A 57527-nucleotide genomic window follows, 5' to 3' on the forward strand; every position below is an offset into this window, starting at 1 on the left:
TCGCTGCATATAAACCGAGCCGTTCCACGCAAGCAGCGGCGCGCATACAGGATCATGGCCCGGTGTTTTCTAAAGGCGTAGACAGCTTGGACCGCACGCAAGACGATCCGGTGCATTGCATGCCGGGATTGACCGCCGGTCTTTCGGGACGGCTGCTGCTGCTCACTGTCATCTTCGTGATGATCGCCGAAGTGCTGATCTTCGTGCCTTCCGTCGCCAATATGCGACTTTCGTGGTTGCGCGACCGCCTGAATACGGCCGCGGCCGCCGGCGCTGTCATCGACGGCCTGCAGGCCGAACTGCCGCGAAGCGTGCAGAACGACACGCTGATGGCAACCGGGGCGAAGCTTATCGCGCTGCGCAAGGACGGCACCTCACGCCTGCTCGCCGTGGCGGAAACGCCTCCTGGCGTCGATGAGCAATATGACCTTTCCGACGTTTCGCAGGTGGCGGCGGTGCGGGACGCCTTTTCCACCCTGCTGTTCGGCGGCAACCGCGTCATCCGTGTTTTCGATGTCGTCGGCGACAGCGATACGATCATCGAACTGGTGCTCGGCGAAAACAAGCTGCGGGCGGCAATGCTTGCCTATGCGCGCAACGTTTTCCTGATTTCCATTGTCCTGTCGCTGATCACCGCAGGCCTGATCTTCATCTCCATCAACCGCATCATGATCCGGCCCATACGCCGACTGACGCTCGGCATGCAGAACTTCTCGGAGGATCCGGGCAATCCCGAGCGGATTTTCGTACCTGAGGAGGGAACGGATGAACTATCGGTTGCCGGCCGCCACCTCGCCGACATGCAGACCGAACTGCAGAAGACCCTGCGCCAGCAGAAAAACCTCGTGGATCTCGGCCTCGCGGTCTCGAAGATCAATCACGACATGCGCAACATCCTGTCTTCCGCGCAGCTCATGTCGGACCGTCTTGTGGATGCAAAGGATCCGATGGTCAGGAGCTTTGCGCCGAAACTGCTGCGCACCATCGACCGCGCCGTGGCCTATACCGGCGAGGTTCTGGCCTATGGCCAGGCGACCGAAGGCGCACCGAAACGCAAGATGGTGCAGTTGAGCCTTCTGGTGCGGGATGTGCGCGATATTCTTGCGCTCGATCCGGACAGTGGCATCGAATTTCAGGACAGCGTTCCATCCGACCTCACAGTCGATGCGGATTCCGAGCAGCTTTTCAGGGTCATCCACAATCTCTGTCGCAATGCCGTTCAGGCCCTGCAATCCGATACCGCGAATGCCGGGCTTCGGTATCTCTCCATCTCGGCCCAGAGGGCCGGCAGCGTCGTCAGCATCGTCATCGACGACAATGGGCCGGGCATGCCGCGCAAGGCCAAGGAAAACCTGTTCTCCGCTTTCAGGGGTTCGGCGCGCTCCGGAGGCACGGGCCTCGGGCTGGTCATTGCCCGCGAACTCGTGCTTGCCCATGGCGGCACGATCGCGCTCGTCGAAAAGCCCGGTCCCGGCACGCAGTTCCGCATCGAGATCGCCGACCGCGCCGCCTCCGTACAGGCGGCCAGAACCGCCTGAAAAACCTGCTTTGCAGCCGGTTCGCGCAATCATTCTTCCCGCCCAAACGGACAGGGTATCTGGCCCGTGGAAAATGACCCTCATGGAATTTCAAATAAAATCAATGTGATACATGAATTGCTGCGGAAAAATGACAATTTTGAAGCGAAATCGCTTGCATTCGGAATGAGGACGTTTTAGAGGATCGCCACGCCACCGGAAACGACCGGAACGGCACGCACCCGTAGCTCAGCTGGATAGAGCACCAGACTACGAATCTGGGGGTCAGGAGTTCGAATCTCTTCGGGTGCGCCATTTCTCTTCCCATAAAATTAAGTCCCGAGACAATCGCCGTCACGCGCGATATGGCTGATATCGGCAAGTCCGTTCAGGCGGATGCTTCGACGCTCCGCAGGACCGCGTGAATTCCGAACGTCCCGAATATGTGCTAAAGTCACCCCGTCATCAGCTGTTCCCGGGGTGAAAGCCATGTTGGAAGCGGACAAGGTGTTTGCGGGTTCGATTCCGGAAAATTACGACCGCTATATGGTGCCGCTGATTTTTGCGCCATTCGCCGCCGATCTGGCGCGCAGGGCGGCTGCCTTGATGCCGATTGATATTCTGGAAATCGCCGCAGGCACCGGCGCCGTCACGCGCGAATTGGCTCCCCGCTTATTGCCCGTGGCAAACTATGTGGTAACCGACCTCAACCAGCCGATGCTCGATTTTGCGGCGTCGCAACAGGCGCCGGATCGCCGCATAAAATGGCAGCAGGTGGATGCTCAGACGTTGCCTTTTGAAAACGCTGTGTTCGATCTCGTTTTCTGCCAGTTCGGCGCGATGTTTTTTACTGACCGCTTGTCGGCCTATCGCGAGGCAAAGCGGGTATTGAAGCCCGGCGGACATTATCTATTCAATGTATGGGACCGCATCGAGGAAAATCACTTCGCGGATGACGTGACGAACGCCCTGGCGCGCCTGTTCCCCGGTGATCCGCCGCGCTTCATGGTCCGTACCCCGCACGGTTATCATGACACGGCACTCATTCGCCACGAGCTGGAGGAGGCCGGTTTTTCCCGCGTGACGATTGAGACGGTGGCCGCGCAGAGCCGCGCCTCTTCACCGCGCATTCCGGCCATGGCTTATTGTCAGGGAACCGTGCTTCGGACGGAAATTGAGGCGAGAGCACCGGGAGGGCTCGACACCGCGACAGATTGCGCCGCCGCGGCCATCGAAGCGCGGCATGGCGGTGGCGCGGTTGCCGCGAAAATTCAGGCGCATGTGATTCTCGCCGCCGTTTAAACCGACGCTGCCGGCCCGCTTCTCAGTCTATAAGTGCGAACGGGGAATATTTGAGCAATACCCCCTAAATATTAGTGGTTTTGGGTGGAGGCCTGTACCAAAGGATTTTCCGATAGCCCGGGATTACCGGGCTTTCGAGTGTCATCGAACTTTCCGCAAACCTTCGTCATATTGTCATACAATATAAGCATATGCGCTCCAGAAAAGGAGCGCAGAATGACGCCACAATCACTTGAACTTTCGGGCATCGGCAAAGGCTTCGGGACTGACGATGTTCTGAAAGAGATCGATCTCTCCATCCGTCCCGGAGAGTTTTTGTCTCTCGTCGGCATGTCGGGCTGCGGCAAGTCCACGCTTCTGCGTATCATTGCGGGGCTGGAAACACCGGATCGCGGTTCGGTCTCCATCGGCGATCAGGATGTGACAGAGGTTGATCCGAGCGATCGTAATCTGGCGATGGTTTTCCAGTCCTACGCCCTTTATCCGCATATGAGCGTGCGCCAGAACATTGCCACACCGCTCAGGATGCGGCGTTTGCCCTTTGCCGCCCGCCTGCCGCTGGTCGGACGGTTTGCGGCCCCGGCAGAAACGCTAAGCCAGATCGACGCCGCCGTCGAACAGGCGGCCGAGACGCTACAGATCGCGCATTTGCTGGATCGCAAGCCGGCGCAGCTTTCCGGCGGCCAGCGTCAGCGCGTGGCGCTCGCCCGGGCGCTGGTGCGTTCGCCCGCTGCCTTCCTGATGGACGAGCCGCTCTCCAACCTCGATGCGAAGCTCCGCGCCCACATGCGTGAGGAACTGGCCGGCCTGCACCGTCGGCTGGGGGCGACCTTCATCTATGTCACCCACGACCAGATCGAAGCCATGACCATGTCCGACCGCATCGCGTTGATGTCGGAAGGCCGCATCGAGCAGCTTGGCACGCCGGACGAGCTTTACCGCAAGCCCGCGACGCTGACGGTCGCGCGTTTCATCGGCACGCCATCCATCAACCTGCTGCCGGTCGAAATCGACACGCAGGGTAAAGTCACGGCCTTTGGGCGCGATCTTGGCATCGAGGGTGTGGGCCGCGATGCCGGCCCGGCGACGCTCGGCCTTCGTGCCGAAGATTTGCGCCCGGGCGAAGAAGGTTTTGCCGTGCGTGTGGTGCGCAGTGAAACCCACGGCGCCGACCGCTTTGTGAGCTGCCGTCTGCTGAGCGACGAGACGGTCGCCATCACCCTGCGTCAGGGCGCCGGCGATGCCGTGGGAGCGGATATGAATGGCGTAATGAATCTCGGCTTTGCGCCGGAACGCGCGCATCTTTTCGCGGCCGATGGCCTGCGCCGCAAGATCACGGTGCGCGAACGGGTGCCGGCATGACGGCGGTCGATTTTTCCACGGCCGCGCGCGCGAAGGCTCGCCCGCGGCTGTCAAAGGCGGACCGGCGGATGATCTGGCGCGGCCTGATGTTCGCTGCCCCCGCAAGCCTGCTGCTTCTGGCGATCTATATCGTTCCGATGCTCGTTCTGGCCGGTTTTTCCGTCACCGATTACCAGCTCGGTTCGCTCTCCACCCGCTTTGTCGGCCTCGGAAACTTCGTCAAGGCGTTTCAGGATCCGGTCTTCCTGCGCTCTCTGGCCAATACTGCCATCTATGCGCTCATCGTCATTCCCTTCGGTGTGTTTCTGGCGCTCGGCGTGGCTTTGCTCGTTTATAACCGCAAGCGCAGCCGGGCTTTCTGGGAGGTGGCTTATTTCCTCCCCGTCACCGCAACCCTCGTCGCCATGGCGACCGTGTGGCAGTTCCTGCTGCATCCCTCGCTTGGTCCGGTGAATGCGGCGATCAAATGGCTGGGCTTTGAGCCGGTCGCCTTCCTCTCCAATCCCGTCCTCCTCATTCCCACCATGGCGCTGATGGGCGTCTGGCAGATCCTGGGTTTCAATATGGTGCTGTTCCTCGCGGGCCTCACCGCCATTTCGAAGGATCTGCACGAGGCGGCGCGGCTGGACGGCGCCAAGAACCCGATCGACCGCTTCCTGACCGTGACTTGGCCGATGCTCGGGCCGACGACCATGTTCGTGGTGGTCACCACCTCCATCTCGGCCTTCAAGGTGTTCGAGACGGTGGCTGTGCTCACCAAGGGCCGCTTCGGATCTGAAACCCTGCTGTTCGATCTCTATCTCGAAGGTTTCGAATATTCCAACACCGGTTATGCCGCCGCGCTGACGATTATCTTCCTCGCGATCGTGCTGGTCCTGTCTATCGGCCAGACGCTGCACATGGACCGGAAGGTGCACTACTGATGGCCGCACTCCGCAGATATCTCCCACATCTCGTGCTTGCCCTTGGCGCTTTCGTGATGCTCCTGCCGTTCTACTGGATGGTGTTGACCTCGATCCGCTCACCGGCAGAGATTTTCGATGTCTCGCTTTGGCTGATCCCGCAGAAATTCGACGCTGTGGATAATTATGCCAGGGCGGCGGGTCAGGTCCCGATGGCGCGCTTCATGCTCAACGGCGTCATCGTCTGCGTCGGCATTCTCGTCGTGCAGATCCTGACGTCGGTTCCGGCTGCCTATGCGCTGGCGAAGCTCCGGTTCCCCGGTCGCAAGCTGCTGCTGGGCCTCGTCATTGCGGCGCTCTGCGTTCCCATTCAGGCGCTCGCCCTGCCGCTTTTTGTCGGTCTAGCCAAGACGGAACTCCTGAATACCTATTTCGCGATGATGATGCCGTTCTTCCTTTCGGTCTTCGCCATCTTCCTGTTCAATCAGTCCTTCCGCAGCTATCCGAATGAAATCATCGAGGCTGCCCGCATGGATGGGTTCTCGGAAATGGAGATTTGCTGGGGGCTGGTCCTTCGCGGATCGCTGCCTTCGCTCGCCGCTTTCTCGATCTTTTCGCTCGTTGCCCACTGGAACGACCTTTATTGGCCGATGATCGTGGTCTCCGACACCAATCTCGCCCCGCCGCCGCTTGGCATGATGCTCTTCGCCGATGTCGAATCCGGCGCGAATTACGGTGCGCTGATGGCGGGCGCCACACTGATTACCGCGCCGATGGTGCTGTGCTTCCTCCTCGCACGGCGGCACTTCATCGCCGGTATTACCATGACCGGCGTCAAGTGACGCCGTTCAGATTTCCTCCTCCCAACCTCTCTGGAGACTGACATGAAACTCAACCGACGCGCTGTGATGGGCGGTCTGGCTCTCGGCATGGCTTTTGCGGGCCTCGCTCAGCCGGTTCTGGCCAATGAAATCACGCTCAACGTTCTTTACAACCTGCCGGGCTTCACCAAGTTCCATCAGCCGCTGGCCGATGAATTCATGAAGAAGAACCCGGAGGTGAAGATCAACTTCCTCGCTCCGGCCGCCGGTTATAATGAAGGCCAGCAGCAGGTTCTGCGTTCCGCCGTCACAGGCAATCTGCCGGACGTTTATTTCTCTGGCTACAACCTGACGGCGGAACTCGTTCACACGCTCGCACCGCGCAACCAGATCACCGATCTCGGCCCGTTCATTCAGGCTGAAGGCGGTCAGGCCTTCCTCGACAAGAACTACAGCCCAAAGATGGCCGCCCTCGGCCAGATCGACGGCAAGCAGTACGGCCTGCCGGTCAACGCGTCCTCGCCGATCATTTACATCAACTCCGACCTCGTCACCAAGGCTGGCGGCGATCCGGACAAGATGCCGACGACCTTTGCGGAGCTCATTGCTCTAGCAAAGAAGATCAAGGCTCTCGACCCCAAGTTCGCCGGCATGAGCTACGACATCAACGGCTGGCCGGATGACTGGTTGTGGCAGGCGCTCATCGTCGAACAGGGCGGCAAGCTCGTTGACGAGAAGGCCAAGACCGTTGGCTTCGATAACGAGATCGGCCTCAACGCCCTGAAGATGACCCGTCAGTTCGTCACCGAAGGCGGCCAGAACCTGCTCGACTGGGATCAGTCGCGCCAGCAGTTCGGTGCAGGCCTCACCGGTTTCATCTTCTCGACGCCTGCCCATGTTCAGACGATCCAGGGTTTGGTCGGCGACCGCTTCAAGCTGAAGACCGCGACCTTCCCGCTCGACAACAAGGAAAAGGGCGGCGTGCCCACCGGCGGCAACTCTGCCGTTATCCTGACGCAGGATAAGGCCAAGCAGGATGCTGCCTGGAAATACCTGAAGTGGATCACCGGTCCGGAAGCACAGAACACCATCGTTCGCATCACCGGCTACCTGCCGACCAACAAGCTGGCAACCGGCCCGGACTTCCTCGCTCCTTATTATGTCGAGAACCCGAATGTGAAGACCGCTTCGCTTCAGGCTGACCGTTCGCTCCCCTGGGCCGGTTATCCGGGTGGCGATTCCGTCCGCATCTGGCGAACCCAGCGCGACATCATTGGCACCGTCATGCGCGGTGAAGTAACGCCGGAAGCCGGTCTCAAGCAGATCGTCGAGCAGACCAACGCCCTGCTGAAATAAGCAAAACCATCGAAAAGGCTGCGGGGAAATCCGTTCCCGCAGCCATTTTGCGCAGAAAGACCTGTTATGAAGATCATCCAGATCACCGACACCCATCTCGTACCCCCCGGCATTGCTGTAAACGGCGTCGACCCGGAAAAGCAGCTGCGCGCGGCGGTGGCCGATATTGTCGAAAAACATGCCGACGCCGATCTTCTTGTGATGACGGGTGATCTTTGCAATTACGGCGAGCCGGAAGCCTATGAGCTGCTTCGCGATATCCTCGCGCCCGTTTCGATCCCCGTTCAGTTGATGCTCGGCAATCACGACCGCCGCCCGGAATTCGTCGCGGCTTTTCCGGAACAGCCGCGTGACGATAACGGCTACATCCAGTCCTTCATCGATACCGAATTCGGTCGGCTGCTGTTTCTCGACAGCCACGAGGCCGATGTGATCGGCGGCATATATGGTGCGGATCGTCTGGCATGGCTGGAGAGTGCGCTGGAAAGCGCGGGCGAATTGCCGGTGACGGTGTTCATTCATCACCCGCCGATGGATTGCGGCATCCGCCATTTCGAACATATCGGCATGCATGATGACGGTGCTGTCATGCGCCGTCTCGCCGCTCATCCGGCCGGTATACGTCATATCATTTTTGGCCATATCCATGTGCCGATGGCAGGCACGACCGCCGAAGGCATCGCCTACAGTTCCGGTCAGGCCTGCGCCCACCGTTTCATCACCGATATCGATGTTGTCGATCCGCTGTGGACGGGCGGTAATCCCTGTTACCGGGTCATAAGCCTCGGCGCATTCGGTCTGCGTGCCTATGATGCGGAAGTGGGGCAGGTTGTGCTCGGTCAGGCGCCTGTCTGCGAAGGCCCCTGACACCGGACGTTTCCGTGTTGCACGGAAATGACCTTCGCCTCGTCGCCTGTTGGCGGTGGTGAGGGAGAGATTTTTGACGATTGCAAGGCTGCGGTGGCGAGAAGACCCCCGTGGCCTGTCGCGCCGATGCGCCACTTCTGGTTTGTTGAACGGGATGTGATGCATCGGAACCATGGTTCCGTGCGCACCCTTGATCTATGTCAGTTTCATCGATGAAACTGCACGCCATAGTCGCCGAAAGGTGGCCAGCCGAATGCCGTGCCATCGTGATGACAGATCATGGAGAATTGCATGCTTGAAAAGCGTATCCGCAACGCGTCCCTCTTGAACAGGATCGTCAGCGCCGAAGAGGCCGCCAGTCTCATTCAGGACGGCATGACGGTGGGCATGAGCGGCTTTACGCGCGCCGGCGAAGCGAAGGCGGTGCCGCTGGCGCTGGCCGAGCGCGCCAAAACGAACCCCATGAAAATCACCCTGATGACCGGCGCCTCGCTCGGCAACGATCTCGACAAGACCATGGTGGAGGCGGGCATGCTGGCGCGTCGCATGCCGTTCCAGTCCGATCCGGCTTTGCGCAGGGCGATCAATGACGGCAAGGTGATGTTCATCGACCAGCACCTTTCCGAAACGGTCGAGCAATTGCGCGGCGGCCAGATCCACGGCGTCGATATCGCCATCGTTGAAGCAGTTGCGATTACGGCAGACGGCGGCATAGTGCCCACCACCTCCGTCGGCAATTCCGCAAGCTTCGCCATTCTGGCGGACAAGGTCATCGTTGAGATCAACCTGTCGCAGCCCGAGGTGCTGGAAGGGCTGCACGACATCTTCATTCCCGCCAAACGCCCGACCCGCATGCCCATCCCTGTCGTGGCGACGGACAGCCGTGTGGGCCTGCCGTTTATTCCGGTGCCGCCTGAAAAGATCGCCGCCATCGTGCTGAGCGACAAGAGCGACAGTTTCTCCACGGTGCTGCCGCCGGATGACGAGACCAAGGCGATTGCCGGCCATCTCACCGAGTTCCTGCTGAACGAGGTGCGTCATGGTCGCATGACCCATGAACTCCAGCCGCTTCAGGCCGGCATCGGCACCATCGCCAATGCGGTGATGCATGGTTTCATCGACACGCCGTTTCACGATCTGAAAATGTATTCGGAAGTCCTGCAGGATTCGACCTTCGAACTGTTCGATGCTGGCAAGCTGACCTTTGCCTCCGGTTCGTCGATCACGCTTTCTTCTGTCATGAACGAGCAGGTGATGCCGCGACTGGGCGATTACAAAAGCAGGCTGATCCTGCGTCCGCAGGAGGTGAGCAACCATCCGGAAGTCATCCGTCGCCTCGGTATCATCGGCATCAACACCGCGTTGGAATTCGATATCTACGGAAACGTCAATTCCACCCATGTCGGTGGCACGCATATGATGAACGGCATTGGCGGTTCCGGCGATTTTGCCCGTAATGCCTATATGTCCATTTTCGTTACCAAGTCGATCGCCAAGGGTGGCGCGATCTCAAGCGTGGTGCCGATGGTCAGCCATGTCGATCACACCGAACATGATGTCGATATTCTGGTCACCGAAACGGGCCTCGCCGATCTACGCGGTCTCGCCCCCCGCGAGCGCGCGGCTGTCATCATCGCCAATTGCGTCCATCCCGATTATCGCGATGCACTGGCTGACTATTATCACCGGGCGGCAGCGCGGGGCGGGCATACGCCGCATCTCATCGAAGAGGCGCTGTCGTGGCATCAGGCGCTGCGGGAAAAGGGCACGATGCGACCTCAGCAATAGGTGTTGAAACAGGGTGTCCACTTGCCGGTTTTTCGATTAGTAATTGGGTCTGTTTGGACACACCGCTGGGGAAAGTGCCCGCCACGCCGCTTAGGTTGCTGGCGCGACTGTTCCGCCTCCGGTAGAAAATCCTCTCCTCCCGGCCGCTATCGAGCTGCCTCAGGGTTGCAGGAGAGTGATGTAATGCCCATTCGCTTCGTCGCCATGATCGCGATTGTCGCCCTGCTTGCCGGTTGCGGCGGGCGGCCGATCGGTGTGATGACGCCAACGGGACAAACTGTGGCTGGTACGACGCCGGTCAATCTCCTCGTTGCGACAACGCGCGCGCCTTCCGAAAATCCTGCGGTTCTTTTCGGCGGCGAGCGGGGAACGGGGCTGAAGGTCGATGCGGTCACGGTTTCCATTCCGCCTGCTGCCAACCGCAAGGTTGGTCAGGTGCAATGGCCGAAAAAACTGCCGCCCAATCCGCTGAAAGATTTCACCACGGTTGCGATTGAGCCGATCCGCTCCGAAGCAGAGACCAGAAGCTGGATCACTAAGCATATCGCGAAGGACCGCCGGGTGCTGGTCTTCGTGCATGGTTTCAACAATCGTTACGAGGAATCCGTCTATCGTTTCGCCCAGATCGTCCATGATTCCGGCACGGATGTCGTGCCTGTCGTGTTCACCTGGCCGTCGCGCGCAAGCATCTTCGACTATAATTACGATAAGGAAAGCACCAACTATTCCCGCGATTCGCTGGAGGAGATGCTGACGCGGCTGGCGAAGGACAAATCCATTCGCGAAGTCACGGTCATGGCCCATTCCATGGGCACCTGGCTTGCGGTGGAGGCGCTGCGCCAGATGGCCATCCGCAACGGCCGCGTTGATCCTAAGATCAGCAATGTCATTCTGGCGGCGCCTGATCTCGATGTGGACGTCTTCAGCCGGCAATTCACCAGCCTCGGCAAGATACCGCCGAAATTCACGCTTTTCGTCTCGCAGGATGACCGCGCGCTCAGCCTGTCGCGCCGCATTTCCGGCAATGTCGATCGACTCGGTCAGATCGATCCTTCCGTCGAGCCCTATCGCAGCCAGCTTGAGAAGGCTGGCATCACGGTTCTCGATCTCACCAAGCTGCAATCCGGTGATCGTCTGAACCATGGAAAATTTGCCGAGAGCCCGGAGGTCGTTCGCCTGATCGGCGACCGTCTTATCGCGGGCCAGACGGTGACGGATTCCGACGTCGGTCTGGGCGAGGCGCTGGGTGCCGTCAGTATCGGTGCCGCGCAAACAGTCGGAACCGCGGCCAGCGTCGTGGTCAGCGCGCCGATTGCGGTCTTCGATCCACGGACGCGGGAGAATTACGGCAGGCAGGTGGAGCGGCTCGGCCGTTCCGTCGAAAACACCGTCGGATCGGTGGGCGATACAGCCGGTTCCGTGGTGGACGATCAGGCGGTTCAATCCTCCAGAGTGAATTGCGATGCCGCCGCCAATCGAAACCGGGCGGAATGCCGTAGCCGCTAAACGACAATGCGTGCAAGGTGGCGAAAACGTTAAGCGTTTTTGTCATCACGCGTCCGCAGATTTGTATACACCTTGTATTTTTATCTGTATGGTCAGGTCCATAACCCAACTTCCGGAGTAGACCCCCATGCGTTGGAAACGCACCCTCCAGCTTCTCGATGTTCATTGTGAAGGCGAAATCGGCCGTGTCGTCACCGGCGGCGCGCCGAAAATCCCCGGCAACACCGTGGCCGAACAGCTTCACTGGATGAATACCGATCCGCAGGGAGAGGCGCTTCGTCGCTTCCTGACGCTGGAGCCGCGCGGCACGCCGATGGGGTCGGTCAATCTTCTCCTGCCGCCGAAGCACCCGGATGCGCACGCCGCCTTCGTCATTCTCCAGCCGGATCAGGCGCATGCCAGCTCCGGGTCCAATTCCATCTGCGCCACGACGGCGCTTCTGGAAAGCGGCATGGTGGAAATGCAGGAGCCGGAAACCGTCATCATCCTCGAAACGGCGGCCGGTCTGGTCAAGGCCACAGCCACCTGCCGCGACGGTCGTTGCGAAAAGGTCAAGCTGACCATGGTGCCATCCTTCGTGCATGAGCTGGATGTCAGCATCGACACACCTGAATGGGGCAGGGTGACGATGGATATTTCCTATGGCGGCATTTTTTATGCGCTGGTCGATGTCCGCCAGATCGGCCTCACCATCGAAAAGGCCAATGCGGCAAAGCTGGTCTCGGCGGGCATGATCCTGAAAGATCTGGTCAACCGCGAAATGACCGTCGTTCATCCGGAAATTCCGGCCATTTCCGGCGTTGCCTATGTCATGTTCCGCGATGTGGATGCGGATGGCTCCATCCGCACCTGCACCACCATGTGGCCGGGCCGGGCGGATCGTTCGCCCTGCGGCACCGGCAATTCCGCCAATCTCGCCACGCTTTATGCGCGCGGCAAGGTGAAGGTGGGAGACGAGTATAAATCCCGCTCGATCATCGGTTCGGAATTCGATGTCGGCCTTTCCGCCGTCACCGAGGTGGCCGGCCGCCCGGCTGTCATCCCCACCATTGCCGGACGCGGCTTCACCTTCGGCCTGCATCAGGTGGGTCTCGATCCGTTTGATCCGCTGGCCGATGGTTTCGCGATGACCGATGTCTGGGGTCCGGAAGCGGGCAACATCTGAAGCGTGCTTTAAAAAAATGCCATTTACAGCCGCCGGATGGACTTTGGCGGCTGTTTTCCCGCGGCAAAAGATGCTAAGCGGGCGCCAATTCCGTCATGCTCCGAGGTATCCCGATGAAGTCGCTCACCCTGCGCCGCCCTGATGACTGGCACCTGCACCTGCGTGATGGGGCAATGCTGGAAGGGGTGATCGGGGATACGAGCCGCCATTTCGCCCGCGCCATCATCATGCCGAACCTGGTGCCGCCGGTCGTCACCACGGCCGATGCCCGCGCCTATCGCGAACGCATCGTCAAGGCCATTCCCGCGGGTGACCGTTTCGAGCCGCTGATGACCCTCTATCTGACCGAGGACACGCAGGCCGACGATGTGGAAGAGGGCAAAAAAAGCGGCCTCATCACTGCCGTAAAGCTTTACCCGGCGGGTGCGACCACCAATTCCCATGGCGGTGTGCGCGATTTCAACAAGGCCATGCCGGTTCTGGAACGCATGGCGAAGATCGGCCTGCCGCTTTGCGTGCATGGTGAGGTGACGACGCCGGAAGTCGATATTTTCGACCGCGAGAAGGTGTTCATCGATACGGTTCTGGAGCCTCTGCGCCAGCGCCTGCCGGAACTCAAGGTGACGATGGAACACATCACCACCCGCGATGGCGTGGATTACATCAAGTCGTCCAAGGCCAACATCGCCGGCTCCATCACCACCCATCACCTCATCATCAACCGCAATGCCATCTTGGTCGGCGGTATCAAGCCGCATTATTATTGCCTACCCGTCGCCAAGCGCGAAGAACACCGGCTGGCGCTACGGGCTGCCGCGACTTCGGGCGATGCACGCTTCTTCCTCGGCACGGATTCCGCTCCGCATGTGGACCCGCTGAAGGAATGCGCCTGCGGCTGCGCCGGCATCTATACCTCCATCAACACCATGAGCTGTCTTGCCCATGTCTTCGAGGACGAAAACGCCCTCGATAAGCTGGAAGCCTTCGCTTCGCTCAACGGCCCGGCCTGGTACGGTCTTGCGCCGAACGAGGAAACGATCACGCTGGTCAAGCGCGAGGAAGCGGTGGCCTTTCCTGAAAAAATCGAGACGGGCGCCGGGCCGGTCACCGTGTTCGATCCGATGTTCCCGCTCCATTGGGATGTGAGTTGATTTTTTAACCGCCGGCACTGCCGGCGGTTTTGTTATGGTCCCCAGGCATTCGCCCTTCGGCGTCGCCTGCGGATGCCTGCAATGCTGAACCGAGACGTTGTGCTTTCCGAAAACCGATCCGGGTTTTCGGAGCGATAAACCAAGGCCGAAAAAGGAGAACGCCTATGAACCATTTCACATTCACTGACCGCGCCGTCGTTGCGGAACTGGTTGCGAAGATGTTGTGGGAAATCAAGGCGGTCCATTTTAATTCGGAAAGCCCCTACACCTTCGCTTCGGGCATGAAGAGCCCGGTGTACATCGACATGCGCAAGCTCATCTCGTTCCCGCGCATCCGCTCCGCCGCCATGGATTTCGCGGCGGCGGCGGTGATGCGCGAGGCCGGTTTCGAGAAGTTCGACTGTGTGGCAGGTGGTGAAACGGCGGGCATTCCCTTTGCCGCTTTCCTTGCCGAGCGCCTCGGCCTGCCGATGATCTATTGCCGCAAGAAGCCAAAAGGCCATGGCCGCAACGCCCAGATCGAAGGCCATATGCCGGAGGGAGCCCGCGTTCTCGTCATCGAGGATCTGACGACGGCGGGCGGCTCGATGTTCACCTTCATCGACGCCATCCGTGCGGCGGGCGGCATTGTCGATCACGGCATCGCGCTGTTCTATTACGGCATCTTCGAAGAGGCCGAAGCGCGCTTCGCCAACGGCAATGTCAAGCTGCATTACCTGACCACCTGGCGCGATGTTCTGGCCGTTGCCCGGGCTGAAAAACTGTTCGACGAGAAGACCCTGTCGGAGGTCGAAGCCTTCCTCGATAACCCGCTGCCATGGTCGGCAAAACGCGGCGGTGTCAGCGAATTGCCGCAATCTTAATTTCGGATGCGGCCAGCCCGGTTTTGCGGCTGGCCTTCCGATCGATCTTCGTCTAAATCGATTTAAGTCCATTTGATTTGCTGTTTTGAGGAGGACCGTAATGATCCTGTGTTGTGGTGAAGCTCTGATCGACATGCTGCCCCGGCAGACGACGCTGGGCGAGGCGGGTTTTGCCCCCTATGCAGGCGGAGCGGTCTTCAACACGGCGATTGCGCTGGGGCGTCTCGGCGTTCCCTCCGCCTTCTTTACGGGCCTTTCCGATGACATGATGGGCGATATCCTGCGGGAGACCCTGCGCGCCAGCAATGTCGACTTCAGCTATTGCGCCACCCTTTCGCGGCCGACCACCATCGCCTTCGTGAAGCTGGTGGATGGCCATGCGACCTATGCCTTCTATGACGAAAACACCGCCGGCCGGATGATCACCGAAGCGGAGCTTCCGGCACTGGGCGCCGATTGCGAGGCGCTGCATTTCGGTGCGATCAGCCTTATCCCGGAGCCTTGCGGCAGCACCTATGAGGCGCTGATGACGCGCGAGCACGAAAGCCGTGTCATCTCGCTCGATCCGAATATTCGCCCCGGTTTCATCAAGGACAAGCAGTCCCACATGGCCCGCATCCGCCGCATGGCGGCCATGTCGGATATCGTGAAATTCTCGGATGAGGACCTTGCCTGGTTCGGGCTGGAAGGCGATGAGGACACGCTTGCCCGCCACTGGCTGCATCACGGCGCAAAGCTGGTCGTCGTCACCCGTGGCGCCAAGGGCGCGGTGGGGTATAGCGCCAATCTCAAGGTTGAAGTGGCCTCCGAGCGGGTGGAAGTGGTCGACACTGTCGGCGCGGGTGACACCTTCGATGCCGGCATTCTTGCCTCGCTGAAAATGCAGGGTTTGCTGACCAAGGCGCAGGTTGCCTCGCTGACGGAAGACCAGATCAGGAAGGCTCTGGCGCTCGGCGCGAAAGCGGCCGCTGTCACCGTTTCGCGGGCCGGCGCGAACCCACCCTTTGCGCATGAAATCGGTTTGTGATGAGCGCGGTTGAACCATTTTGAAAAGGTGGTTCAACACTCTTCCCGGCTTTAGAACCGTAAAAAACCGTTATTTCGATATTATGAAGCTTGTGTCCGCTGTTTTTTCACGAAACAAGCATCGCATGAGCCCTCCCAAGTCCCATCCTTTCGATTTTGACCCGACCTATGGCATGCAACGCGAGCAGCTGCTGGCCATCACCCCGCCCGAAGCGCCGCCGGGCTTTGATGATTTCTGGAAAAAGCGCTATCGCCGCGCGCTCGCCACGGATCCCCGGCCGGTGCTGCGCAAGAGCAGGCTCACCGACCCCCGCTGGCATGTCCTCGATATGACCTACACCTCCACCGGCGGTTTTCGCATCGGCGGGTGGCTGCTTTTGCCGCGCGAAGGGCAGGTGCGCCGTGGCCTCGTTGTCGGCCATGGTTATGGCGGGCGAGGGGAACCAGATTTCGACGTGCCGGTGGAAGAAACGGCCGTGCTGTTTCCCTGTTTTCGCGGGCTGTCGCTGAGCGCTTGTCCGCCGATCTCGTCCGACCCGTCGCTTCATGTTCTCTATAATATCGACAGGAAAGACGATTACATCATCGGCGGCTGCGTCGACGATCTATGGGTTGCCGTTTCCACACTCATCAGCCTCTATCCGTGGCTGGAAGGGCAGGTGGGTTATAGCGGCATCAGTTTCGGTGGCGGCATCGGTGCACTGGCCATCCCTTTCGACGAGCGCATAGACCGTGGTCATCTTGTCGTGCCGACATTCGGACACCGGCCGTTCTGGCTGACGCTGCCGACCGTTGGCAGTGCGGATGCGGTTCAGACCTATCAGAAGACCCATGCCAATGTGCTTGAGACGCTGCGCCTGTTCGATGCCGCCTGTGCCGCCACCCGCATAAAAGTGCCGATGCTGGTCGCACCCGCGCTTTTCGATCCGGCGGTCGCGCCGCCCTGCCAGTTCGCGGTGGCCAATGCGCTGCCGAAATCAAAATTTAATGAAATATTCATCCTCGACGCCGGGCATTTCGATTACCCTGACAGCGCATCGCAAGATGCGGTCCATAAGGACAAGGTCAGACGGTTTTTCAAGGTGCCATGAAACGCGAATATCTCCGCTGGTATAGTCAAAGGCTCCATCGCGACATGGAGCTGTTAATATTCGGACATTCCGGCGCCAGGGTGCTGATGTTTCCCACCCGCGACGGGCGTTTCTTCGAATATGAGGAACTGGGTCTTGTCGGCAGTCTGGCCGACAAGCTGGAGGCGGGCCACCTTCAGCTTTATTGCATAGAGGGGCTTGCCAGAGAGACCTTCTACGCGGCCGGGCATCATCCCGCCGATCGCATTCGCCGCCATGCCGCCTTCGAAGAGTATATTCTGAACGAAGTGCTGCCACTGATGGCCGAGAAAAACCCTAATAGCGATACGATCGTGCAGGGTTGCAGCCTGGGTGCGTTTCAGGCCGCCAGTCTCGTTTTTCGCCACCCGCATCTTTTTCGCAAGCTCGTCGCCTTTTCCGGCCGTTACGATCTGACGATGAAGGTGGAATTCTTCGGCGATCTGTTCGATGGCTATTACGACGACGATATCTATTTCCACATGCCGAGCCATTTCCTGCCGGGCCTCGCATGCCCGTGGCGGCTTGAACACCTGCGCCGCATCGACATGGTTTTCACCATCGGCGATGCTGACCCGTTTCTGGGCAACAACCATCATCTGAGCCGGGTTCTGTCGGAGAAGCATGTGGGGCATCAAATGCATGTCTGGGATGGCCGCGCCCACCGGGCGGGCGCGTGGCGCAAGATGGCGGCGCTTTATATTTAAGGCCGCCGCATAAAAAAAGCCGGAGGTGTCTCCGGCTTTTTAGATTACGGTCCTAACGTCACTCAGCCTGCCAGACCGGCCAGCGCCTTCACCAGTCCCTGCGTCGAGCTGTCATGGCTGGCAGCGCTTTCCTTGCCTTCCACGACCGGCAGCAGGCCGGTCGCCAGTTCCTTGCCCAGCTCCACGCCCCATTGGTCGAAGGAGTTGATGCGGAACAGCACGCCTTCGACGAAAACGCGGTGCTCGTAGAGCGCGATCAGACGGCCAAGCGCGAACGGCGTCAGCTTGTCGTAAACGAAGGTGATGGAGGGGCGGTTGCCGGTGAAGACACGATGCGGCGCGATGAAATCGGCGAGTTTGTCTTCCATGCCCTTGGAGGTGAGCTGGGCTTTTGCCTCAGCCAGCGTGCGGCCCTTCATCAGCGCTTCCGATTGCGCCAGGCAATTGGCAATGAGAAGCTGGTGCTGGTGGCGCAGTTCGGGCTCGAAACCGTTGGCGGCGATCATGAATTCGGCCGGAATGACGCTCGTGCCCTGGTGGATGAGCTGGTAGAAGGCGTGCTGGCCATTGGTGCCGGGCTCGCCCCAGACGACCGGGCCGGACTGGCCTTCGACGGGCGTGCCGTCGATAGTGACGCCCTTGCCGTTCGATTCCATGTCGAGCTGCTGCAGATAAGCCGGGAAACGCGACAGACGCTGGTCATAGGGCAGGATCGCCCGGGTCGGATAATTCAGCACGTTGCGGTTATAAAAGCCGATGAGGCCGAGCAGCATCGGCAGGTTTTCACGGATCGGCGCTTCGCGGAAGTGCCTGTCCATGGCATGCGCGCCATCCAGGAACTTGCCGAAATTATCCGGCCCGATGGCGATCATCAGCGGCAGGCCGATGGCCGACCAGATCGAATAACGTCCGCCAACCCAGTCCCAGAAACCGAAGATGCGGTCGCTTTCGATGCCGAAGGCGGCAACCTTGTCCAGCGCGGTGGAAACGGCGGCGAAGTGATGCTTGACAGCTGCCTCACCCAGTTTCTCGGCGATGAAGCGGCGCGCAGTGGCGGCATTCGTCATCGTCTCGATGGTGGTGAAGGTCTTCGACGCGACGATGAACAGCGAGGTTTCCGGGTCGATAAGCTTCAGAGTATCGGCGATATGGGCGCCATCGATGTTCGAGACGAAATGCGCACGCGGGCCGTCATGGAAAGGCGCAAGCGCCAGCGTCGCCATCACGGGGCCGAGGTCGGAACCGCCAATGCCGATATTGATGACGTCGGTAATCTTCTTACCGGTCGCACCCTTCAGCGAACCGGAACGGATCGCCTCGGCAAACTTGCCCATGGCGGTGAGAACGGCGTTCACGTCAGGCATCACATCCTTGCCGTCCACGAGAACCGGCGTATTGGAGCGATTGCGCAGTGCGGTGTGCAGCACGGCGCGGTCTTCGGTGAAGTTGATCGCCTTGCCCGAGAACATCTCCTCGCGCTTGGCCTCGACGCCACCTTCGCGTGCGAGCTGTTCGAGAAGCGTGACGATCTCCTCATTCACGGCGCATTTGGAATAGTCCATCAGCAGGTCATCGAATTTGGCGCTGAAACGGCTGAATCTCTTGTCGTCGGCCGCAAAGGCGGCGCGAAGATCGGTTGCGGCTGTGCTGCTCGCCGTTGCTTTCAGTTTTTCGATGGTGGCCTGCATCTTGTGCTCCTCGGCTTCCGTGGAAGGATGAGGAAACTATTCTTTTTCAGGCGGCCAAATCAAGGCGACTTTGATAAAAGAAAAGGGCCGGGACGAAAGAAAGAGCCGGTCGCCCGGCTCTCCCCATTGCGCGAGACAATCAGTTCAGATTGCGCAATTCGCGCCGCAAGATTTTGCCGACATTCGATTTCGGCAACTCGGTGCGGAACTCGATGATTTTCGGCCTTTTGTAGTTCGTCAGGTTCTTGGCGCAAAAGGCCTTGAGCTCCGCTTCCGTGAGCGACTGGTCCTTCTTGACCACGAAAAGCTTGACGGTTTCGCCGGAATGTTCATCCGGAACACCGATTGCGGCGCATTCCAGCACGCCCGGATGGCTGGCGGCCACTTCTTCCACCTCGTTCGGATAGACGTTGAAACCGGAAACGAGGATCATGTCCTTCTTGCGATCAACGATCTTGGTGTAACCGCGCTCGTCCATGAAACCCATGTCGCCGGAACGGAAGAAGCCGTCGGCGGTCATGGCTTTTGCGGTTTCATCCGGCCGCTGCCAATAGCCGGCCATGACCTGCGGCCCGCGAATGCAGATCTCGCCGACTTCGCCTGTCGGCAGGCTGTTGCCGTCCTCGTCGCGAATATCGATTTCCGTCGAGGAGATAGGCAGGCCGATGGTGCCGCTGAATTCCGTGGAATCGAGGCGGTTGACGGTGGCGACCGGGGATGTCTCGGAGAGGCCGTAGCCTTCGGCAATCGGGCAACCGACGATGGAAAGCCAGCGCTCCGCAACGGGCCTTTGCACCGCCATGCCGCCGCCGAGAACCAGAATAAGCGACGACAGATCGAGCTTGCGGAAATCCTCATTGTTCATCAGCGCGTTGAAAAGCGTGTTGATGCCAGGGAAAACATGCGGCTGATAATGCGTCAGTTCCTTCACGAAGCCGGGAATGTCGCGCGGATTGGCGATCAGCAGATTATGACCGCCGAGCGCAATGCCCATCAGCGAATTCACCGTCAATGCGAAGATGTGGCAGAGCGGCAGCGCGCAGATGAAGTTGAGAACTTCCGGACGGTCCTTTCGGCCATTGAAAGCGGCGTCCAGCCACAGGCTGATCTGAAGCTTGTTGGCCAGAAGATTGGCATGGGTGAGAACCGCACCCTTGGATACGCCGGTTGTGCCGCCGGTATATTGCAGGAAGGCGATGTCCTGCGCCGTGAGGCTGACCGGCTTCAGCGAAAATCCCTGGCCTTCCTTCAGCATCGCCTTGAAGCTGATGGAACCGGGAATGGTATAGGCGGGCACCAGTTTCTTGACCTTGCGAACCACCAGATTGACGATATGTCCCTTCAGGCCGAGGAGATCGCCCATCGCAGCGACGACCACATGCCGCACCGCGGTTTTCGGCACCGCCTGCTGTGCCACATGGGCGAAGTTTTCCAGAACGAAGATCGCCTTTGCGCCGGAATCCTTGAGCTGATGTTCCAGCTCGCGCGGGGTATAGAGCGGATTGACATTGACCACGCTCATGCCCGCCCGCAAAATCCCGTATACGGCGACGGGATTTTGCAGGATATTCGGCATCATCACGGCAACCCGGTCGCCTTTTTCCAGCCCTCTGGATTGCAGCCAGGCAGCGACCGCGCGGGTTTCAGCGTCCAGTTCCCGATACGTCAGGGACTTTCCCATGCTGGAAAAGGCCTTGCGGTCGGCAAATTGCGCACAACTCTTTTCGAGAAGTTCGACAAGGGAGGCATGGGCGGATGCGGGGATTTCGGAAGGTACGCCCGGCGGATAGGATGCCAGCCAACGCTTCTCTGCGCTGACATTTTCCGGGTGTCCCAGGGACAGTTCACTCATGCTTCTCCTCCCAGAGTCTTTGTCGCGCCGCGCATTCCTTGAAACGCGTGAAGGGCGCTTTCGGCTGCCTGATGTTCACGAAGCTCCCGCATTCAGCCGGCCCAATCGGCCGGGTTGAGGGAACCTCATGTGGCGTCACCGGATCGACCGCTCCTCTCGCTCCCCGGTGACGAATGATAGACGCCTAATCCCTTGACGTCTATCTCGTCGGCAAAACCTATTTAACTCTAACGTAAACGTCAATATTGCTGCCGCACATCTCGCCAACTCGTGAAGGGAAAAGCATTTTGCCCGGCTTTTTTGACTTTAATCCTGATTTGAGCGATCAACATAATTCGCAAAGCAGGGCAGGATTGGAAATGGCAGGCAGGGCAGCGCTTGAACTGAAATCGGTCGGGAAGAGATTCGGCGAGACGGAAGTGCTGTCCGATATCGATCTTTCCGTCGAACGCGGCGAAATCATTTGTCTGGTAGGGCGCTCCGGCTGTGGAAAATCGACCCTGCTGCGCATCGTGGCGGGCGTGGAGACGCCGGACCATGGCAGCGTTTCCCTGAACGGCGCTGTCGTTGCCGGCCCTGCTGTTTTCGTCGAGCCGGAAAAGCGCAATATCGGTTTTGTCTTTCAGGATTATGCGCTGTTTCCGCATCTGACCGTCGAGCAGAATGTCATGTTCGGTCTTCGGTCTTTGCCGAAGGTGGAAGCCCGCCGCCGCGCTGCCGAGATGATAGAACATGTTCACCTGCAGGAACTGGCGAAACGTTATCCGCATACGCTGTCTGGCGGCGAGCAGCAGCGTGTGGCGCTCGCCCGCGCGCTTGCCCCGCAGCCCGGCCTGCTCCTGATGGACGAGCCCTTTTCCAATCTGGACAGGGGATTGCGCGACAGCGTGCGCGAGGAAACGCTCGGCCTGTTGCGGCAACTGGGTACGACGGCGATCATGGTGACGCATGATCCGGAAGAGGCGCTTTCGGCAGGCGACCGCGTGGTTCTGATGCAGCGCGGGCGCATCGTGCAGAGCGGCACGGGTTACGAAATCCACGATCATCCCAAGACCCGTTATGCCGCCGATTTTTTCTGCGCCTTCAACAAGATCGAAGGCCGGGTAAGACAGGGCCGCGTCGAAACGCCGCTCGGGCTTCTGGGCGATGCGTCCGATCTGCCTGACGGTCTCGCCGCCGTTGCCTATGTTCGCCCAAATGCGATTTCGATCATCGAGGACGGTGCGGCGAAAGAAGGAATTGCCGGCGAAATATCGAGCCGTGTCTTCCTCGGGGAAATCGAGCAGCTTGGCATAGCCGTGCCCGGACTGTCGGCCGATCTGCGTGTGAGGACAATGCAGCGCACACCCGCCCGGACGACGGCGGTGCGCTTCGGTATCGACCCCAAGGGCGTGCTGATATTTACTGCAAGTTGAGTGAGCGGATTTGTATGTTTATTTCCGCTCCATTTTCAACTCTTGGTGATCGAATCCGCCCGAAAAACAGAGAAATAAAACTTGATTTGGGTCATCAGGTATGATGTCTGCTCCCTCTATATTGCCGCTATCGGAGAGGGAGACAAAACATGACGAAATTTACCAGATTTGCCCTGCTTGCCAGCACGGTTGCCTTTGCAGCCGGAACGGCCAGCGCTGCGGAACTCAACATCTACACCACCCGCGAACCGGGCCTGATCCAGCCGCTGCTGGAATCCTTCACCGCCTCGAGCGGCGTCAAGGTCAATACCGTGTTCCTGAAGGACGGTCTTGCCGAGCGCGTTCTGAGCGAGGGCGCAAGCTCGCCTGCCGACGTTCTGATGACGGTGGATGCCGGCAACCTCGTCGATCTCGCCGAAAAGGGCGTCACCCAGGCGGTCGAATCCGAAACCCTGACCAAGGCTATCCCGGCTGAACTTCGCGACGCCAAGGGCCATTGGTTCGCGCTCTCCATGCGCGCCCGCGTTCTTTATGCGGCGAAGGATGTCGATCTCGCCTCCTTCAACTATGAAGATCTGGCGGATGCGAAGTGGAAGGGCAAGGTCTGCATTCGCGCCGGCCAGCACCCCTATAACACGGCGCTTTTTGCCGACTACATCGCCCATTACGGCGCTGCGGACACCGAAAAGTGGCTTGCCGGCGTCAAGGAAAACCTGGCCCGCAAGGCAGGCGGCGGCGACCGTGACGTTGCCAAGGATATCCTCGGCGGCATTTGCGATATCGGCATCGCCAACTCCTATTATGTCGGTCTGATGCGCTCGGGCAAGGGCGGCGAGGAGCAGGTGAAGTGGGGCGACGCCATCAAGGTGGTTCTGCCGACCTTCAAGAACGGCGGCACGCAGGTCAATATCAGCGGCGCGGCCGTGGCCAAGAATGCACCGAACAAGGCGGAAGCCGTCAAGCTGCTGGAATATCTCGTCTCCGACGAAGCCCAGAAGATCTATGCTGAAGCCAACTACGAATATCCGGTCAAGCAGGGTGCGGCTCTCAACGAGATCATCGCTTCCTTCGGTAAGCTGAAGATCGATAACAAGCCGCTGACGGAAATCGTCTCGCACCGCAAACAGGCGAGCGAGCTGGTCGACAAGGTCGGTTTCGACAAGTAAGGGCCAATCAGCGATAACATGGTGGAAGGCGTTCGCATTTGCGGGCGCCTTTCCGCGCATTTTCTAAAAGCACATGAATCCAGACGCCATCCAGCCATTGACACCTCGTGCCCGAGCCAGGTTTTCATCCTCCTTCTGGTGGCTGTGCCTTTCCGTGCTGGGGGTCTGCGGCGCCATGGTGCCGGTTCTGGCGCTTGTATCGCAGGCGTTGCAGGGTTCTGAAGGCCTGTGGGCGCATCTCGGCTCGACCGTGCTCTGGACGGCGCTTCCGGATACGGCGATCCTTCTCGCCGGGGTCGGGTTGCTGGCCGGCGTCGTCGGAACCTATGCCGCCTGGCTGGTCACCGCCTATGATTTTCCCGGCCGCAAAATATTGGAATGGGCGCTGCTGCTGCCGCTGGCCATGCCCACCTATATCGTGGCTTACGCCTATCTGGATATTCTGCATCCCATCGGACCGGTGCAGGGCGCGATCCGCTGGCTGCTCGGTTATTCCAGCCCGCGCGAATTTCGTCTGCCGGACATAAGGTCCATGACGGGCTGCATCGTCCTTCTCGGCTTCGTGCTGTTTCCCTATGTCTATATTCCCGTCCGCGCTATGTTCCTGACACAGGCGGGCAACCTGCTGGAAGCGGCACGAACGCTCGGCGTTTCCAGACGCAAAGCCTTCTTCAAGGTCGCGGTGCCGCTGGCGCGACCGGCGATTGCGGTCGGCATCAGCCTCGCCTTGATGGAAGCGCTCAACGATATAGGCGCATCGGAATTCCTCGGCGTCCGCACGCTCACCGTTTCCGTCTACACCACCTGGGTCACGAAATCCGACCTGCCGGGTGCGGCGCAGATCGCGCTTTCCATGCTGTTCATCGTTGTCGCCCTCGTGGCGCTCGAGCGCTGGGCGCGGCGCAAGCAGCGTTATGCCGTTTCGGCGCAGAAGAGCAGGGAACTGGAGCCGCTGCGGCTCAACGGCCTGAAGGGCTGGGCCGCTTTCGTACTCGGCGGCCTGCCGGTCCTTATCGGCTTTGTGGCGCCGGCCAGCTATCTCGTCATCGAGGCATGGAAACGGTTCCGTTTCAGCGGCCTCTCCGCCCGCTTTGCCGATGAGGCTCTGAACACCATCGTCTTTGCCGGACTGGCGACGGTTATCACCCTTATCTTCGGCCTTGCGGTTGCTTACGCCATGCGCCTTGCACCGGGACGTCTCTCGCTCTGGTCCTACCGGCTTTCGACGGTCGGATATGCGGCCCCCGGCACGGTCATCGCCATCGGCGTGCTGATCGCGCTTGGCGGCTTCGACCGGTTTGTCGACCAGACCATGCGTGACTGGTTCGGCATGTCTACCGGCCTCATCTTCATCGGCAGCGGTGCCGCGCTGATCTACGCCTATTCGGCGCGTTTCCTCACCATTGCGGCGGGCGGTGTGGATGCCGGCCTCAGCCGCATACCCCAATCCTTCGATCACGCTTCGCGAACGCTCGGGCGATCCGCGACGCAGACATTCCGCCAGATTCATCTGCCGTTATCCAAGGCGTCGCTTGCGGCAGCGGCGCTGCTGATCTTTGTCGATTGCGTCAAGGAGCTTCCCGCCACGCTTCTGTTGAGGCCGCTGAATTTCGAAACCTTCGCTACCCATCTTTATGGCGAAGCGGCGCGCGGCACCTATGAGGAGGCGGCAATCGCAGCGCTGGCAATCGTCGTCATTGGCATGCTTCCGGTCATGCAGCTTGCAAGGATCGGCCGGCGCAAGGGCTGATATCGAAGCCCTGCCCGATAAATGACGGACGCAAAACTGTGCGAGAGGCCAATAAGCTTCAAATCCCGCCAGAAAACGACAAGCATCCTGCCTTAATCCTGATGTAAATACTCAGCTTAATTGAGGTGCCGCGGCCTGTCGAATTTGGACATCGGCCGCGATCTGTTTCGGGGCATATCTTGAAAAATTTGCATGGGATGTTTTTGAGCCGTCTGGCTTTGGGCACGGCCGCCGTCGTTTTGCTGGCGCCAGCGATGGGCCACGCGCAGGACACGACCGTTCTGCAGCAGATCACCGTCGAAGGGCAGGGCGCGGAAAACGCGACGGGTCCGGTCCGGGGTTATGTCGCGAAGAAAAGCGCGACCGGTTCGAAAACCGAGACGGAAACCAGGGATATTCCGCAATCCGTATCGGTCGTCGGCCGCCAGGAAATGGATGACCGCGGCGCAGTGACGAAAATCGACGAGGTACTGCGTTACACCCCCGGTGTGACGGCGGAGCCCTTCGGGACCGACCCGGACACGGACTGGATTTACATCCGTGGTTTTCAGGCCACCCAGACCGGCGTGTTTCTGGATGGTCTGAACCTGTTCAGCTACGGTTTCGGCGGTTTCCAGATGGATGCCTACGGTCTGGAGCGCGTGGAAATTCTGAAAGGCCCGGCCTCGGTGCTTTATGGCGGCGCCAATCCCGGCGGTATCGTGCAGATGGTCCGCAAGCGCACGCAGGATGAGCCGGTGCGCGAAACGGAAATCGGCATCAATAATTTCGGCAATGCCTTCTTCGGTTTCGATCTCGGCGACAAGGTCGATGGTGAAGGCGTGTGGAAATATCGCGTCACCGGCAAGGTCTCCGGCGGCGATAATTACACCGATTATTCCGAGGAGTTGCGCGGCTTCATCATGCCGCAGATCACCTTCGAGCCGGACGCGCAGACAAGCGCCACGCTCTACGGCTATTTCTCGGCGCTCGATCAGGTTCATATCGGCAACGGCTTCCTGCCCTATGTTGGCACCGTGGTCGACGCGCCCTTCGGCAAGCTCGACCGAAAGGCGTTTTATGGCGAGCCGGATATCGACAATGGCCGCGTCTACCAGTCCATGGTGGGCTACGAGGTCAGCCACGACTTCGACAATGGCTGGAAGATCAGCCAGAACGCCCGCTATGGCCACCTCTACAAGCACGAAACCGGACCCTATGCCGGGGGCTGGGCCAATACAGATGCAAACGGCCAGCCGATCCTCGATGCCACCACCAACGACTATATGCTGACCCGCTTCGGTTATGATGGCGTGTCGAAAGTCGACAGTTTCGGCGTGGATAATCGGGTCGAAGGCCAGTTCGATACCGGCGCGGTCAATCACTCTCTGCTCTTCGGTCTCGACTATAAATATTACCGGCTGGACCAGGTGCAGGCCTGCTGCGGATCGAATGCCATCGGTGCGCTCAACCCGGTCTATGGCTCGACGCAGGGAACGAATTTCGTTTATGCCGACAATATCGTGACCCAGCAGCAGATCGGCATCTACGCGCAGGACCAGCTGCGTTTCGGCGATGGCTGGCTGGTCACGCTGAATGGCCGTTACGACTATGTCGACACCGAGCTGAACAACAGGCTCCCTGCGGGTCTCTCCCGCCGCTCGAATGACGATGCGCTGAGCGGCCGCGCCGGTCTCGCCTATGAATTCGACAATGGCCTGACACCCTATGTCTCGGCGGCCACTTTCTTCAATCCGCTCATCGATACGCTTGCGGATGGCACTCCCGCTTCGCCGGAGGAGGGACATCAGTTCGAGGCCGGTATCAAATATGAGCCGACCTTCTTCGATGGCAGCATCACGGCCTCCGTCTTCAAGCTGGTGAAGGACAATGCCATCGTTTCCTATACGGCTGGCGGGGTCACCACGAGCGGCCAGTTCGGGCAGGTGGAATCCACTGGCCTCGAGCTGGAGGCCAAGGCCAATCTCACCGACAACTGGAAGGCGATCGCCTCCTATTCCTATACAGATCTGGAGATTACCCGCGATGCCAATCCTAACCTTATCGGCAAATCGCCATGGATCGTGCCCGCTCACACCGCCTCGTTGTGGCTGGACTATGCCTTCACCACAGACGCGCTGGAGGGCCTCAGCCTCGGCGGCGGCGTACGGTATCAGGGCAAATCCTGGGCGGATGAGGCAAATACGTTGCGCGTTCCGGATGCTGCCGTCTTCGACGCGGCAATCCGCTATGAGAAAAATGACTGGACCGCATCGATCAACGTCGCCAATGTCTTCGACAAGGAATATGTGAAGAGCTGCGCCGGCGTCTCCGTCTGCGGCTGGGGCGATAGCCGCACCATCACCTTCAAGCTTTCCAAGAAGTGGTAAGACTTGGCTGAAGGCCGGCAGTTGCGGGGAAAGCAGTTTGCCACTATAAACATGAATAGATTTATCATGTTTATAGTGGCGCCATGGCGCCCTGCGGGATCGAGAGGCCATGGCTTTCCGCGTGCGGATGGAAAATGAGATCGAGGGTTTTGCCGTCATTGGCGGCCCACGCTCGCGGGTCTGGAACGGCATCGTCGCCGATCTCTGGGATGTGCGTTGCGCCCCGAAGGCCGGCGGCCGTTATGTCGGCAAGGATCCACGTTTCGTTTTCCTGCTGGATATGGACGGGACGGATGACGGCCGGTTCATGATGAACCGCTGCCGTCGCGACAATTACGGGTCGTCCAAGGCGAACCGTATTTCCTTCGTGCCCGCCGATCTGGACGTGCATGCCGAACTGAGCAACGTCTCCTTCGTGCGCCACCTCGATCTGCATTTCGATGCGGGATTGCTGGGTGCTCGACTGGTACAGGGCTTCGACCCGCACAGCCTGCTCGATCCGCATCTGATGTTCGAGGATGAGCGCCTGCTGGCGCTGGCGCGCCTGATTGCCGCCGAATGCGATAATCCCGATCCGCTGCATGACCTTTATGGCGAAAGCCTCGTGCTGGCGCTATTGACGGACTTCCTGAAAGTGAAGCGGGAGCCGGTTAAAAAACGCAGCAAGCTCGCCGCATGGCAGTTGAGAGCGGCGACGGATTACATCCGCGAACATTGCCTGCGGTCGATCCGGCTGGAGGAGCTGGCGGAACTCACCAATCTGTCGCAATCGCATTTCAGCCATGCCTTCAAGGCCTCCACCGGCGTGCCGCCGCACCAATGGCAGATGCAGGCGCGCATTGATCACGTCAAGGAACTGATGATGCGGACAGACATGGCGCTGACCGACATCGCCATTGCCGCCGGGTTTTCGGATCAGGCGCATTTCTCCCGCGTCTTTCGCAAGATGGTCGGTGTTTCTCCCTCTGTCTGGCAGAAAATCCGCCAATAAGGTCGTTTTCGTTCCATTCCCCTTCAAAAAAATTCCCGCCGAAGCGCCTGAAACGCCGCGGAACGAATTGTCCGTCGAAGGGTTTACCAGACGTGACACAAATGAGGAAAATCAAGGAGGAAAGGCACATGATGCATCAGGAACCCCGCGCCGGACAGGACCCCTATGTCAAGGATACGCCGAGCCTGATCGCCAGCGACAAGGTGGAAGGCACGCGTGTTTACGGCGCCGACAGCAAGCATATTGGCTCGATCCAGCGCATCATTCTGGAAAAGCGCGGAGGGCGCGTTGCCTATGCGGTCTTGAGCTTTGGCGGCTTCCTCGGCATCGGTGACGACTATTATCCACTGCCCTGGGAAAAGCTGCATTACGACGAAGAACTCGACGGCTACCGCATCGATCTCACCAAGGAAGAGATTGAAAATGCGCCGCACTTCGCCAATCTCGACGATAACGATCTGCTGAACGCCAAGGACCGCAAGGTCTATGATTATTACGGCGTCGCACCCTATTGGATGTAAGGCCCAGAGAAAAAAACGCTTCCGGCCGTTCGATCGCCGAAAGCGTCGCAAATAAAAGAACGGCTCCTTTTCAGGAGCCGTTTTCTTTTGGGTGCGTCAATGCGGGTTTTTCTGCATCTCGGAAACCGCGTCTGTAAAGCACTTGCGCGCTTCTTCGGGCGATTTACGGCCGTCAAGGGCGGCACGGCAGGCGCTTCTCGCTCTCACGAAGCTCAATCCGCCAATTTTGGGCCAGCCTTCGGTCAATAATGTCAACGCTTCGAAGGGGCCGGCGATGACACTCTTGCCATTCGCCTCGAGATTGACCTCGACAGGCTCTGTCCATCTCTCGTTCTTCATCGTGCACCTCCCAGAGCAACGCGATCCCGAAATACACTCGACAGCGAAGCAACCCATGAACGCAGTCGTGTGTCACTGCTGCTTAGGATATGCGCAAGCGATCGAATTGACAACGGGGATCAACGGAAGCCGAAAAACGACAGGATCGCCAGAACGATGACGACGAGGCCGACGATGTAGATGATCTGATTCATGATTTTCTCCTTCGCTGATGTCATCACCATAACGTGAGGAAGAAGACGAGGTTCCAGCAGCCAATGAGAATTTAATCACGTACTAAAATGTTGCGGACGTCCCATCGCCAGTAAGAGCGGATATCACCTCCGCAGGATCACCCAGATCGCGTGGATAATGCCAGGCACATAACCGCACAGCGTCAGGAGAATATTAAGCCAGAAATGCAGGCCGAGCCCGACCTGAAGAAACACGCCGACGGGCGGAAGGATGATGGCGATCAGGATCCGAATGACGTCCATGTTGAGAGCTTTCAAGTTAATCAAAACTAGACAATTAACGTGAGTGGAGCCCGGTTGGTTTCAGCATGACGACGAATACCTACCTTCCATCGGTGTAGCCGGCAGCCGGAAGCCGCCAATTCTGATGAACCCACTCCCGTATGAGGCATCAGGTCAGAGCGACCGGTATCATTCAGCCCTCGTTCAGGCCTGCCGCATCACTCTTCCTAACGGAACCGAGGACACGGACAGACGTTGAGGTCGGTTATTGGGAGATGAGTTCATGAAGATTCTAACCGCAGCAATCTGCCTCTTGTCGGTCGGCATCCTGAGCGGATGCGTTGACGATGGCGGTTACCGCACGGGCGGATATTATTCGTCCGGTGTCTATTATCGAGCTTATGATCGAGACAGATATTACCGCGACTATGACCGCCGGAACTGGCGCCAACACAGAGAATGGCGGGATCGCAGGGAATGGCGCGGTGACTATCGCCACCGCCCGCGCCCACCGTATTACGGTCAGTACGGCGTGATTGTTCGTTAATCGCAGCGCTTTTATCTCGCGGGTCTGCACGGCCGGCCCTATGTTTCGGGCTGGTCCTGACAGCGCGTGTCTATTCAGATAATAGTCTGTGAGAAAAATGGTGCCGCTTACGTGACTCGAACACGTGACCCCGTCATTACGAATGACGTGCTCTACCAACTGAGCTAAAGCGGCCCGATTGTGACCCGTTTGTTGCGGATCAGCTTCATGGCGGGCTGATACAGGCAATGCTGACGGATTTCAAGCCTTGAATGTGCTGGTTTTGAAATTTCCGCAAAAAGCTTTGCCTGTCCATTGTTTGCCGGAGACTTCAGCCTTTCCCGCAGATGCGCTTTTTGGCGGTTTCATATTCATTTGCCAGACGATCGACGAGCGCTGCCACCGGTTCCACCGCCTTAACGGCGCCGATGCCTTGCCCTGCGCCCCAGATGTCTTTCCAGGCCTTGGCGCCGCCGGAGACCGTTTCGAAGTCCATTTTTGACGGATCGGCTTCGGGCAGATTGTCGGGATCCATGCCGGAGGCGACGATCGAGCTTTTCAGGTAGTTTCCGTGTACGCCCGTGAAATAGTTCGAATAGACGATATCCTTGGCCTGCGCGTCCACAATCGCCTGCTTGTAGCCTTCTGAAGCGCGCGCTTCCTCGGTGGCGATGAAAGGGGAGCCGATATAGGCCATATCCGCGCCCATGGCCTGTGCCGCGAGAATGGAGCCGCCATTGGCGATGGCGCCGGCCAGCAGCAGCGGGCCGTCGAACCATTCGCGGATTTCCTGAACGAGGGCGAAGGGCGAAAGCGTGCCCGCATGTCCGCCGGCACCCGTCGCCACCGCGATCAGCCCATCCGCGCCCTTGCGAATGGCGGAGCGGGCATGGCGGTCGTTGATGACGTCATGCAGCACGATGCCGCCATAGGAATGCACAGCCGCATTGACCTCCGGCACCGCGCCAAGCGAGGAAATCACCACCGGCACCTTGTATTTCACGCAAAGGCCGAGATCGTGCTCCAGCCGCCGGTTGGACATGTGCACGATCTGGTTGACCGCGAAGGGCGCCGCCGGGCGCTCCGGATTGGCCCGGTTGTGAGCGTCAAGCTCCTCGGTGATCATTGCCAGCCACTCGTCGAGCTGGCTTTCGGGCCGCGCATTAAGCGCCGGGAAAGCGCCGATGACGCCTGCCTTGCATTGCGCCAGCGTCAGTTGCGGATGTGAAATGATGAATAGCGGTGATGCTATGACCGGAAGACGCAGATTGTCTTTCAGCACGGACGGTAGCATGTCTCCTCCCACGAATTACGTTTACGCGCACGTAAGTCAATATCGCGTTCAGCGGCAGATTGAAAGCGAAAACAGCGTGGCGTTCGCCTCTCGAATCTGCGTTCGTAGCGCCACAATGAATTGATTTTCCCCAAGGCAATCCGGTCTTTATCACAAACGATGCTTGCGGAGGGGCGGTATAGCCGTTACCGAATCGTGAACCCATGGCGCAGCGCCGCATATTTTTTGCAAAGCGCAATAGAACAAGGATCGGTCGTGAGCGGACTGGAAACGGCAATCAGAAATGCTCTGGAAAAATCGGACAGATCGAACGCCGAAGTTCGTGCACGGATTTACCAATCCTCCCGCCAGGCACTGGAAGCGGGCCTGCGCAAGCAGGGCATAGACGATCCGCAGGTTGTCTCCCAGCAGCGCCAGCGGCTTGAAGGCCTGATCCACCAGATCGAGAATGAAGAGCGCAACCGGCTTCTGGACAGGGTGGAGCAGCAATTGCGCCCGCCCGCACCGGAAAGTCCGGCGCACGACGATCACTCCGTCGATCCCGTTTCGCAGCCGTCCCATCACGGCGATATGGGTGTTGAGCCGGAGCTGCGTGGCGAAACGCGCGATGTGCGGCCGGGCGCCGCCGCTGCTCCGGAGCCGCTGAGTGCGGGGCAGCGCAATGGCAAGCCGCCGAAGAGGAGCTCCCGCGCGGGCGATTCTTCGCTTGCCTTCCGGCCGGAAGGTGCGGTTGGCCGCCGCAAGCGCCGGGGGCTGTTCGCCCGGCTTTTCATTTATGTGACTCTTCTGGCCTTTATCGGTTTCGGCGCCTGGTGGGTCTATTCCTCAGGCCTCCTGCTGTCGCCGGAGCAGCGCGATACCAGCGTGCCCAATCCGCCGGCGCAGGTGCAGGCGGAGGATTTCAACGGGACGGAGCCCGCGCCGAGCCTTTCCGCCGGTCGTGGTTTTTCCGATGACTGGGTGGAAGTCTTCAATGCGGAGCGTGGCAGTTCCGGTGTTTCGGCTGGTCCACGCGCCAATGTCGAAAACATCGCCACACCCGCCGGCAAGGCGATAAAGGTAACCTCAAGAAGTGTCTCGCAGGATGGCGCCGTCAGCGTCGAGGTTCCGGTGGAGGTGATGCGGGATATGGCGGGCAAGTCCTCGACCATTTCGATCACGCTGCAATCCTCCAGCGACCGTCAGACCCAGGTGTCCGTCGCCTGCGATTTCGCGACATTGGGCGATTGCTCCCGCCACCGCTTCACGGCTACGGCCGAGCGCGCGGACATGCTGCTGAACGCGACATTCGAACGATCTCTCGCCCCCAATGCGCCGGGCAGGATCTTCATCAACAGCGATATCGATGGCAGCGGCCGCCCGGTCAATCTTTATTCCGTGCGCATTCTGCCGGGCCAGTAAGGGAAAACAGGCGTCTCGAATGGAGGCGCCTGTCAGTGTCTTCCGGTCCTATTTGAGAAAATCCGGCCCAGATCCCAAAATCTTGTCGTCGATTTCGCCGATTGCCTTTTTGTCCTTGCCCTCATAGTCGAGCGCAAGAAGAATGTGACGGATGAGGTTTACCCGCGCGCGGCGCTTGTCGTTGGCGCGCACCACCGTCCAGGGGGCGGCATCGGTGTGGGTCTTTTCCAGCATTTCGTCGCGCTTTTGCGTGTAGTCGTCCCATTTCGTCAGCGCCGCTATGTCCATATCCGAAAGCTTCCAGCATTTCAGCGGGCTGTGGCGACGGTCATGGAAGCGTTCGATCTGCGTTTCGCGGCCGATGTCGAGCCAGAACTTGAACAGATGAACGTCCTCATGGACCAGCATCTTTTCCAGACGCGGCGTTTCCTTGAGGAAACGCTTGTGTTCCTCAGGTGTGCAGAAACCCATGACCGGCTCTACGCCTGCGCGGTTATACCACGAGCGATCGAAGAGAACGAATTCGCCGGCGGTCGGAAAATGCGAGATATAGCGCTGGAAATACCATTGGCCGCGTTCGGTTTCCGTCGGTTTGGTCAGCGCCACCACGCGGGCATAGCGGGGGTTGAGATAGGCCCGGGTCGCGAAGATCGCGCCGCCCTTGCCCGCCGCATCGCGGCCCTCGAAAACCGCCATGACCCTTTTGCCGGTGGCCTGCAGCCAGAACTGCACCTTGACCAGCTCCACCTGCAGCGCCTCGAGGGTGCTGTCGTAGTCCTCCCGCTTCATCTTCTTGTCGTAGGGAAAATCGCCGGCGGAAAGTTTCTTTTCCTCAACCCAGTCAGGAAGAACCGGATCGTCGATGTCGAAGCTGCGCAGTTTGCCGCCTATGGTGATATCGACCGTCCGCTTCTTCGTTTCTTCGCCCATGGTTTCCTCCGGCTGTTGTTGTGTAAAGGCAACTCGACGCCAATGAGTTCACATCCATTGCCAGAATTCAAGTGAAACAGGACCGCTTGACCGGGGTGCTGCGGCGGCAGCGATTGCGGCGTCGATTTTGCGCATATACGTTGTGGAAAATGCGCGATGATGAATCTCTGTCATGAAACTGGCCTATGAGATTTCGATGCGCTGTCAGATGAAAGTGGAAAGAGCAGGCTGAAATGGCAGTCATGGAAGGCGATGGTGGGTTAAGGCGTTTGGGAAGGAAGCTCGGTCGAAACTGGTTGCCCGTTCTCATCGTCAGCATGCTCGCCATCGTGGCCGTTGCCGAGCTCAACACGCCCTATATGCCCGCCGCCCTGTGGCTTTGCGCCGTCATTGCCATCCTCGCCGCCCGGGAGGGGCCGAGGGCCGCTCCCGCAAAGGACGGGAGCCCGGCTGAGGAGGCAGATGAGCAGGAAGTGCCCGGCGAAAGCGTCATTTCCGGCGTAAGGGCGGGCCTCGCGGTTCTGGATACCCCCGTTTTCATTCTCGACAGGAACGCCAGCGTGCTGTTTCAGAACGGCGCGGCCGAGCGTGCCTTCGGCCAGTTGCCCGCCGGGGCGCATATTTCCGCCCGGTTGCGCTCTCCCGGCCTCCTGGATGTCATTCGCGAAACCATCGCCACCGGCCAGCCCAACCAGGTCGAACATTCGGAGCGCTTCCCTTCCGAACGGGTCTTCATCGTCCGCATCGCCCGTGCGGATGTGCGAGAGGGGGCAGGCCCGCCATTCTACATCCTGTCGTTCCGCGACGTCTCGGAGCTTCGCCGCATCGACCGCATGCGCAGCGACTTCGTCGCCAATGCCAGCCATGAATTGCGCACACCGCTCGCCTCGCTGCGCGGTTTCATCGAAACCATGCAGGGGCCGGCGCGCAACGACCCGAAGGCGCAGGAACGTTTCCTTGCCATCATGCTGGATCAGGCAACCCGCATGAGCAGGCTGGTGGACGATCTCATGTCCCTGTCGCGGCTGGAATTGCGGGCCAACATCGCGCCCGACCAGAAGGTCGATCTCGTTCCCGTCATCGGCCATGTGCGCGATACCCTGCTGCCGCTTGCCGACGAGCTGGATGTGACCATCACGCTGCACCTGCCCGACCGGCCGGCAGAGGTGCAGGGAGACCGCGACGAGCTGGTGCAGGTATTCCAGAACCTCGTTGAAAATGCTTGCAAATACGGCCAGGAAGGCAAGGTCGTGGATGTCTGGCTGCGGGCCGAACCCGGCAAGCCGGTGGAGGTGAGCGTTATCGACAAGGGGCCGGGCATTCCCGCCGAACATGTGCCGCGGCTGACGGAGCGTTTTTATCGTGTCAGCGTCGCCGACAGCCGCTCGAAAAAGGGCACGGGTCTCGGACTTGCCATCGTCAAGCACATCCTCACCCGCCACCGCGCCCGCCTCATCATTAAATCGGAATTGGGCAGCGGCACGGACTTCACTGTGAGATTCTGACATAAAATATGTATCTGCTTTTAATGTCGCGCATATTTATAAATAAAATCAATAGGTTAGATTGTCACAAATCTTTCGTCAAAGTGACATAAAAGGATGGGGCTACGGTGGTTAAGAAAAGGTCGCCGAGCGCAAGCTAAGAGCGAGTGTCGCTATCGGCTGCGTCCACAACAAAGCCCACGACGGGAGAGACAAATGAACATCGTTAAATTTTCCGCAGCAGCTCTGGTGGCTTCTGTCGCCTTCGCTGGCGCCGCCGCTGCTCGCGACCAGATCCAGGTTGCCGGTTCCTCCACAGTTCTGCCTTACGCCAAGATCGTTGCCGAGACCTTTGCCGAAACCTTCCCGAACTTCAAGGCTCCCGTTGTTGAGTCCGGCGGCACGGGCGGCGGTCTGAAGGCGTTCTGCTCGGGCGTCGGCGAAGGCACCATCGACATTGCAAACGCTTCGCGCAAGATCAAGAGCGACGAACTGGCCGCCTGTAAGGCTGCTGGCGTTGCCGACGTTCAGGAAGTGAAGATCGGTTACGACGGTATCGTCTTCGCAATGGACTCTTCCAACAAGGACATCAAGCTCGAGCCGAAGGATCTGTACCTTGCGCTCGCCGCTGAAGTCGTCAAGGACGGCAAGCTCGTTGCCAACCCTTACAAGAAATGGTCGGAAATCAACAAGGAACTGCCTGATGTAGCAATCGCTGCTTACATCCCGGGTTCCAAGCACGGCACGCGCGAAGTCTTCGAAGAGAAGATCATGGCTGACGGCTGCAAGGAAGCCAAGGCGACCGACGTCATCAAGACGCTCATCACCGACGCCAAGCAGGCTGCTGCCAAGTGCGTTGCAGTCCGTAAGGACGGCGCTGCAGTCGACATCGATGGCGACTACACCGAAACGCTCGCCCGCATCGATGCCAACAAGACCGGCCTCGGCGTTTTCGGCCTCGCTTTCTATGAAAACAACGCTGACCGTCTGAAGGTCGCGACCGTTTCGGGCGTCGTTCCGTCCACCGAAACCGTTGCCAGCGGCAAGTACCCGGTTTCCCGCCCGCTGTTCTTCTACGTGAAGAAGGCTCACCTGGGCGTTATCCCGGGCCTTAAGGAATATGTCGAGTTCTTCGTTTCCGACGAGATGATCGGCCCGGATTCCCCGCTCGCCAACTACGGCCTGGTTGCTGCTCCGGACGCAGAGCGCGAAGAAATCCGCTCGAAGTTCTCGGCCGGCTCCACGATGTAATGAAGAAAGAGGGGTGCGGCTTTGCCGTGCCCCTCATTCGGCTTCGCTTGGGCCGTCGTCCGCGGTTGACAGTTCCTACTCATCGCCATCCACATGATTGTCGATGGATTACAGATGGATAGGATGTATCAACCTTGACGCTTGCCAGACTATGATACAGTCAGGCGGCAGGCATCATGGGATGGTCCAGCGGTCTCGTTTTGATGACTTTTTGATTTGCCCGATATCGCACCGTGCTCTTGAGGCACGCCGAGGGAACTCTAATGAACACATCGATCCTTTTGCTGATACTGGCGCTCATCGGCATCGGCAGCTATCTGCTCGGCAGCCGCCGTGCCGTTGCCCTGTCTGGCGGTCGCCCCTCCAGCATGCATTCCCGTGCCGGTTATCACGGTTCCTACGCGGTCGTCTGGGCGGTGCTGCCCGCGGCGTTCATTCTCTGTGCCTGGCTCATTGTCAGCCCATTGCTCGTCACCTCGGCGGTGCGCGGTAGTTTCCCCGAGGATGTCCGGGCGCAATCCGAAGCGCAGCAGAGCCTGACCTACGGTATGGTGACATCCATCGCCCGTGGCCTCCAGCGGCTGACGCCGGAGGAAACCGCGCAGGTTGAGGCCGATACGGCTGCTGTCCGGCCGCTTCTGGCATCGAAGGGTGTTGCAATCGCCGGCGATCCCGAGCGGTTCATGGTCGATGCCGCCCACACGCTCAACAGCATGACCTCCACCAGCCGTATCGCGATGATCGCCGTCGTGCTGCTGGCCGCGCTCGGCGGCGGCGCCTATGCGCTGCGTGCAATCGCGCCGCGTTTCCGGGCGCGCAACCAGGTCGAGAAAGTCATTCTCGCGGCCCTGCTCGTCGCCTCGTCCATCGCCATCCTCACGACCATCGGCATCGTCCTTTCGATGCTGACGGAGGCGATCCAGTTTTTCACCATGGTTCCGGCGCACCAGTTCTTCTTCGGAACGGTCTGGGATCCGCGTTTTGCGGCGGCAGGCGCCACCGACTCCTCCGGCCAGTTCGGCCTGATCCCGCTGCTCGCCGGCACGCTTTATATCGGCCTGGTCGCCATGCTGGTTGCGGTTCCGGTCGGTCTCTTTTCGGCGATCTACATGGCGGAATATGCCTCGCCGCGCTTCCGCTCCATGGCAAAGCCGCTGCTTGAAGTGCTCGCCGGCATTCCCACCATCGTCTACGGCTTCTTCGCGCTCACGACGGTCGGTCCTTTCCTCAGAGACATTTCCACGCAGATCAACGGTCTGGCGACGGGCAACTACGCCAACTTCATCCAGGCGCAGAGCGTCATCACCGCCGGCTTCGTCATGGGCATCATGCTGATCCCCTATGTGTCGTCGCTGTCGGATGACATCATCACCGCTGTGCCGCGCTCGCTGCGTGACGGTTCGCTCGGTCTTGGCGCCACGCGTTCCGAGACGATCAAGAGGGTCATTATTCCGGCCGCTCTTCCGGGCATCGTCGGCGCCGTGCTGATGACGGCTTCGCGCGCTATCGGCGAAACCATGATCGTGGTTCTTGCGGCCGGTGTTGCTGCCCGTCTCCAGCTCAATCCCTTCGAGCCCATGACCACGGTGACGGTCAAGATCGTCAGCCAGCTTACCGGCGACCTTGAATTCACCTCGCCGCAGACGCTGGTTGCCTTCGCGCTCGGCATCACGCTTTTCGCCATCACGCTTTGCCTGAATATCTACGCGCTTTACATCGTGCGCAAATACCGGGAGCAATATGAATGACCGACATCGTTTCTCCCGCAGCCGGTGCGAGCGCCGTCAACAGGGCCACGCGCCGTGATATCGGCATCAAGCGCCGCTATGCCGCCGAACGCCGCTTCCGTGCCTATGGCATGGCAGCGATTTCCTTCGGCCTCATCTTCCTCTTCCTGCTGCTTTTCTCGGTGGTTTCCAAGGGTTACACCGCCTTTCAGCAGACGATGATCACCGTTCCGGTCGAGTTTTCCGAACAGATCATCGATCCGAAAAATGAGCGGGCCACCAATCCCACAAAGCTGATGACGGCCAATTATCCCGTCATCGCCCGCGATGCTGTCGCCAAGGTCCTTGGTGTTGCACCGACTGACCGCGCCGGCCTTCGCGCCGTCAACCTCTTGATCTCGGACAGCGTGCGCACGCAGCTTCGCGATATCGTCGTCGCCGATCCCGCCGTCATCGGCACCACGCGCACCGTCACGCTGCTGGCGTCGGGCGACGTCGACAGCGCCTTCAAGGGCCAGGTCGACCTGACGGCGGATGAAGCCAATCGCCGTATCTCGAACCAGCAACTCGGCTGGATGAACCAGCTCGCCGAAAGCGGCCAGCTCGGCAAACATTTCAATACCGGCATCTTCGTCAACGGCGCGTCGAGCCGTCCGGAAGCGGCGGGTGTGGGTGTGGCGCTGATCGGCTCGTTCTATATGATGCTGATCGTGCTGGTGCTGTCATTGCCGATTGGCGTTGCGGCCTCCATCTATCTCGAGGAATTCGCCCCGAAGAACCGTCTGACGGATCTTATCGAGGTGAATATCAACAATCTCGCGGCCGTTCCTTCGATTGTTTACGGCCTGCTCGGCCTCTCGGTCTTCATCAACTTCATGGGCTTTCCGCGCTCGGCCTCGCTGGTCGGCGGCCTCGTCCTGACGCTGATGACCCTGCCGACGATCATCATCGCGACGCGCGCTGCCCTGAAAGCCGTGCCGCCGTCTATCCGCGCCGCAGCCCTCGGCCTCGGCGCTTCCAAGATGCAGACGATCTTCCACCATGTGCTGCCGCTCGCCATGCCCGGCATTCTGACCGGCACCATCATCGGTCTCGCCCACGCGCTGGGCGAAACGGCGCCGCTGCTCCTGATCGGCATGGTGGCATTCGTTGCGAATTACCCGACAACGCCGATGGATCCGTCCACGGCCCTGCCGGTGCAGATTTACATGTGGGCGAACGAAGCCGAGCGCGCCTTTGTCGAAAGGACATCCGGCGCTATCATCATCCTGCTTCTGTTCCTCATCGTCATGAATGTTGGCGCAATCCTGTTGCGTCGCCGCTTCGAACGGCGCTGGTAGAGGGAGCTTGAGCAATGAACATGTTGTCGGAAGCAGCAGTTGAAAAGGCGCTGGACAAGAAAATGAATGAAGTCTCATACAAGATGATCGGCAAGGACGTTTCGGTTTATTACGGCGAAAAGCGGGCGCTTTACGACGTGAACCTCAACGTTCGCGAAAATACGGTGACCGCGCTTATCGGCCCGTCCGGCTGCGGCAAATCCACCTTCCTGCGTACCCTGAATCGTATGAACGACACGATCGACGGTTGCCGGGTCACCGGCAAGATCACGCTCGACACCGACGATATCTACGATCAGGCGATTGACGTCGTGGAATTGCGCGCCCGCGTCGGCATGGTGTTCCAGAAGCCGAACCCCTTCCCGAAGTCCATCTACGAAAACATTTCCTACGGTCCGCGCATCCATGGTCTCGCCCGCAACAAGGCGGATATGGACCAGATCGTCGAGCAGAGCCTGCAGAAGGCGGGTCTCTGGAACGAGGTTAAGGATCGTCTGCACGAATCCGGCACCGGTCTTTCCGGCGGTCAGCAGCAGCGTCTGTGCATCGCACGCGCCGTTGCCGTCAGCCCGGAAGTGATCCTGATGGACGAGCCCTGCTCGGCTCTCGACCCGATCGCGACCGCAAAGGTCGAAGAATTGATCCACGAGCTGCGCACCAATTACACCATCGTCATCGTCACGCACTCCATGCAGCAGGCGGCGCGTGTTTCCCAGCGCACGGCCATGTTCCATCTTGGTCATCTTGTCGAGGAAAACGAAACCGACAAGATGTTCACCAATCCGGACGACCAGCGCACGCAGGATTACATCATGGGCCGCTTCGGCTGATCCCGGCCGGCGCTTTATCGAAACCGAACAAGACTGGTGCTTCTGCCGTGCCCGCTTCCGGGTACGCGCATGCAGGCCAAGCCGGAGGACTAGACCATGACACAAACAACGACCCATTCGCATATTCTGTCGGCCTATGACGACGAACTGAAATTCCTTACGCGTCGTATCGCCGAAATGGGCGGTCTTGCGGAGCAGATGTGCGCCGACGCCGTGCGTGCGCTCGTCAATTCCGATGCCGCGCTCGCACAGAAGGTCATTTCCGACGATGCGATCCTCGACCACGCCGAGCGTGAGATCGGCGACAAGGCCATCGTCACCATCGCCAAACGCCAGCCGATGGCGGCCGACCTTCGCGAGATCATCGGCACTCTGCGTATTGCAGCTGACCTTGAGCGCGTCGGCGACCTTGGCAAGAACACCGCCAAGCGCGTCATCGCGGTTGCCGGCACCGGCGTGCCGCGCAAGCTCGCCCGTGGAATCGAACACCTGTCGGAACTCGCGCTGGTGCAGCTCAAGGAAGTGCTGGACGTCTATTCCACGCGTTCCGCCGAGAAGGCCAATGCCATTCGCGAGCGCGACGAAGAAATCGACGCCATGTACACGTCGCTCTTCCGTGAGCTTCTGACCTACATGATGGAAGATCCGCGCAACATCACCACCTGCACGCATCTTCTGTTCTGCGCCAAGAACATCGAGCGTATCGGCGACCACGCCACCAATATCGCAGAGACGATCTATTACATGACCACCGGAAGCCAGCCGGAAGGCGAGCGTCCGAAGGACGACAGTTCCAACACCCTCGGTTCGGTGACCGAGTAACAGACAGGCAGCGGCTTGCGGAGTTAGTATATGGTGCCCAAGATTGCAGTTGTGGAAGACGAGGAAGCGCTGAGCGTCCTGCTTCGTTACAATCTCGAGGCTGAGGGATATGACGTCGACACGATACCCCGTGGAGACGAGGCAGAAATCAGGCTGCAGGAACGTATTCCGGACCTCCTTATCCTGGATTGGATGCTTCCCGGCGTTTCCGGTATCGAACTGTGCCGTCGGCTCAGGATGCGGCCGGAAACCGAGCGCCTGCCCATCATCATGCTGACGGCGCGCGGCGAGGAAAGCGAAAGGGTTCGCGGCCTCGCCACCGGCGCCGACGATTATGTCGTCAAGCCGTTTTCGACACCGGAACTCATGGCCCGCGTCAAGGCGATGCTGCGCCGGGCCCGCCCCGAGGTTCTGTCTTCGGTGCTGAAATGCGGCGATATCGAACTGGATCGCGAGACCCATCGCGTTCACCGCAAGAGCCGTGAAGTGCGTCTCGGCCCGACGGAATTCCGCCTGCTGGAGTTCCTGATGACCTCTCCGGGCCGGGTGTTCTCCCGCTCGCAGTTGCTGGATGGCGTCTGGGGCCATGATATCTACGTCGATGAGCGTACCGTCGACGTGCATGTCGGACGCCTGCGTAAGGCGCTCAATTTTTCCCATATGCAAGACGTCATCCGCACCGTGCGCGGTGCAGGATATTCGATGGAAGCCTGATCGGAACCGAACTGACGGTTCCCCTCAGCATGACGTTCCGCCAAAATGAAAAGGCCCGAAACCGGAATGGTGTCGGGCCTTTTCATTTTGAACCTTCCGCAAGCACGATACTTTCATCTGCTTGACGAGCGGTTGAGAGCCCACCGAAATCCGGATTGAAGGGCGAAACGCGACGACGAAGAATAAGCCTTTGTGTTCTGCTGTAGCCGTCCGGGAAGCGTGGTGCGTTTGTCACAAAAAAACGGGCCCGAAGGCCCGTAGTTTTTGAGTGTCGAATGCGTGCCGCAACACTCAAGCCTTGCGACGCTCGCTTACCGGCTGGTAGGCAAGCTTTGCATGGAACTTGCAATAGGGCGAAGATTCCAGTGCTTCACAACCGCAGAAATGGAAATCATCCTTCAGCGGATCGCCGACCGGCCACTTGCAGGTGCGCTCCGTCAGTTCCGTCAGCGTCAGGCGGCGGGAAATCGGTGTCACGACATTTTTGGAGGGAACGTAATCGAGAACTTCGGCGGTCTCGATATCGATCTCCTCGTGCAGCGCCGTTGCCGCGCTCGAGCGGTTCAGGGCGCGTGCAGGTGCTGCGCTGACGCGGGCTGCGAAATTCGTCGCGCGCGGGGCAGGGGCGGCAGTGCGCTTGGGCGCGGAACGCGCCGAAGTAACCGGGCCGCCGGCCTTCACGCGTCCCGGCAGGTTGAGGCGATGGACCTTGCCGATGACGGCATTGCGGCTGACGCCGCCCAGCTGTGCTGCTATCTGGCTGGCGCTAAGCCCCTCGGACCACAATTTCTTGAGTTTTTCGACCCGTTCGTCTGTCCAGTTCATGCCGCTTCTCCGCTCGTCGCGTATAATGTCGGCAGAATCCCTCTCCGCCTCGCGGGCGTGCCGCGAGCGTGGTTTCTGCCTGATTTTTGGTGACTAGTTCCGCCGCAATGCAGTCTAGTAATTAGCGATTAACCTAGTGCCACGCAGACTCCGTGGCAAGAGTCGCGGGAATCATCTCGAATCGATTTTCCGGTTTTCCCCAACTTGCTGGCGAGTTGAGTCTGAAAGGCAACACCTTGGGCCTCGTCCGTCGCTACCTACTAGGGCTTGAGAAGCCCGGGAAACGCGGACTTTTGTTGACATCGGCAGGCGAAGTGACAATAGTGCCCCTGCCGCCGCGAGGCGGCATTTTTGATTTTCAGGCAAGGGATAACCCCGAAAGCCTATTGACAACCGTCTGACAGCGCATCCGCGCAAGGAGTGATACAGCCATGGCCGAAGCCGCCGCGCCATTGTTCGATACGTTTGCAAGAGCCCCCCTGCGCTTCGAGCGAGGCGAAGGCGTCTGGCTGTTCACGGAAAGCGGCGAACGATATCTGGATTTTGCGGCCGGCGTCGCGGTCAACTCGCTGGGCCATGCCCATCCGCACCTCGTGGAAGCGATCAAGACCCAGGCCGAGAAGGTCTGGCACGTCTCGAACCTTTATGAAGTGCCGGGCCAGGAAAAGCTTGCAAAGCGCCTGACGGAAGTGACATTCGCAGACAAGGTCTTCTTCACCAATTCCGGCGCAGAAGCGCTGGAATGCGCGATCAAGACCGCGCGCCGTTATCATTATTCCAAGGGGCATCCGGAAAAGTTCCGGATTATCACTTTCGAAGGTGCCTTCCATGGCCGCACGCTGGCGACGATTGCCGCCGGCGGCCAGCAGAAATATCTCGAAGGTTTCGGTCCCAAGGTCGAAGGTTTTGACCAGGTGCCCTTCGGTGACGTCGATGCGTTGAAAGCCGCCATCACGGCCGAGACGGCCGCGCTTCTGATCGAGCCCATTCAGGGCGAGGGTGGCATTCGCGCGCCAGCCAAGGAATTCCTGCAGCTGCTGCGGTCGCTCTGCGATGAGCATGGCATGCTGCTGATTTTCGATGAGGTCCAGACCGGCGTTGGCCGTACGGGCAAGCTCTTTGCCTATGAGCAGACGGGCGTCGCACCGGATATCATGGCGGTTGCCAAGGGTATCGGCGGCGGTTTCCCGCTCGGCGCCTGCCTTGCGACGGCGGATGCTGCTTCCGGCATGACGGCGGGCGTGCATGGCACCACCTATGGCGGCAACCCGCTGGCCATGGCTGTCGGCAACGCCGTGCTCGATGTCGTCCTCTCCGAGGGTTTTCTGGAAAAGGTTCGTGATGTCGCGCTGGTCTTCCGCCAGGGCCTTGCTTCGCTGAAGGATCGTTATCCTGACGTTATCGAAGAAATCCGTGGCGAAGGCCTGCTTCTCGGCATCAAGGCCAAGGTTCCATCGGGCGAGCTGTTGCAGGCCATGCGCGCCGAGCATCTGCTGGGTGTGCCGGCGGGCGACAACGTCATCCGTCTTCTGCCGCCGCTCGTCACCACGGCGGAAGAGGCCCGCGAGGGTCTGTCACGCGTGGAAGCGGCCGCCGCTTCCCTGACAGCGAAACAGGCAAAAATCGCCTGAGGAAACAATAAAGGGCGGGCCTCTTCCCCGAGGCTCGCGAGCATGGGACAGTTTGAAATGGCTTCACCTAAACATTTTCTTGACCTGTCGGCCGTCAGCTCGCAGGACCTGCGGGCAATTCTCGACGATGCCCGCGCACGCAAGGCCGCCACCAAGGCCGGAACGGCGGAAAAGCCGCTTGCCGGCAAGATGCTGGCTATGATCTTCGAAAAGCCTTCCACCCGCACCCGCGTCTCCTTCGATGTCGGCATGCGCCAGCTCGGGGGCGAGACGCTTTTCCTCTCCGGTACGGAAATGCAGCTCGGTCGCGCCGAAACGATCGGCGATACGGCCAAGGTGCTGTCGCGTTACGTCGACGCCATCATGATCCGCACGACGGATCATTCGCGCCTGCTGGAGCTTGCCGAACACGCGACCGTGCCGGTCATCAACGCCCTGACGGACGACACGCATCCCTGCCAGATCATGGCGGATATCATGACCTTCGAGGAACATCGCGGCCCGGTCAAAGGCAAGACCATTGCCTGGACGGGTGACGGCAATAACGTCCTGCATTCCTTCGTCGAAGGCTCGGCCCGTTTCGGTTACCGCATGACGATGGCCGTGCCGATGGGCTCCGAACCGCATGACAAGTTCCTGAACTGGGCGCGCAACAATGGCGGCGAGATCATGTTGTGCCATGATGCCGACAAGGCCGTTGCGGGTGCGGACTGCGTCGTCACCGATACCTGGGTGTCCATGAACCAGGAACACAAGGCGCGCGGCCACAACATTTTCCAGCCCTATCAGGTGAATGAAGCCCTGATGGCCAAGGCGGAAAAAGACGCGCTGTTCATGCATTGCCTGCCGGCCCATCGCGGTGAGGAAGTGACGGATGCCGTGATCGACGGTCCGCAATCCGTCGTCTTCGACGAGGCGGAAAACCGCCTCCACGCGCAGAAGTCCATCATTGCATGGTGCATGGGCGTCATTTGATGAGCAATCGCCCGGCCTGACACGCGTCACGCCGGGTGCTTGAACTTGACCGCATAGATTACCATCTGTGGGACTTCGAAGAGGCTCGTCGGTTTTGCTGGCGGGCCACATTCACGATTTGCACGTTTTTCCCCGGAAGCGGTTTCTCTTCCCGGGTCTCTGTGCGACAAGCGAAAAAAGCACATTTTAAAAGCCGGACTTTTGGACGGTAGCGGCGCCACGGCTGCGCCAGGGAGTATGACATGGCAGATGTAACGGTTGAACTGGACGATCTCGATTTTGCTGGCGACGACAAGGTTGTGCCCTTTCAGGTCGAAGGTCTGGATGTGCGCGGCCGCGCCGTACAGGTGGGTCCGCTGCTGAATGCCATCCTTGAGCGGCATGACTATCCCCCGGCGGTCGCCCGCCTGCTGGCGGAAGCGACCGTTCTGACGGCGCTGATCGGCACGTCGCTCAAGTTTTCCGGCAAGCTGACCGTCCAGACCAAGGGTGACGGCCCGGTCGACCTTCTGGTTGCGGATTTCACCGCGCCGGAAAGCATGCGCGCTTATGCCCGTTTCGATGAGGAGCGGCTGGCGGAGGCGATTGCGGCCGGGGCGACGTCGCCGGAGCAATTGCTCGGCAACGGCATTCTGGCCTTCACGATCGATCAGGGTGCGGGCATGCAGCCTTATCAGGGTATCGTGCCGCTCGATGGCTCCTCGCTGGAAGACATTGCCGGGGTTTATTTTCGCCAGTCGGAACAGCTTCCCACCCGCGTGCGGCTGGGCGTCGCCGAATTCTTCGACCGTGATGGCGAAGGTAAGCCGCGCCATGGCTGGCGTGCGGGCGGTGTTATCGCGCAGTTCCTGCCGCAGGCGCCTGAGCGGCTGCGCATGCGCGACCTGCATGGCGGCGATGGCGATGAAGGCGGTCACGAGGTGCAGGAAGACGATGCCTGGACGGAGGCGGTAACGCTGCTGAACACGGTGGATACCGACGAGCTGACCGATCCGCAGGTCCCGGTGGAACGTCTTCTCTTCCGGCTTTTCCACGAGAGCGGTGTGCGCATCTACGATCCGCAGGCGGTTTTCGACCGTTGCAGTTGCTCGCGGGACAAGATTAAGGGCGTCCTGTCCGGTTTCACTGCTGAGGAGATCGAGGCAAGCGAAGAAGACGGCGCCATTGCCGTGACCTGCGAGTTCTGCTCCACCACCTATCGCTACGATGTCAGCGAATTTGAGAATGCCTGAATGAAAGCCGCGTCCTGAAGGGCGCGGCTTTTTCGTTGCCGGGTGAATGTCAGTTCAGGACCCGCATCAGGCCGGGTGAATCCAGCGAAAAGGCGGGTATGGTGACGTTGAACACCTCGCCATTTTCCGTTTCCATTTCATAATGGCCGAACATCAGGCCGGAAGGTGTGTCCAGCGGGCAGCCGGAAGAATATTCGTAGCTGTCGCCCGGTTTCAGATGCGGCTTCTCACCCACAACGCCCGGCCCATAGACCTCATCCACCTGTCCGTTCTGATCGGTGATGTGCCAATAGCGATTGACGAGGGTAACCGGAATATCGGAATTGTTCGCGATCACGACTTTGTAGCCCCAGACGTAACGATCGTCATCCGGGTCGGATTGTTCCTCGAGATAATACGGATCGACCGTTACCTCGATATCCCTTGTCAGAGCACGATACATACGCGCCACACCTCGATATTATGCCTGCCGCCGCATCCTACACTATAGGCTCTGGCTATCGTCAAGAAAATGAATGACTTGACGGGCAGGAGGCGTCTCCTGTTGCGCTGTTTTCCACCGTTAGGGATAACGGTAAAGGTAAATATTGGTTGCCTGAAGCGATCTTTTTGGACCGGACAGGCGAACCACGGCCCGACACGCGGTCAGGCCATGGTGCCTTGCGGATTGAATTTTCAGGCCGAAACGGCCGCCAGACCCTTCGCCAGATCCTCCAGCAGGTCGTCGGTATCCTCGATGCCGCAGGAAAGGCGCAGGGTGCCGCCGGAAATGCCGAGTTCGGCACGCGCCTCGTCGGTGAGGTTCTTGTGCGTCGTCGTGCCGGGGTGGGTGATGAGGCTCTTGGCGTCGCCGAGATTGTTTGAAATCTTCACGATCTCAAGCGCGTTCTGCAGCTTGAAGGCTGCTTCCTTGCCGCCCTTCAGCTCGAAAGCGACCAGCGTCGAGCCGCCGGACATCTGCCGCGCGATGATATCGGCCTGCGGGTGATCGGCGCGGCCGGGATAGATGACCTTGGCGACCTTGCCGCTATCGGCGAGAAAATCAGCGATTTTGCCGGCATTGGCCGTCTGCTGCTTCACACGCAGTGGCAGGGTCTCGATGCCTTTCAGAAGCGTCCAGGCATTGAAAGGCGACATGGCCGGGCCGGTATGGCGGAAATAATCCTGCAGCTCTTCTTCGATCCACTTCTTGTCGGAAAGGATCACGCCGCCAAGGCAGCGGCCCTGGCCGTCAATATGTTTGGTGGCCGAATAAACGACGATATGGGCGCCGAGTTCGAGCGGCTTCTGGAAAAGCGGTGTGGCAAAGACGTTGTCGACTACCACCTTGGCGCCGATCTGGTTGGCGAGCTTTGCCACCCCGGCAATATCCACCACTTCAAGCGTCGGATTGGTCGGGCTTTCGAGGAAGAACAGCTTGGTGTTCGGCTGGATAGACTTTTCCCAGTTGCCGAGATCGCGACCGTCGATCAGCGTGCATTCGATGCCATATTTCGGCGCAAGCGTTTCCACCACCCAGCGGCAGGAACCGAAGAGGGCGCGGGCCGCAACGATATGGTCGCCGGCGCGCAACTGGCACATGATGGCGGCGGTGACGGCGGCCATGCCCGACGCAAGTGCACGGGCGTCTTCAGCGCCTTCCAGCAGGCACATGCGCTTTTCGAACATGTCGTTGGTCGGGCTCGCATAGCGGGCGTAGATGAACCCATCCGTTTCACCCTTGAAGCGCGCTTCGGCGGCTTCGGAGTTTTCATAGACGAAACCCTGGGTCAGATAGATCGCTTCCGACGTTTCACCGTAAGGGGAGCGTAGCGTACCGCCGTGAACGAGCTGGGTTGCCGGGCGCCATTTATTGCTCATGTGATCACCTTCAAAACAAAAAAACCGGCCGCAAAAGCAGACCGGTTCCTAGCACCCGGTCTTTTTAGCCACTTGTTTAACGTGGCTGCAAGCCGACCGGCCAAATCACCACGGGATAAGCTTGCCATACTGCCGTTACCGGCTTGCGTCAATGCTTTCCTTTTGGTTTTGTCGCCGTAAAAAGGAATGATGACCATGACCAGAACCACGGGCATTTTGGCGGATGGCGCAATCAAGGCGCTGTTTGCGGGCGGCAAGCTGAAGAGCGAGGCCGATCTCGATGCTGATCAGGTGCAGCCCGCCAGCCTCGATCTCAGGCTCGGCTCGAAGGCCTATCGCGTGCGCGCCAGCTTCATGCCCGGCCCCGGAAACCGCGTCATCGACAAACTCAATCGTCTCAGCCTGCACGAGATCGACCTTACCCAGGGCGCGGTGCTGGAAACCGGTTGTGTCTATATCGTTCCCTTGATGGAAAGCCTTGCGCTGCCCGCGGACATGTCGGCCTCGGCCAATCCGAAAAGCTCGACCGGCCGTCTCGATATCTTCACCCGCGTCATGACTGACAGCGCGCAGGAATTCGACAAGATACCGGCCGGTTATGCTGGCCCGCTCTATCTGGAAATCAGCCCGCGCACCTTCCCGATCGTGGTGCGACGCGGCTCGCGCCTGTCGCAGATCCGCTTCCGCATCGGCCATTCGCTGCTCAACGAAAGTGAACTGCTGAAGCTGCACGAGACGGAAACGCTGGTTGCCAGCGACACGCCCAACGTGACCGGCGGTGGCATCGCGCTCTCGATCGACCTCAAGGGTTTCGGTGAAAACGGGTTGATCGGTTATCGCGGCAAACATCACACAGCCGTGGTAGACGTCGACAAGAAGGCCCAGCACGACGTTCTCGATTTCTGGGAGCCGCTCTACGCCCGCGGCCGTGCCGAACTGATCCTCGACCCGGATGAATTCTATATTCTCGTCTCGCGCGAAGCCGTGCACGTTCCACCGCTCTATGCGGCCGAAATGACACCCTTCGATCCTCTGGTGGGCGAATTCCGCGTGCACTACGCCGGCTTCTTCGATCCCGGCTTCGGCCATGCGCAGGCCGGCGGCACCGGCAGCCGGGCCGTGCTAGAAGTGCGCAGCCACGAGGTTCCCTTCATCCTCGAACATGGCCAGATCGTCGGCCGGCTGGTTTACGAGCACATGCTGCAGAAACCGGAAGGCCTCTATGGCTCCGGCCTCGGCTCCAATTATCAGGCGCAGGGGCTGAAGCTCTCCAAGCATTTTCGAGCCGAATAACGACCCTGGCGGGTGCTTGACACCCGCTGCGAACTATCCGATGTCTTATGCGCGGTGCGGGTGTAGCTCAATGGTAGAGCAGCAGCTTCCCAAGCTGAATACGAGGGTTCGATTCCCTTCACCCGCTCCATTTTGCAGACATCTGACACTCTTGCTGCGTTTAGCCACCATTGTGTCGGTAGCCACGCGAATATGCAATTTAGCTTGACTACGATTAAATTGCACGTAATAGTTGATGCGGTCGTAACATGGGGGAAGTGTTATGAGTCGCAAACTTCTTTCGGAATTTCTGGGAACCTTTTGGCTCGTCTTCGGAGGATGCGGCAGTGCGGTTTTTGCCGCCGCTTTTCCTGAACTCGGCATTGGCTTCCTTGGTGTCGCTTTCGCTTTTGGTCTGACGGTTCTGACCATGGCCTATGCGGTTGGCGGCATTTCGGGCGGTCATTTCAATCCGGCCGTTTCAGTCGGCCTCACTGTTGCCGGTAAGTTCCCGGCGGCGAACCTCGTGCCTTACATAGTGGCGCAGGTTCTGGGGGCGGTCGTCGCGGCTGCGGCGCTTTATGTCATCCTCACCGGCAAGGCGGGGGCTGAAATCGGCGGTTTTGCCGCCAATGGTTATGGTGAACATTCGCCGGGCGGATATTCTCTCGTATCGGCGCTGCTGATCGAAGTCATCCTGACGGCGTTTTTCCTGATCGTCATTCTGGGCTCTACGCATGGCAGGGTTCCTGCCGGCTTCGCGCCGATCGCCATCGGTCTTGCCCTTACCCTTATTCATCTGATTTCCATTCCGGTCACCAACACATCCGTCAATCCGGCCCGCTCCACGGGACAGGCATTGTTCGTTGGCGGATGGGCGCTGCAGCAGCTCTGGCTGTTCTGGCTCGCTCCGATCCTCGGCGGCGCCATCGGGGCCGTGATCTGGAAAATCTTCGGCGAGGAAGAGAAGGCCGGCCATGCCGGTTCGGTTCAACCTGCGCAGACTTGAATAAGAGGCTTTGTTTCCTCGAATAGTCGGGGAAACGACTGAGGAGGATGACATGGATCTTGCTTCGATATTGGCCCAGATCGTCGGCGGTGCGGTAGGCGGCACGGCAGGCGGAAAGATAGTGAAGGACTCCGATCTTGGTTCGCTCGGCAATCTGATTGCCGGCGCCATCGGCGGCCTCGGCGGCGGAACCGTGCTCGGTTCGCTGCTCGGCGCGGCGGGCGATGCGGCAGCCGGAGGCGTGGATATCGGCGCTCTCGCCGGCCAGCTCGTTGGCGGCGGTGTCGGCGGTCTGATCGTGCAGATCATCGTCGGCCTGATCAAGAACAAGCTCGTTACCAAGTAGAGCGGTTCGGCCACCTTCAGGATGAAATGACGGTCCTTGCCGAGGGAGGAGCTTCGTTCGGCAAGGCACTGGCTGCCGTTACCGATGACGGCAGTAACGTAAGGCCTGAAACGGCTTTGCCGGAGCGGCAATGTGAGTGAAGCCGAGAACGGCTGTCGCGGCTGATCGGAAAAAGTATCAGGACTGTTTCGGCTCTGCCGAAGATGCCGGATCATGAGTATTTTTGGCGACAGGCGCGTGTGGCGTCTTGTTCCATGCGAAGGGTTTGGTGTTGAGTTCCACCACGGCCCGCCAGGCCGCGATGGACAGCATCAGCCAATATGCGGGTATTGCCAGCCACCGCCTTCCGACATGCCTTCTTTCATAGGCAATCATTCTGCCGCGGCCCATCAGCACGAAGATCGTGTAGCTTCCGACGATATTCAGCACATCGATAAAAAACAGAAGACCCTGCCAGGTGAGCAGCAGGTCAGCGCCATTTTCCCGGAGGGCGATGGTCATGAATGCGAGCGAAACGAAGAGCAGGGGGTGCGCCAGCGACGACAGAAGCATGCCGCCGATCAGCAGTTGAAAGACCACATAGGCAAACCATCCCATGTCGCGCGCGGTCGCAAAGGGCGCACGGGTCATCACCAGCCAGCTTTGCAGCCAGCCCTTGTACCAGCGTGTTCGCTGGTTCAGCCACACGGGTAGCGAGGTCGGCGCATCCTCCAGCGTCTGTCGCCGGATGACGCCGCAACGATAACCCAGCCGATGCAGCCGGAGGCCGAGATCGGCATCCTCAGTTACATTATAGGGGTCCCAGGCGCCGGCCTTCCGCAGCACGGCGGTCCGGAAATGATTGGAGGTGCCGCCAAGCGGCAGCGGCAAGCCGTGTGCGGCAAGGGCAGGCAACATGCAGCGGAAGAGACCGGAATATTCCAGTGCGAAACAGGCGCTGAGCCAGGAGGAAGAGGCATTGCTGATGATGAGCGGCGCCTGCAGGCAGGCCACCTCGTCCGGCTCGTTGCGGAAGGTGGCATAGGCTTCACGCAATTGCTGCGGATGGGGCCGATCCTCGGCATCATAGACCGCAACGAATGCGCCACGCGCGCCGGAAAGCGCGTAAGTGAGGGCTTTTGGTTTGGTGCGCGGCAGGGAGGGCGGCACCCTGACGACCTCTATGTGCGGGCCGGGATTTATCCGCTGGATCGCCTCGATCGTCGCAGCGTCGTCTGCTTCGCAGACAAGCTTGATGTCCAGCCGGGATTTGGGCCAGTCCAGACGTTCCAATGCCCCGATGAGCTGCCCGACGATGGCCTCTTCCCGGTAAAGCGCCACCAGAACGGTATAGACAGGCAATTCGTTTTCCTGCCGAAGAGGCAAAATGCTCTTCGCGTCGTTTCCCCGGGGCGCATGGACGAGTGCGAACAGCCTGAAAAGCAGGGTCAAAAGGTAAAGCATCGTCAGGGTGACGTGCAGATAAGCAAATGCCGCTTCCGTGTAAAATAGCAGCGACAGAATGAGCAGTGTAAGGAGGACGCCGCTGTAAAAACCCTGCTGGCCCTGTAGCGTGATCCTGGCGGAATGGTGCGGCGCCGTGTTGAAAAGCCGCTGCTGGGTTTCCGCCGAGCGGCGGGCCTCGCCCGCTTTCCAGATTGCGCTGCGCATGGCCTGCGGGGTTGTCACGGCAAATTCGTCGAGAAGACGCGGACGTTGATCCAGCATGTTTTTCAGCGACGCCATTCGCGCCAGTTCCGGTACGATCAGCAGCGTTGGCGTGCCGTTCAGCGGTGTCAGCCGCAGAAACCTCGGTTCGGAGAGCTGAGTGTCCAGCTTATTCAAATCCGTCACACGGTCCGGGCCGATTTCGGGGAGAAACGGCAATCGCAGGAATCGGGCGAAAGCGCCGAAATAGGCATCCGTCGTGACGAGACCGCTTGCCAGCAATTCGTCCTCCAAAGTCGAGCCATTTTCCAGAGCCCGTTGTTCGAATGCCTCGATGTAGGGCCTGCCAAATCCCAGCGAAGAGAGAAAGCGGGCCTGTCCGGCCTGGTCCTGTTCGGGAGCGGTTGAAAGCGGATTTTCACTGGCGTGGGAAAATGTAATTTTTCGTGTCGCCGGCGTCGTGCGAAACGAATCTCGTGTATATTGCCTAAAATAATCCATGCATCGCCGCCGCCGTCATGGTAACGCCCCACTTCCTGTCACGGATAGTATAGATGAGAATGACGAATGTAACGCGGAATATAGGTCTCGGATTTACTTTAGCTTTCGCTTTACAATTTACTGGTTTTTTTAGCGATGTACGCGCGGAGGGCCTGTCGGACGGGAACCGGATGCCGGTGCTGTTCGATGCGCAGGAGCGGTTTCCGGGCGGCGATCTTTCTTCCGTTCCCCGCATCAGATTTCTGATGTCGGTCGATTTCCCGCCCTTCAATTTTACCGATCAGGAAGGCCGGCTTGCGGGTTTCCATGTCGATCTGGTGCGTGAAATCTGCGCGCAACTGAAGGTCGAAAGCAAATGCCAGGTGCAGGCGCTGCCGTTTGATGAGCTGGAGGCGGCTTTGGAAATGGGCGAGGGCGAAGCGGTGATTTCCGGCCTCGCCACCACCGCCGACCTGCGCAAGAGTTTTACCTTCTCGCGGCCCTATCTCCTGATGCCCGCCCGTCTTGCGGTGAACAAGGCGGCCAAATTCACCGGCGCGGGTGCCGATGCGCTTTCGGGAAAGAAGGTGGGTGTGGTTGCCGGCTCGCGGCACGAACAGATGCTGAAGGCATTCTTTCCAAAGGCCGCGGCTGAGGGCTTCGATGGTTACGAGCCGATGTATGACGCGCTGAAGAAAGGCAAGGTGGACGCCATCTTCGCCGATGGTCTGCGCCTGCCTTTCTGGGTTTCAGGAAGCGCTTCCGATGGCTGTTGCGCACTCTTCGGCGGTCCCTATATGTCCGACAGGTTTCTCGGTGAAGGCCTGTCCATCATGACCGTCGATCCCGATAACGTGCTCGTTCCGGCTTTCGATCAGGCGCTGGCGGCCCTTTCCCGCAACGGCCGGCTGGAGGAAATCTACCGGCGTTATTTCCCTTATGGGCTCTATTAGGGAGAGCCGGCCACCGGATCGGTTCCTGCGCCAGCGCCTATTTTGCTGGCGCGAAAACTTCTTCATTGCGGCGCAGGCGCAGCAGCGCGATCCATACGGCGGCAGCGATGGCGGTTTCCACCATGAAATAGCTGCCGATCGTTCCTGAAATGCTGAATGACCAGGTGAAGAAGGCGACGACGACGGAGCCGATGAGGTTGCCACTGTTCCAGATCTTCGCGCGAATATCCTGCCGTCCGGATGCGCCGAGCGCCTCGAGAGCGGTGGCGGCAACGGCCATGGGCAGAACCGCCCAACAAAGCACGCGGGTGATGATGGGCAGCGAAACATATTCATCGCCGAACAAAAGCGGCAGGAAGGGCGCAATGATGAAAATGACGAGCGCACTGCCGGTCGCGATGAAAAGCGCGGCCTTCAGCACGTTATAGGCGCGTTCTATGGTCTTGCTGATACCCTGCAGGGCGGCGGAAGCCGAACCCGGATAGATCAGCCGGTTGAGGGCCTCGACGGAGAGATAGGAACTGTCGAGAATGCGCCGGGCGATGGAATAGCTGCCCAGTACCTCCGCGCTTGCAATGGCGCCGAGAACGAGAATATCGGCATTGCCGCGCACGGCCTTGAACAGGAACTGGGTGGAAAACAGGACTCCGATGCGGATTTCCTCACGCACGATGCGGAACACCGGGCGGCCGAGTCTCGCTATCGCCTTGACCGAGATCATGGCCGCAATGGTGTGGGCGGCAAGGTTCCATAGCGCCCAGGCCTCCACCGTTTCCACCTTGAAGATGAGGCAGGCGACCACCGCGGCAATGGTGCGGGCGACGGCAAACATCACTTCCAGCTTGTTGGCGGAGGCGAAGTCGGAATGGGCGATGAAGCTCTGCGTGGAAAGCGAGATGACTTTCAGGAGGACGAGGTTCGTGAACAGGATCAGGAAGGTGGTGATCAGCGTGTGCAGCAATGTTTCCGAGGTCGGGAAAAATACCGGGATCGTCACCATGCCGATGATGGTCAGCACCACGCCTGTCGCGGCGCTCAAAAGATAGCTGTGGCCGAGCATGACGGGAAACATGCTGCGATCCTGCGCGACACGGCGAATCAGCGATTCCTGCGAACCGATACCGCAGATCTGGACGCCGAGATTGGTGACGGCCGTGATGGAGGCGTAAAGCGCGAATTGTTCGACACCGAGATGGCGGGCAAGCAGCGCAAAGGTCAGAAGCTGGGCGGCGCTGGACATGAGGAGCGCTCCGCCGGATGCCATGTAGGTCAATCCCAGTCTGACTAGATGGCCGAGCCGCGGCGTATTGAACGACACCTCATTCTCCATGTTTTCCGGCATTGCCGGGCGAATTCAAAAATGACTGCGCTGCTTTTTAAAATCTGGCGAACTGAGAAAGCCGCAACCGGCCAATAAAGCGAAAGTCCGCGACCCGAATGAATGGCAGTTTATCCTGTCTTATCCCTCTTGAGGTAAGAGAGGGTTAAAGCAATTGCATAATAATGATGATAATGACTGTTTATGGTTATTTGGACATGGCCCTGTTTCAGAAGGGTTTCGTTGTTCGTCACAAGGCAGGCCAATGATCCGACTATCCATTTTCGATGCAGGCGACCATGCCGCGTTTGGCTGATACGCAGCCCGTCTCTGCGCAAGGCAGCGCCATTTCCCTTGCCGGCGGCCGGCGCGACGCGTTTTTCTTCGTCGCCACCATGCTCTATATCTGGATTTCCGTCGCGCCTTTCGAAAATCTTGCAGCACCGCCGGTGCCGCACGCTGCCGCAAACCAGCTGACCGGCCTCGTGATCGCATTGATCCTCGGCGTTTTTGCGCTGCGCCACCGGCTGACGGGGCTTCTGCTGCGGCCGCGGCTGCCCATTCTGCTGCTGTTTTTCTGGCTGGCGATATGCTCGGTGGTCGGAACCCAGCCCGGCACGTCGCTGCAACGTCTAATCTTCACGGCGCTCCTGTGCTTCATCACCAGCGTCCTTGTCGTCATGCCGCGCGACCGGCGGCAGTTCGACCGGATGATGGCCATCTTCGCCATCATTCTCTTGGCGCTGTGTTATCTGGGGGTGATCTTCCTCAGCTCGCGCTCGATCCATCAGCCCTATGATCTCGATGAAAAAGCGCTGGCGGGTGACTGGCGCGGTATCTTCAATCACAAGAATGCCGCCGCGCCGGCGATGATCATTCTCTTCATGATCGGGCTTTACCTGCGCAATGCCTGGTCGACGCTGGGCGGCCTCGCCATCACGCTGCTGGCGGGGTTTTTCCTTTGGAAGACCAACGGAAAAACCGCGGCCATGCTGCTGCCCGTCACCGTGGCGCTGATCTGGATCATGGAAAGGCATGCCAACCGTACTTTGTTGATGATCGGCGGTCTTCTTGCCTTCATCAACATATCCGCGGTCGGCTCCACCTATTTTCCGAGCATACAGAATTTCGTCGAAGGCCTGGGCATTGATTCCACCTTCACCGGGCGGACGGACATATGGCGGCTATCCTTCGATACTTTCGCGCAATCGCCGATCTTCGGACAGGGGTTCCAGGCATTCTGGACGAGCGACCGGCTCCTGTCGCAGGCCGATATTGCCGGCACCTGGGCGGTCACAGCCTTCCATGCCCATAATGGCTATATTGAAAGCCTGCTGAATGGCGGCCTGCCGGCCTTCATTCTCACCGTCATCTGGCTGGTCATCATACCCGCGAACGATTTCCGCACGGCGGTGGACAAGGGCACGGACCCGGCACTTACCCGACTTTTTGCGAGAATTTGGGTGTATGCGTTACTTTCTTCGTGTTTAGAGAGCAATTTCTTTACCGGAACCGGGCCTATCTGGTCTTCTCTTCTAATCGCCATCTATTGTTTGAGGCATCAGGCTTACGACATACTCGAAGAGGGACAGTAATTTGCAGACAGGCCGGGGGGCTTTGTATGACGCAAAAAATCGGGACTTTTACCGACCGGATCAATAACCGGCTGGTG

Annotated in this window: 50 protein-coding genes, 3 tRNA genes and 1 riboswitch (1 of these 54 cut by a window edge); of the genes, 41 read left to right on the forward strand and 12 right to left on the reverse strand. The window is 59.5% G+C overall.

The window, feature by feature from the left end; all coding sequences use genetic code 11:
* Positions 1-119 precede the first annotated feature (119 nt).
* From RAC79_RS01410 to RAC79_RS01485, 16 genes are all read left to right on the forward strand, one after another.
* Positions 120-1538: an ATP-binding protein gene (locus tag RAC79_RS01410; protein WP_162934014.1), complete on the forward strand. Its 1419-nt coding sequence runs from the start codon at positions 120-122 to the stop codon at positions 1536-1538.
* Positions 1539-1755: 217 nt separating this feature from the next.
* A tRNA-Arg gene (locus RAC79_RS01415) sits at positions 1756-1832 on the forward strand.
* Between the two features lie 174 nt (positions 1833-2006).
* Complete coding sequence (locus RAC79_RS01420; protein WP_174038768.1) at positions 2007-2819, forward strand: class I SAM-dependent methyltransferase; 813 nt, start codon at positions 2007-2009, stop codon at positions 2817-2819.
* Between the two features lie 216 nt (positions 2820-3035).
* Entirely contained in the window at positions 3036-4181 is a 1146-nt protein-coding gene (locus tag RAC79_RS01425; RefSeq protein WP_174038769.1) for an ABC transporter ATP-binding protein, read from the forward strand.
* Complete coding sequence (locus RAC79_RS01430; protein WP_003520025.1) at positions 4178-5104, forward strand: carbohydrate ABC transporter permease; 927 nt, start codon at positions 4178-4180, stop codon at positions 5102-5104. The genes RAC79_RS01425 and RAC79_RS01430 overlap by 4 nt, the downstream gene beginning before the upstream one ends.
* Entirely contained in the window at positions 5104-5925 is an 822-nt protein-coding gene (locus RAC79_RS01435; protein WP_125145239.1) for a carbohydrate ABC transporter permease, read from the forward strand. Before RAC79_RS01430 ends, RAC79_RS01435 begins: the two co-directional genes overlap by 1 nt.
* A 42-nt stretch (positions 5926-5967) precedes the next feature.
* Complete coding sequence (locus RAC79_RS01440) at positions 5968-7260, forward strand: ABC transporter substrate-binding protein (RefSeq protein ID WP_174038770.1); 1293 nt, start codon at positions 5968-5970, stop codon at positions 7258-7260.
* 66 nt (positions 7261-7326) lie between these two features.
* Positions 7327-8127 carry a phosphodiesterase gene (locus RAC79_RS01445; protein WP_142844068.1) on the forward strand — a complete coding sequence of 267 codons (801 nt, stop codon included), beginning with the start codon at positions 7327-7329 and terminating at the stop codon, positions 8125-8127.
* Positions 8128-8418: 291 nt separating this feature from the next.
* On the forward strand, positions 8419-9915 hold the full coding sequence (locus tag RAC79_RS01450; protein ID WP_174038771.1) for an acetyl-CoA hydrolase/transferase family protein: 1497 nt from the start codon (positions 8419-8421) through the stop codon (positions 9913-9915).
* A 183-nt stretch (positions 9916-10098) separates the two neighbouring features.
* On the forward strand, positions 10099-11421 hold the full coding sequence (locus tag RAC79_RS01455) for an alpha/beta hydrolase (protein WP_174035534.1): 1323 nt from the start codon (positions 10099-10101) through the stop codon (positions 11419-11421).
* 127 nt (positions 11422-11548) lie between these two features.
* Positions 11549-12586 (forward strand): 4-hydroxyproline epimerase, encoded by a 1038-nt coding sequence (locus RAC79_RS01460; protein WP_003520015.1) that lies wholly within the window; start codon positions 11549-11551, stop codon positions 12584-12586.
* Between the two features lie 113 nt (positions 12587-12699).
* A complete protein-coding gene (gene pyrC / locus RAC79_RS01465) occupies positions 12700-13737 on the forward strand; it encodes a dihydroorotase (protein ID WP_080856948.1) in 1038 nt (345 codons plus the stop codon).
* 164 nt (positions 13738-13901) lie between these two features.
* Complete coding sequence (locus RAC79_RS01470; protein WP_003520012.1) at positions 13902-14600, forward strand: orotate phosphoribosyltransferase; 699 nt, start codon at positions 13902-13904, stop codon at positions 14598-14600.
* 100 nt (positions 14601-14700) lie between these two features.
* Positions 14701-15627: a carbohydrate kinase gene (locus RAC79_RS01475; protein WP_003520009.1), complete on the forward strand. Its 927-nt coding sequence runs from the start codon at positions 14701-14703 to the stop codon at positions 15625-15627.
* Between the two features lie 124 nt (positions 15628-15751).
* A complete protein-coding gene (locus tag RAC79_RS01480; protein ID WP_142844064.1) occupies positions 15752-16717 on the forward strand; it encodes an acetylxylan esterase in 966 nt (321 codons plus the stop codon).
* Positions 16714-17442: an esterase family protein gene (locus RAC79_RS01485; protein WP_125145244.1), complete on the forward strand. Its 729-nt coding sequence runs from the start codon at positions 16714-16716 to the stop codon at positions 17440-17442. Before RAC79_RS01480 ends, RAC79_RS01485 begins: the two co-directional genes overlap by 4 nt.
* A 62-nt stretch (positions 17443-17504) precedes the next feature.
* Here RAC79_RS01485 and pgi read toward each other — a convergent pair whose 3' ends face one another.
* Both pgi and RAC79_RS01495 read right to left on the reverse strand, forming a co-directional pair.
* Positions 17505-19130, reverse strand: coding sequence for a glucose-6-phosphate isomerase (gene pgi, locus RAC79_RS01490; protein ID WP_142844063.1), 1626 nt, complete (start codon positions 19128-19130; stop codon positions 17505-17507).
* Between the two features lie 139 nt (positions 19131-19269).
* On the reverse strand, positions 19270-20982 hold the full coding sequence (locus tag RAC79_RS01495) for a long-chain fatty acid--CoA ligase (protein ID WP_174038772.1): 1713 nt from the start codon (positions 20980-20982) through the stop codon (positions 19270-19272).
* Positions 20983-21341: 359 nt separating this feature from the next.
* Between RAC79_RS01495 and RAC79_RS01500 the strand changes: the two genes are divergently transcribed.
* The 6 genes from RAC79_RS01500 to RAC79_RS01525 all read left to right on the forward strand — a co-directional run bounded on the left by RAC79_RS01500 (position 21342) and on the right by RAC79_RS01525 (position 29194).
* Positions 21342-22397: an ABC transporter ATP-binding protein gene (locus RAC79_RS01500; RefSeq protein ID WP_174038773.1), complete on the forward strand. Its 1056-nt coding sequence runs from the start codon at positions 21342-21344 to the stop codon at positions 22395-22397.
* 149 nt (positions 22398-22546) lie between these two features.
* Positions 22547-23563: an extracellular solute-binding protein gene (locus tag RAC79_RS01505; RefSeq protein ID WP_174038774.1), complete on the forward strand. Its 1017-nt coding sequence runs from the start codon at positions 22547-22549 to the stop codon at positions 23561-23563.
* 73 nt (positions 23564-23636) lie between these two features.
* Complete coding sequence (locus tag RAC79_RS01510; RefSeq protein ID WP_142844060.1) at positions 23637-25313, forward strand: iron ABC transporter permease; 1677 nt, start codon at positions 23637-23639, stop codon at positions 25311-25313.
* 179 nt (positions 25314-25492) lie between these two features.
* Positions 25493-27682, forward strand: a complete 2190-nt coding sequence (locus RAC79_RS01515) for a TonB-dependent siderophore receptor (RefSeq protein ID WP_174038775.1) — start codon at positions 25493-25495, stop codon at positions 27680-27682.
* A gap of 109 nt (positions 27683-27791) precedes the next feature.
* Positions 27792-28673 (forward strand): AraC family transcriptional regulator, encoded by an 882-nt coding sequence (locus tag RAC79_RS01520; RefSeq protein WP_003520000.1) that lies wholly within the window; start codon positions 27792-27794, stop codon positions 28671-28673.
* 128 nt (positions 28674-28801) lie between these two features.
* The gene (locus RAC79_RS01525; protein ID WP_020810556.1) at positions 28802-29194 is read left to right on the forward strand and encodes a PRC-barrel domain-containing protein; all 393 of its coding nucleotides are present in this window, start codon (positions 28802-28804) and stop codon (positions 29192-29194) included.
* A gap of 96 nt (positions 29195-29290) precedes the next feature.
* Here the strand turns inward: RAC79_RS01525 and RAC79_RS01530 are convergent, their stop codons facing one another.
* Entirely contained in the window at positions 29291-29533 is a 243-nt protein-coding gene (locus tag RAC79_RS01530) for a DUF982 domain-containing protein (RefSeq protein WP_003519998.1), read from the reverse strand.
* 317 nt (positions 29534-29850) lie between these two features.
* A complete protein-coding gene (locus RAC79_RS01535; protein WP_020811433.1) occupies positions 29851-30009 on the reverse strand; it encodes a YqaE/Pmp3 family membrane protein in 159 nt (52 codons plus the stop codon).
* Positions 30010-30271: 262 nt separating this feature from the next.
* Here RAC79_RS01535 and RAC79_RS01540 point away from each other — a divergent pair, with 262 nt between their 5' ends.
* The gene (locus RAC79_RS01540) at positions 30272-30535 is read left to right on the forward strand and encodes a hypothetical protein (protein WP_078051301.1); all 264 of its coding nucleotides are present in this window, start codon (positions 30272-30274) and stop codon (positions 30533-30535) included.
* Positions 30536-30633: 98 nt separating this feature from the next.
* On the opposite strand, the gene RAC79_RS01545 is transcribed toward RAC79_RS01540, so the two are convergent.
* A tRNA-Thr gene (locus tag RAC79_RS01545) sits at positions 30634-30709 on the reverse strand.
* Positions 30710-30845: 136 nt separating this feature from the next.
* Positions 30846-31808, reverse strand: a complete 963-nt coding sequence (locus RAC79_RS01550; RefSeq protein ID WP_020811427.1) for a nitronate monooxygenase family protein — start codon at positions 31806-31808, stop codon at positions 30846-30848.
* Between the two features lie 255 nt (positions 31809-32063).
* On the opposite strand from RAC79_RS01550, the gene RAC79_RS01555 reads away from it, so the two are divergent.
* Complete coding sequence (locus tag RAC79_RS01555; protein WP_174038776.1) at positions 32064-33209, forward strand: hypothetical protein; 1146 nt, start codon at positions 32064-32066, stop codon at positions 33207-33209.
* Positions 33210-33257: 48 nt separating this feature from the next.
* On the opposite strand, the gene ppk2 is transcribed toward RAC79_RS01555, so the two are convergent.
* Entirely contained in the window at positions 33258-34139 is an 882-nt protein-coding gene (gene ppk2 / locus RAC79_RS01560; protein ID WP_080855890.1) for a polyphosphate kinase 2, read from the reverse strand.
* 233 nt (positions 34140-34372) lie between these two features.
* Between ppk2 and phoR the strand changes: the two genes are divergently transcribed.
* The 7 genes from phoR to phoB all read left to right on the forward strand — a co-directional run bounded on the left by phoR (position 34373) and on the right by phoB (position 42307).
* Entirely contained in the window at positions 34373-35644 is a 1272-nt protein-coding gene (phoR, locus tag RAC79_RS01565) for a phosphate regulon sensor histidine kinase PhoR (protein ID WP_174038777.1), read from the forward strand.
* Between the two features lie 195 nt (positions 35645-35839).
* Positions 35840-36874, forward strand: a complete 1035-nt coding sequence (locus RAC79_RS01570; protein WP_065654533.1) for a substrate-binding domain-containing protein — start codon at positions 35840-35842, stop codon at positions 36872-36874.
* Between the two features lie 263 nt (positions 36875-37137).
* Positions 37138-38622, forward strand: coding sequence for a phosphate ABC transporter permease subunit PstC (pstC, locus tag RAC79_RS01575; RefSeq protein ID WP_003519988.1), 1485 nt, complete (start codon positions 37138-37140; stop codon positions 38620-38622).
* Positions 38619-39941, forward strand: a complete 1323-nt coding sequence (gene pstA, locus RAC79_RS01580; protein WP_174038778.1) for a phosphate ABC transporter permease PstA — start codon at positions 38619-38621, stop codon at positions 39939-39941. The genes pstC and pstA overlap by 4 nt, the downstream gene beginning before the upstream one ends.
* Before the next feature lie 14 nt (positions 39942-39955).
* Positions 39956-40771, forward strand: a complete 816-nt coding sequence (pstB, locus tag RAC79_RS01585) for a phosphate ABC transporter ATP-binding protein PstB (protein WP_003519986.1) — start codon at positions 39956-39958, stop codon at positions 40769-40771.
* 96 nt (positions 40772-40867) lie between these two features.
* Positions 40868-41593, forward strand: a complete 726-nt coding sequence (gene phoU, locus RAC79_RS01590; protein ID WP_065654531.1) for a phosphate signaling complex protein PhoU — start codon at positions 40868-40870, stop codon at positions 41591-41593.
* 30 nt (positions 41594-41623) lie between these two features.
* Complete coding sequence (gene phoB, locus RAC79_RS01595; protein WP_003493692.1) at positions 41624-42307, forward strand: phosphate regulon transcriptional regulator PhoB; 684 nt, start codon at positions 41624-41626, stop codon at positions 42305-42307.
* A 291-nt stretch (positions 42308-42598) separates the two neighbouring features.
* On the opposite strand, the gene RAC79_RS01600 is transcribed toward phoB, so the two are convergent.
* On the reverse strand, positions 42599-43132 hold the full coding sequence (locus RAC79_RS01600) for a GcrA family cell cycle regulator (RefSeq protein WP_078051295.1): 534 nt from the start codon (positions 43130-43132) through the stop codon (positions 42599-42601).
* A gap of 431 nt (positions 43133-43563) precedes the next feature.
* On the opposite strand from RAC79_RS01600, the gene RAC79_RS01605 reads away from it, so the two are divergent.
* The 3 genes from RAC79_RS01605 (at position 43564) to RAC79_RS01615 (ending at position 46970) form a co-directional block, all read left to right on the forward strand.
* A complete protein-coding gene (locus RAC79_RS01605) occupies positions 43564-44763 on the forward strand; it encodes an aspartate aminotransferase family protein (protein ID WP_142844054.1) in 1200 nt (399 codons plus the stop codon).
* 57 nt (positions 44764-44820) lie between these two features.
* Positions 44821-45738 (forward strand): ornithine carbamoyltransferase, encoded by a 918-nt coding sequence (gene argF, locus RAC79_RS01610; RefSeq protein WP_003519982.1) that lies wholly within the window; start codon positions 44821-44823, stop codon positions 45736-45738.
* Positions 45739-45980: 242 nt separating this feature from the next.
* On the forward strand, positions 45981-46970 hold the full coding sequence (locus tag RAC79_RS01615) for an Hsp33 family molecular chaperone (RefSeq protein ID WP_065654528.1): 990 nt from the start codon (positions 45981-45983) through the stop codon (positions 46968-46970).
* Positions 46971-47019: 49 nt separating this feature from the next.
* Here the strand turns inward: RAC79_RS01615 and apaG are convergent, their stop codons facing one another.
* Positions 47020-47412 (reverse strand): Co2+/Mg2+ efflux protein ApaG, encoded by a 393-nt coding sequence (apaG, locus tag RAC79_RS01620; protein WP_003503545.1) that lies wholly within the window; start codon positions 47410-47412, stop codon positions 47020-47022.
* Between the two features lie 233 nt (positions 47413-47645).
* Entirely contained in the window at positions 47646-48830 is a 1185-nt protein-coding gene (locus tag RAC79_RS01625) for an O-succinylhomoserine sulfhydrylase (protein ID WP_142844053.1), read from the reverse strand.
* Between the two features lie 43 nt (positions 48831-48873).
* A riboswitch (SAM riboswitch) is annotated at positions 48874-48952 on the reverse strand.
* Between the two features lie 73 nt (positions 48953-49025).
* Between RAC79_RS01625 and RAC79_RS01630 the strand changes: the two genes are divergently transcribed.
* The 4 genes from RAC79_RS01630 to RAC79_RS01645 all read left to right on the forward strand — a co-directional run bounded on the left by RAC79_RS01630 (position 49026) and on the right by RAC79_RS01645 (position 51457).
* On the forward strand, positions 49026-50123 hold the full coding sequence (locus RAC79_RS01630) for a 2'-deoxycytidine 5'-triphosphate deaminase (RefSeq protein ID WP_080856951.1): 1098 nt from the start codon (positions 49026-49028) through the stop codon (positions 50121-50123).
* A gap of 56 nt (positions 50124-50179) precedes the next feature.
* Positions 50180-50253: transfer RNA gene (locus RAC79_RS01635), tRNA-Gly, on the forward strand.
* 132 nt (positions 50254-50385) lie between these two features.
* Positions 50386-51111 (forward strand): aquaporin Z, encoded by a 726-nt coding sequence (gene aqpZ, locus RAC79_RS01640; protein ID WP_078051291.1) that lies wholly within the window; start codon positions 50386-50388, stop codon positions 51109-51111.
* Positions 51112-51163: 52 nt separating this feature from the next.
* Entirely contained in the window at positions 51164-51457 is a 294-nt protein-coding gene (locus tag RAC79_RS01645) for a hypothetical protein (protein WP_003519942.1), read from the forward strand.
* A 177-nt stretch (positions 51458-51634) separates the two neighbouring features.
* On the opposite strand, the gene RAC79_RS01650 is transcribed toward RAC79_RS01645, so the two are convergent.
* Complete coding sequence (locus RAC79_RS01650) at positions 51635-53605, reverse strand: glycosyltransferase family 2 protein (RefSeq protein ID WP_161987692.1); 1971 nt, start codon at positions 53603-53605, stop codon at positions 51635-51637.
* A 170-nt stretch (positions 53606-53775) separates the two neighbouring features.
* Between RAC79_RS01650 and RAC79_RS01655 the strand changes: the two genes are divergently transcribed.
* Positions 53776-54537 carry a transporter substrate-binding domain-containing protein gene (locus RAC79_RS01655; protein WP_142844052.1) on the forward strand — a complete coding sequence of 254 codons (762 nt, stop codon included), beginning with the start codon at positions 53776-53778 and terminating at the stop codon, positions 54535-54537.
* 37 nt (positions 54538-54574) lie between these two features.
* Here RAC79_RS01655 and uppX read toward each other — a convergent pair whose 3' ends face one another.
* Positions 54575-55867 carry a Wzx-type polysaccharide biosynthesis protein UppX gene (uppX, locus tag RAC79_RS01660; RefSeq protein ID WP_026363784.1) on the reverse strand — a complete coding sequence of 431 codons (1293 nt, stop codon included), beginning with the start codon at positions 55865-55867 and terminating at the stop codon, positions 54575-54577.
* 287 nt (positions 55868-56154) lie between these two features.
* Here uppX and uppY point away from each other — a divergent pair, with 287 nt between their 5' ends.
* Complete coding sequence (uppY, locus tag RAC79_RS01665) at positions 56155-57450, forward strand: Wzy-type polysaccharide biosynthesis protein UppY (RefSeq protein ID WP_078051518.1); 1296 nt, start codon at positions 56155-56157, stop codon at positions 57448-57450.
* Positions 57451-57476: 26 nt separating this feature from the next.
* Positions 57477-57527, forward strand: the 5' end (the start) of a protein-coding gene (locus tag RAC79_RS01670) for a polysaccharide deacetylase family protein (protein WP_174038780.1). It continues 702 nt past the right edge of the window; the window shows 51 of its 753 coding nt (coding positions 1-51); it begins with the start codon at positions 57477-57479; its stop codon lies beyond the right edge, outside the window.

The sequence above is a fragment of the Agrobacterium sp. LR_9 genome, assembly GCF_041954855.1.
Classification (GTDB): Bacteria; Pseudomonadota; Alphaproteobacteria; order Rhizobiales; family Rhizobiaceae; genus Agrobacterium; species Agrobacterium leguminum.

Bases quoted from the DNA above. Each gene is read 5' to 3' on its own strand.
- RAC79_RS01530 (WP_003519998.1), bottom strand. From the start codon at position 29,533: ATGAAGAACGAGAGATGGACAGAGCCTGTCGAGGTCAATCTCGAGGCG.
- phoB (WP_003493692.1), top strand. From the start codon at position 41,624: ATGGTGCCCAAGATTGCAGTTGTGGAAGACGAGGAAGCGCTGAGCGTC.
- uppY (WP_078051518.1), top strand. From the start codon at position 56,155: ATGCCGCGTTTGGCTGATACGCAGCCCGTCTCTGCGCAAGGCAGCGCC.
- phoU (WP_065654531.1), top strand. From the start codon at position 40,868: ATGACACAAACAACGACCCATTCGCATATTCTGTCGGCCTATGACGAC.
- RAC79_RS01540 (WP_078051301.1), top strand. From the start codon at position 30,272: ATGAAGATTCTAACCGCAGCAATCTGCCTCTTGTCGGTCGGCATCCTG.
- RAC79_RS01520 (WP_003520000.1), top strand. From the start codon at position 27,792: ATGGCTTTCCGCGTGCGGATGGAAAATGAGATCGAGGGTTTTGCCGTC.
- pyrC (WP_080856948.1), top strand. From the start codon at position 12,700: ATGAAGTCGCTCACCCTGCGCCGCCCTGATGACTGGCACCTGCACCTG.
- apaG (WP_003503545.1), bottom strand. From the start codon at position 47,412: ATGTATCGTGCTCTGACAAGGGATATCGAGGTAACGGTCGATCCGTAT.
- pgi (WP_142844063.1), bottom strand. From the start codon at position 19,130: ATGCAGGCCACCATCGAAAAACTGAAAGCAACGGCGAGCAGCACAGCC.
- RAC79_RS01430 (WP_003520025.1), top strand. From the start codon at position 4,178: ATGACGGCGGTCGATTTTTCCACGGCCGCGCGCGCGAAGGCTCGCCCG.
- RAC79_RS01625 (WP_142844053.1), bottom strand. From the start codon at position 48,830: ATGAGCAATAAATGGCGCCCGGCAACCCAGCTCGTTCACGGCGGTACG.
- RAC79_RS01655 (WP_142844052.1), top strand. From the start codon at position 53,776: ATGCCGGTGCTGTTCGATGCGCAGGAGCGGTTTCCGGGCGGCGATCTT.
- RAC79_RS01645 (WP_003519942.1), top strand. From the start codon at position 51,164: ATGGATCTTGCTTCGATATTGGCCCAGATCGTCGGCGGTGCGGTAGGC.
- RAC79_RS01410 (WP_162934014.1), top strand. From the start codon at position 120: ATGCCGGGATTGACCGCCGGTCTTTCGGGACGGCTGCTGCTGCTCACT.
- RAC79_RS01570 (WP_065654533.1), top strand. From the start codon at position 35,840: ATGAACATCGTTAAATTTTCCGCAGCAGCTCTGGTGGCTTCTGTCGCC.
- aqpZ (WP_078051291.1), top strand. From the start codon at position 50,386: ATGAGTCGCAAACTTCTTTCGGAATTTCTGGGAACCTTTTGGCTCGTC.
- pstA (WP_174038778.1), top strand. From the start codon at position 38,619: ATGACCGACATCGTTTCTCCCGCAGCCGGTGCGAGCGCCGTCAACAGG.
- RAC79_RS01535 (WP_020811433.1), bottom strand. From the start codon at position 30,009: ATGGACGTCATTCGGATCCTGATCGCCATCATCCTTCCGCCCGTCGGC.
- ppk2 (WP_080855890.1), bottom strand. From the start codon at position 34,139: ATGGGCGAAGAAACGAAGAAGCGGACGGTCGATATCACCATAGGCGGC.
- RAC79_RS01460 (WP_003520015.1), top strand. From the start codon at position 11,549: ATGCGTTGGAAACGCACCCTCCAGCTTCTCGATGTTCATTGTGAAGGC.
- RAC79_RS01435 (WP_125145239.1), top strand. From the start codon at position 5,104: ATGGCCGCACTCCGCAGATATCTCCCACATCTCGTGCTTGCCCTTGGC.
- phoR (WP_174038777.1), top strand. From the start codon at position 34,373: ATGGCAGTCATGGAAGGCGATGGTGGGTTAAGGCGTTTGGGAAGGAAG.
- RAC79_RS01425 (WP_174038769.1), top strand. From the start codon at position 3,036: ATGACGCCACAATCACTTGAACTTTCGGGCATCGGCAAAGGCTTCGGG.
- RAC79_RS01550 (WP_020811427.1), bottom strand. From the start codon at position 31,808: ATGCTACCGTCCGTGCTGAAAGACAATCTGCGTCTTCCGGTCATAGCA.
- RAC79_RS01455 (WP_174035534.1), top strand. From the start codon at position 10,099: ATGCCCATTCGCTTCGTCGCCATGATCGCGATTGTCGCCCTGCTTGCC.
- RAC79_RS01450 (WP_174038771.1), top strand. From the start codon at position 8,419: ATGCTTGAAAAGCGTATCCGCAACGCGTCCCTCTTGAACAGGATCGTC.
- RAC79_RS01485 (WP_125145244.1), top strand. From the start codon at position 16,714: ATGAAACGCGAATATCTCCGCTGGTATAGTCAAAGGCTCCATCGCGAC.
- uppX (WP_026363784.1), bottom strand. From the start codon at position 55,867: ATGGAGAATGAGGTGTCGTTCAATACGCCGCGGCTCGGCCATCTAGTC.
- RAC79_RS01650 (WP_161987692.1), bottom strand. From the start codon at position 53,605: ATGGATTATTTTAGGCAATATACACGAGATTCGTTTCGCACGACGCCG.
- RAC79_RS01630 (WP_080856951.1), top strand. From the start codon at position 49,026: ATGACCAGAACCACGGGCATTTTGGCGGATGGCGCAATCAAGGCGCTG.
- pstB (WP_003519986.1), top strand. From the start codon at position 39,956: ATGAACATGTTGTCGGAAGCAGCAGTTGAAAAGGCGCTGGACAAGAAA.
- RAC79_RS01500 (WP_174038773.1), top strand. From the start codon at position 21,342: ATGGCAGGCAGGGCAGCGCTTGAACTGAAATCGGTCGGGAAGAGATTC.
- argF (WP_003519982.1), top strand. From the start codon at position 44,821: ATGGCTTCACCTAAACATTTTCTTGACCTGTCGGCCGTCAGCTCGCAG.
- RAC79_RS01510 (WP_142844060.1), top strand. From the start codon at position 23,637: ATGAATCCAGACGCCATCCAGCCATTGACACCTCGTGCCCGAGCCAGG.
- RAC79_RS01495 (WP_174038772.1), bottom strand. From the start codon at position 20,982: ATGAGTGAACTGTCCCTGGGACACCCGGAAAATGTCAGCGCAGAGAAG.
- RAC79_RS01605 (WP_142844054.1), top strand. From the start codon at position 43,564: ATGGCCGAAGCCGCCGCGCCATTGTTCGATACGTTTGCAAGAGCCCCC.
- RAC79_RS01440 (WP_174038770.1), top strand. From the start codon at position 5,968: ATGAAACTCAACCGACGCGCTGTGATGGGCGGTCTGGCTCTCGGCATG.
- RAC79_RS01470 (WP_003520012.1), top strand. From the start codon at position 13,902: ATGAACCATTTCACATTCACTGACCGCGCCGTCGTTGCGGAACTGGTT.
- RAC79_RS01615 (WP_065654528.1), top strand. From the start codon at position 45,981: ATGGCAGATGTAACGGTTGAACTGGACGATCTCGATTTTGCTGGCGAC.
- RAC79_RS01445 (WP_142844068.1), top strand. From the start codon at position 7,327: ATGAAGATCATCCAGATCACCGACACCCATCTCGTACCCCCCGGCATT.
- RAC79_RS01480 (WP_142844064.1), top strand. From the start codon at position 15,752: ATGAGCCCTCCCAAGTCCCATCCTTTCGATTTTGACCCGACCTATGGC.
- pstC (WP_003519988.1), top strand. From the start codon at position 37,138: ATGAACACATCGATCCTTTTGCTGATACTGGCGCTCATCGGCATCGGC.
- RAC79_RS01600 (WP_078051295.1), bottom strand. From the start codon at position 43,132: ATGAACTGGACAGACGAACGGGTCGAAAAACTCAAGAAATTGTGGTCC.
- RAC79_RS01420 (WP_174038768.1), top strand. From the start codon at position 2,007: ATGTTGGAAGCGGACAAGGTGTTTGCGGGTTCGATTCCGGAAAATTAC.
- RAC79_RS01505 (WP_174038774.1), top strand. From the start codon at position 22,547: ATGACGAAATTTACCAGATTTGCCCTGCTTGCCAGCACGGTTGCCTTT.
- RAC79_RS01525 (WP_020810556.1), top strand. From the start codon at position 28,802: ATGATGCATCAGGAACCCCGCGCCGGACAGGACCCCTATGTCAAGGAT.
- RAC79_RS01475 (WP_003520009.1), top strand. From the start codon at position 14,701: ATGATCCTGTGTTGTGGTGAAGCTCTGATCGACATGCTGCCCCGGCAG.